Here is a 51,795-nt window from a genome sequence, read left to right as displayed (position 1 = left end):
GCTGCCGGCCCCAGGCGACGAGGCGTATGCGCGCCGGACCTACGCGCCGCCACAGGGCGAGATGGAGACAGTGCTGGCGCAGATCTGGGCCGAGCTGCTGGGGCTGGGGCGGGTCGGACGGGACGACAACTTCTTCGAACTAGGAGGGCACTCGCTCTTGGCGGTGCAGATGATCGAGCGTCTACGGCGGCGGTCACTGCGCATCGAGGTGCGCACCTTGTTCGTCAAGCCGGTGCTGGCGGATCTGGCAGCAAGCCTGGGCCGCCATCACGAGGTGGCGGTCCCGGCCAACCTGATCACCGAGCGGAGTGCGGCGATCACGCCGCAGATGTTGCCGCTGATCGAGCTGACGCAGGACGAGATCGACCGGATCATCGCCACGGTACCCGGCGGGGTTTGCAACATTCAGGACATTTACGGCCTGTCGCCGCTGCAGGACGGCATCCTGTTCCATCATTTGCTAGCGGCAAAGGGCGATCCATACCTACTGGTGTCGCAGATGGCGTTTGCCGAGCGTGGGCTGCTCGATCGCTATCTTGCCGCGGTCCAGCGGGTGGTGGATCGGAATGACATCCTGCGTACCTCGTTTGTCTGGGAGGGCTTGTCGCGGCCGGCCCAGGTAGTGTGGCGGGAGGCGCGACTGGAGGTGATAGAGGTCCAGCTCGATGGCGCTCATGGCGCTGGAGCCGAGCAGCTCAGGGAGCGGTTTGACCCACGTCGGCACCGCATCGAGCTTGGCCGGGCGCCACTGCTGCGGTTTGTGATTGCGCGCCAGCCCGGCAGCGCGCGCTGGCTGCTGCTGGAGCTGCAGCATCATCTGATCGGGGATCACACGACGCGGGACGTGATGCATGCTGAGGTCCGGGCCGAGCTGGAGGGGCGCCAGCATGAGCTGACCGCGCCGCAGCCATTCCGCAATCTGGTGGCCCAGGCGCATCTACGCGGTGATGCCAAGGCCGATGAAGCGTTCTTCCGGGAGCTGCTGGCCGACATCGACGAGCCGACCACGCCCTTCGACTTGAGCGAGGTGCGTGGCGACGGCGGCGGGGTTCGAGAGGCGCATCGGATGCTGCCGTCAGCGCTCCATGAGCGGCTGCGCGAACAGGCGCGGCGGCTGGGCGTGAGTCTGGCGAGCCTGTGCCATCTGGCGTGGGGACAGGTGGTGGCGCGCAGCAGCGGCCGCGAGCAGGTGGTGTTCGGCACGGTGCTGTTAGGCCGCCTGCAGGGCAGCGCTGGCGCCGACCGCGCCATGGGGCTGTTCATCAACACCCTGCCGCTGCGGCTTGATCTCGATGAGACCGCCGTCGAGGCGAGCGTGCGGATGACGCACGCCCGGCTGGCCGACCTACTGGCACATGAGCATGCCTCGCTAGCGCTGGCACAGCGCTGCAGCGCTGTTGCGGCGTCGGCACCGCTGTTCAGCACGCTGTTGAACTACCGTCACAACACGGCGCCGGCTGTGCCCGGCTCCGGGACGAATGATGTCTTGTCGGGCATGGAATGGCTAGGTGGGGAGGAACGCACCAACTATCCCCTGACCCTGTCCGTGGAGGATTTTGGCGAGGCGCTGGGCCTCACTGTGCAGGTGGCGGAGCCAATCTCGGCGGATCGGATCTGCGGCTACATGCAGCGGGGGCTCGAGCAGCTGGCAAAGGCGCTGGAGAATGCGCCGGATACGCCGGTACGCGAGCTGGACATCTTGCCGGCTGAGGAGCGCACCTATCTGCTGGAGGATCTGAACCGGACGGCGGAGGCCTATCCATCGGACCTGTGCGTCCATGAGCTGTTCGAGGCGCAGGTGCAAAAGGCGCCGGAGGCGGTGGCGCTGGTCTGCGAAAATGAGCGGCTGAGCTATGGCGAGCTCAACGCGCGGGCCAACCGCCTGGCGCATCATCTGATCGAGCTCGGGGTCAAGCCGGACCAGCCGGTTGCGATCTGCCTCGAACGCAGTCCGGCGATGGTGGTTGGTGTCTTGGCGATCCTGAAAGCGGGCGGTGCCTATCTGCCGCTGGACCCAGCCTATCCCAGCCAGCGGCTGCATCAGGTTGTCGACGATGCCGCGCCGCGGCTGCTGCTTTGCGACGTCATCGGTCGCGCAGCACTCGGCCCCGAGTTGCTGACCGATGTGACGGTCATCGATCTGGAGACGGCCACGGCCGCCTGGGCCGAACGGGCGGCTTCAAACCCTGACCGGCGCACCCTTGGCCTCACATCGGGCCATCTCGCTTATGTGATCTACACCTCAGGCTCAACAGGAACCCCAAAGGGGGTCATGGTCCAGCATCAGGGGTTGGTCAATCTGCTGTCGGCTCAGGTCGGCCTCTTTGGCGCTTCTTCCAACAGCCGCGTCGTGCAGTTCGCCTCCATTGCTTTTGATGCAAGCGCTTGGGAGCTTGTTATGGCGTTTGGCTCCGGAGCCGCTTTGCACTTGGCTGCGGAAGAGATACGTCAAGCGAGTAACAAGCTATCGGATTATCTCCAAAGCGAAGCCATCACCCACGCGACATTACCCCCAGCGTTGCTTCAGCCACGCAAGGATCCGGAAGGTTTGGCTGTGCAAGTTCTCATTCTTGCTGGAGAGCTGCCGAAGCCAGAACTCATCCGAAGTCTGGCTCCAGCATCAATTGTCAATGCTTACGGCCCGACCGAGGCAACAGTCTGTGCGACGATCTGGACTTGCCCGACTGATTTCAATGGGTCGTTGGTCCCGATCGGTCGTCCAATCGCCAACACGCGGGTGTACCTGCTGGATGGCCATGGCGCACCCGTGCCGTTCGGCGCGGTGGGCGAGCTTTACATTGGCGGGGCGGGGGTGGCGCGGGGCTACCTGAACCGCCCTGAGTTGACAGCGGAGCGGTTCATCGCCAGTCCCTTTGTCGAGGGCGATCGGCTGTACCGGACCGGCGACCTTGCACGTTATCTGCCGGACGGCAATCTTGAGTTCCTGGGCCGCAACGACGATCAGGTGAAGATCCGCGGCTATCGCATCGAGCCGGGCGAGATCGTCGCGCGGCTTTGCGAGCACGCCTGGGTGCGCGAGGCGGTGGTGGTGGCGCGCCAGAACGGCGCCGGCGACAAGCATCTGATCGCCTATGTGGTCTGCGCGCCCGAGGCCGGCTCGGACGAGGGCGATGGAGGCGGGCTTGCGGGCGCCTTGCGGGCGCACTTAAGTGCGCGGCTGCCGGACTACATGGTGCCGAGTGCGTTCGTGCGGCTGGCGGCACTTCCGCTGACGGTGAATGGCAAGCTCGATCGGAACGCGCTGCCGGACCCGGCCGATCAGGCCTATGCGCTGGCGGCCTATGAGGCGCCGCAAGGTGCGGTCGAGACGGCGCTGGCGCGGATCTGGGCCGAGCTCCTGGGTGTCGAGCGCATCGGGCGCAACGACCACTTCTTCGAACTGGGCGGCCACTCGCTCTTGGCCGTGCAGATGCTCAGTCGAGCATTAAATCTTGGGCTGAGTTTTAGCGCCACCGACCTCTTCCGAGCGCCTGTTCTGAAGGAGCTTGCATCGAAGATTCGTTTGCAGATGCCGCCCAGTAACACGGCGGTGATTCCCGTTCGACTGACCGGATCGCAGCCACCTCTCTTCTTTGTCCCAACAGGTTTTGGGGATTGTTCGTATGTCTTCGGTTTGGCGACAGAAATGGATGCAGACTGCTCGGTCTACGCTCTGCCATGGCCCCCTTTCGATGACGTTCGTCCACCGACTCTTGAGGCGATGGCCGCGGAGGTGATTTTTGCGATTAAACAAATTCAGCCACGCGGCCCATACCGCTTTGCTGGATACTCATCAGGCGCAATCCTGGCTTATGCAATTGCCGAGCAGTTACTGAGTGTTGATGAAGTTGTGTCATTCATGGCGTTCATCGATGTTAGTCTACCTGCGGCTTCTTCAAACGGATCACTGAAGAATTTGGCGCGAGAATTTGTTTTGGATCGTTGTGGAATCTTGCGGGATGAGTATCACGAGATTTTGGAACGCGACACCGAACAATGTTCCATCTCTGAGTTGCTTGAAAAGGCGCAGCAAATAGGAGCGTTAGCTCCAGATCACGATCTTCACAGTGACATTTCGATGTATCAAAGGGCCTCGATATTTCACCGCGCGCTGCAGTCTTATCGCGTTCCCTCGCTCCCGATTGAAATACACCAGTTTTATGCCAGTGAGCCTCTCATCAGTCGGTTATCAGCTGACAAACAACCTGATCGCGAGTTACCAAAGCAGGGCTGGGACCGGGTTGTGAATGCGGGGGCTATTCATGCTGTACCCGTTCCAGGCAACCACGCGACAATGGTGAACCATCCGGAAAACCGCCGAGTTCTGGCTCGATCCATTTCAACGGCCTTGATCGGGGCTGTTGAATAGATTCAAAGGCCTTTCCCAGAAGCGAGCGAACTCATGGCGCTCCTGGATGGCAACAAAATTGGTCGCGTACGCAATGACGCTGCAGCCCTGTTGGTCGGGCCAGCATCCTTCTTCATCAGCCGGTAGACGCGCTTGGCATTGACGGGATCGTGGCCGGCGGATCAACTCGCTGAGGACGGCTACATGATCGGTGCCGACCGGGTGTCAGGAGCGCGCGTTTTATCGACGCGGAAGGGCATGATAACTCATATATCAACGAGGCATCGATCAGGCGCGCCGCCGACGAACACCGGCTAGACGTACTGTCCCTGAGCAAGGTTTGTTTCGGGACGACCCGCTTTATTCGACCGTGTTCGTCTGGCTCATGCGTAGAGAGTAATTTGTAAGGCCGCTCGGATTGGACGCCAGTGACTAGCCCTCGCGCTGGTGCGGCTATTGCGGTGAAGATTTGATGATCCGCAGCAAGTTGAGTTGTTTGACCCAGCGGCTACGACGACCTTCTTGAGGTGAAATGACCTGGAGAGGACCGGTTCCGCTCGGCAATGGGGAGCCATCTTGCGCATCAGCCACCAGGAACGTGCCGTTATCAAATTCAGGAAGAGAAATAATTGCGACGAAACCGTCAGCGCCTTGAACGTGGAGATATTTTGCGACGTCGGCACCTTTCAGATCTTGCTTGAGCGGCACCCCTGCTTTGTTCAAAAGGGCAGCCAGATCAACTCCTGAATAGGTCGTATTTTCCCCGGCCGAATCCGTGACGGTGATCGATGTGTGAGGAAGTGCCTGAAAATCGGGTTCAGAGAAGAACAGTGGCGTCGTCACTTGTCCATCTACCGTCAAATAAGCAGATGACGTTGCAGTCTGCGCCTGCGCGCTTGCCGCAAAGAGGAAAAGGAGAAGCGCCGTACGTTTCGTACAGAACACGATCGTGATCCTCCCTTTAAAGGTCAGGCCTACGCCCAAGCTCTGCCCGAAGCTTACCGGCGAATCAATTCGGGCTTGCAAAGGCAGATTCCCGCTGTAATTGTAACGGAATAAAATGGTGCGTCAGAGGATAGAGGCTCATGCGCGTTATTCAACATTTAGGAAGTCGTATATTCCGCAACGTCCTTTTTGCGACCACGATCACATGCCTTGCTCCGACACATGGACATGCCGCAAGCGGTTGTGCTCCCGGATCGACTTGCCTGTCGGTGACAGGGAAGGGCGTTCCGGCTCCTGAGCCGGCCCCTTTCATTGCGCAATGCACCGGGGTCTTCCCAGACTTCGTCACGCCATCAGCGATGGTACCCAGTGCTGGTCCGTGGTTCAAACTGTCCCAATCGTATCCTACGGCTGTCCCGGCGAACGACGCAACGTGGTCGAATATCGACTTCAAGGACGGAGTGACGGGCGCCAATGCTTACCTCTATGCTCTGCGAGACTATGCATTTGATGGCATGATCGATGCCGACTTCAAGCCGGAAGCCAATAACGTTCGGCCCTGGTTTCACATGCCGCTGATGAATTTTGGACCGCGTGCACGAGAGCCGATGCGCGGCTTGACGTCAGAACGATCTGTGACCGGACCGGAGCTCGGTCTCAAGCCAGGAGTGACCATTCACAATTATGCGGTCGGCTTCTACAATGCAGCAGGTGCCGTCACGATCGGACAGGTCTTGGGGGGCGCCTCGCCCGATCTGGCAAAGGCTCAATTCCCCCAAGGGGCAATGACCTTCAAGATCTTGTTCAGCGACGTTACCGCGAATGACTTCCAGGGTTCCGACGTCTTGTCGGGTGCTCCGCAGTGGACGATCCGAACAGCAGCCGGCCCCCAAACCGTGCGCCTCATGCAGATGGACGTCGCCGCGGTGGATAGTCGCTCGCCAACCGGGTGGGTCTTCGGGACTTTTGCTTTTGACAGCAATGCAACTGATACGTCGCCGTGGCGGAGGCTCCGGCCCGTAGGCCTTTCGTGGGGAAATGACTTCGGCTTCACACCCGCTGATCAGCAAGCAGGCAAGAAGCTGACCGAAACCACGATCTCGGACCAGGCGCCTGCTTACTCAGCCTCCCATTTGGGATGGGCGGGGCGCGCGAACGGGCCGGTCGACAATCCGATTTCGGGGTGCTTGAGCTGTCACAGCACCGCCCAATCGCCGTCGGCGCCTATTACATTTTCGAACGCCTGTACAACGGACGCTCAGAAGATGCTCTGGTTCAGAGACCTGAAGGGTAATCAGCCGTTTGGAGGCGTGGATGCAAGCTGCAATCCCATCACCAGCGCACCTCCGCCGAAGCCTCTCGACTTTTCACTCCAATTATCGGTCGCAGTCCAGAACGTGGTGCAGTTTGGCGATGTCAATCCGTGTTCGCCATCGGCCTCTATCATGAACCTTCGGGTCGACGACCATCCCGGAGAGCACCCGCGCATTGCTCGCTAGCGCCAATCATTGAAGGGTTGGAAGAGCGCTTCCGCAAGATGGTTCTTCTCAACGACGTGCTGCGACATCTTCGTCGCAGCACGGTTGGCATCAAGCTGTCAGGTCTTTGAGAAAGTCCTTCTCGGAATAGGTCTTGGCGTCGAGCCCGAGAAATTTCGAACTCAGTTCGGGATTTCTCGCGATCGTCTGCAACTCTTCGATCTGCGGTGGGGTTGCAGGCAGAAATCCAGCAAGCCTATGTGCTCGCTCGACTTCACCCGCATATAATGCCGTGTGCTGAGCCCACTGGAGCTTGAGCTCCTGCTCGAAGCGGGCGTCCACGTGCGGACGTGCAATAATGAGCTCTGCCAGCAAATCGGCCTCAAGAAAGGCACCTGTAATTCCCTGGGCGGTGACCGAGTCCTTGTGAGACCAGGCATCGCCAATGAGACGCGCTTCGGTGTCTGGCATGCCGCGAATGAACGATAACGCCCTTCGGAAGCCCTCATAGAGCGTGGCCTGGGGCGGAAGCGTGACGAAGTTTGCTATTCGAGTTGCTGCTTCGCGCAGAAAACGTTGGGGAACAGCCTTGTAACTGTCGAAGAGAGCCGCCGGTCGCTGAATGACGTAGATCATGTCTCCGTCTGTGGTGGGAAAACGAACCAAGAATTGGAGTGATTCCTGGCTGCCAAAGCTGCGCGGAGATCGGCGATCCGCGAGGGCGGAGCTGGCGCTACTCATATCCGAGGTCTTGCCGAAGGGAGTTGAGAGCTTCGAATTGATGGAGGGCATTTGGGTTGCGCATCCTCGGTACGTGCTCCCGTGGCCGCTGTCCCGCAGGTGATCGTGATGCTCTTCCAAATTGGCGAGCAGAATACCGCGACTGGAAAGGCGGAAGATATCGACTTTGCTACGCCGGCAACCGGGACAGAGCCAATTCTGTTCGACAAGAGCCCAATTCTGATTGAGGTCGAAACCCTTCGCACCGTGTCTGAGAACGGCAGCCTTGGTCGGCGAGCGTCGAAGGGCGCCAGAAGGCGAGTTCGACAAGCCACATGCGGCTCGGTCCCGTTCGAATTCAGGCTCAATTTCAAAATCGCCGGATATGGCTGCCATGAACGTTTTTCAATCGTTTGTGTTCATGCTATGTTCCCGGGTCGATTCCGTAATCCGGCGCCTTTGAGGCGCCATCTGGGATTGATGGCGTCCTCGCCAGCTCCTTGATTTTCTGGAACCTGGACGGTCCATTAATGGACCATAAGGGCTGATCTGGTCTTTTTATGCACCAGCCAGTTGAAGATTTTGCGGCCTTGGTCTATATATGATCCATGAAGAACGTGACGATCGATTTATGAACCATGGCTAAGATCCACCATCCCATTTCTGCCTATGCAGCCGATGCTGCGGTGCTGCTTGGACAGCTCCTGCGCAAGGCCCGCATAGAACGGAAGATGAGCACGCTCAATGTCGCGGAGCGGGCAGGAATCTCGCGCGGGCTGCTGCGGCGCGTAGAGGCAGGCGACCCGCGATCCACCATTGGCGCTGTCTTTGAGGTCGCTGCAATTGTCGGCGTCAGGCTGTTCGACGTCGAGCAGGCGACAATGTCTCAGGCGATCGAAAGCAATCGCGAAGTCATGACGCTTCTGCCTAAATCCATTCGTGCCCGGCGGGGTGAAGAGGTCAAGGATGACTTCTGATCCCAAATTCACCGAGGCTTATGTCTGGGCTTGGCTACCGGGCCAGACGAAACCGGTTGTTGCAGGCCTTCTGTCGGTGCGTGGCGAACAGCTCCTTTTCAACTATGGACGGAGCTATATCGAGCGCAAGGACGCCATTGCGCTTTACCAGCCCGAATTGCCGCTCCGGAGCGGAATCCTTCCGCTTCTTGCGGGTCTGAACATGCCGAACTGTATTCGCGACGCCGCTCCCGATGCCTGGGGCCGGCGTGTGATTCTCAACCGGAAGTTCGGCGCCCGTGGGAAAGAGATTGACGCGGGCAGTCTTGATGAGCTGACCTTCCTCCTCGAGTCAGGGTCGGATCGCATCGGCGCGCTCGATTTTCAAGCCTCGCCTTCCGCCTATGTCGCACGTGAAGGCGAGGGCGCCTCTCTCGATGAGCTTTTGAATGCGGCGGCGCTCGTCGAACAAGGAGCGCCGCTGACGCCCGAGCTCGACCGGGCGCTTTTCCACGGTAGCTCCATTGGCGGGGCGCGCCCGAAAGCGACGATTACTTCCGATGATAAGAAATTCATCGCGAAGTTTTCTTCGCAAACCGACCTCTATAGCGTGGTGAAGGCAGAATTCATCGCAATGCGCTTGGCCGCGGCGGCCGGGCTTCGCGTCGCGCCTGTGAGCCTTCAACGTGTGGCGGGCAAGGACATCCTCCTTATAGAGCGCTTCGATCGTGCGAAGGCTAACGGCGGATGGCACCGCAAGGCCATGGTATCCGCCCTAACATTGCTTGAGCTGGACGAAATGATGGCCCGGTACGCCAGCTACGAACAGCTCGCCACGACCATCCGCCACCGTTTTACGGAACCCAAGGAGACGCTACGGGAGTTGTTTTCGCGCATTGTCTTCAACGTGCTCTGCGGCAACACGGATGACCATGCCCGAAATCACGCAGCCTTCTGGGACGGCACGAATCTGACGCTCACACCTGCCTATGATATTTGCCCGCAAAGCCGCACGGGCGGCGAGGCTACGCAAGCGATGCTTATATTGGGCCAGGATCGACACAGTCAGATTAGGCTCTGCCTAAAAGGCGCGCCGTCGTTTCTTCTCAACGAGGCGGAAGCCGTCGCGATTGTCGTGCATCAAATCAAGGCCATCAAGGAGTGCTGGTCAGCTGTTTGTGACGAAGCAGCGCTTGGACAAGTGGACCGAAATTTGTTTTGGCGCCGCCAGTTCCTCAATCCTTACGCCTTCATTGGCGCGCCGCAGGCCATAACAAGCCTGGTCAGCTAGTTCGATCGGAGACCAAACACATGAGCGACAAACACGCGATCGAAGTCTTCCAGGATCTCTCCATCCTTGGTCCCGAAACCAAGCGTGCAGAGCTGCGGGAGGCGCTTATTGCCGCGGCAGCAACGCCATGGGAGCGTGGGATAGACGCGGAGACCATGCCCTCAAGCTCGTCATTGAATATGAGTTCGGGCTTGATTTGTTGAAAGCCTACGATTCCCAGCGCGCGTGATGGCTTTTCCAGTCTCCGACATCGTGACGCGGGGCCCGGCGGTGCTGTGCCTCGACACCTGCATTATCCTCGACATCATGCGCGATCCGACGCGGGACAACGCCAATCCAGCGGATCGGCTCGCTGCGCTTTTGATTCTGTCCGCATTGCAATCGACGTCGCAGATCGTGGGTTTGCTTGCCGAACAGGTGCAGGTGGAATTCATGGAGCACGTTAAGAGCTTTCGAAATTGCGTGAGCGGTTGAGACGCCTCGATGCGATTAATGTCGCACTTGGCGGGCACGGCGTGGCCGATATCAGCCATTACGATAATCATGTGTCTCGATCGAAGGTGATTGCGGAGCGCGCGACCACCCCGGTACCTCAAGCCGACGAGACTACGTCCCGCGCCTTCAAACGGCTGAACGAGGCCCGGACGCCCGCAAGCAAGGGCTGAAACTGCGTTGTAATTGAGAACTTCTCTCGCGGCCGTGGCAGAGCTGCGCAAGGCGGGCCTGGCGTCAGTTGTCGTCTTTGCATCCTCAAACACGAAAGACTACGCCAGTGAAGTTGGACGCGCCCTAAGAACGGATCTCGCCGCCGAGTTCGCTGCGTTGAGAATGGAATACGCTCCAAACCTCTCGGCGGCGAAACACCTGCTTGGCTTATGAGACACGCGATCGATCTGACGACCGGCAATCAGAAATTACGAACCAATGCGCGCGCAGCCTCCTGCATGAGGCGCTGGTCGCATCACGCTCGCACGCCTTGCCTTGCGATTCGAGAGTCCGGCCGCAGAAAGCCGCGCCGGAAGGGGGCAAATCGCTGAAGCCGTTGCGCTCGAGGGGCGAGCCGTCGGCGGGCGGTCCTCGAAAATGGTCTATCTGAGCCGGTCTCGCCCGCCCGCGCGGCCGGAGAAACCGCAATTTTTTAAACGGAAATTCCCTGGAATCTGCCCGATCGCGGCGTGCGAGCGAGCTTTGTTGTGCAAGGCGGTTGCCATGCAAGCGCGAGTCGACGATATCCCTGTCCGCTGTCAGCGCGTCGATGGCTTCGTGCAGCGTGTCCCGCACGAAGAAGTGGGCAACCGGCCCCGGCGTATCAGCCTATTAAACTGATGATCCCGACATTGTGGCCGCAACGCCGGCTCGGTCAGGAACGCTGCCCGTACGAGGGGCGCCGCCGGGCCGAGCATCATTCACTACTCTTGAGTACGGCCAGCGGCGCTCGCTTCGCGCCATCAGCAATCATTCTCCGGAAATCCTTTTGGAAGCGCATTCAGCACCTGATCTATGCTTTTTGCGGCAGTGTCGCTAAGCTCCTGGACGACGACCTTGACCTGCGGCTCCTTCTTGATTCATGCCTAGACGCGAGTGTGAGCTTTACTGATTCCCACCCGCTGTTCTCGTCTTTGCTTATTTGTACGATTCTACGCTCGAGCGCGCGATAGAGGTGGGGCGGAGCTTGCCCACGGAGTAGGTCTCCGCGACGAATGTTGCGATACCGGTAAGCTCCCCCTCTACAATACTCGACAAGGCGTCGATGACAAATCGAACGCAACCTGAAATAACCCCCGATACTCCTCTTCGCCTTGCTGATGCCGTGAAGATCGCGTTTCCTTTGGGAGGAATTACGGTCGCGGGCTTACGTCGCGAGCGCGATCGTAACCGATTGGTTATTGAGAAGATTGCCGGCAAGGAATTTACGACGCTGGCGCATATCGAACGGATGCGAGAGCTATGCCGCGAAGAAGCAAGGGGGCCAGACTTCAACTCAAGGCAGCGCGCCGAAACAAGAGCGGAAAGATCACTCACCAAGCAACCTGGATCATCAGAGACAACGGCCGGGATGTCGGCACAGGCTGCGCTGCAGACGAGATTGCGGCCGCGGAGGAAAGACTAAGGGACTACATAACCTCCAAACACACGCCAAAGCGACGCATCCGCCACATAGATTATATCGCAATCGCGGACGTCCTCTCGATTTACTTGGATGCCCAACTGGACAAGCTTCGCAGTCGCTTCAACGTCGATAGCGAAAGCGAAGATGCCGTCCCAGATATCCGCAAGTTCAAGAAGCGAATTGAGCGATTGAATGACTGGTGGGGTGCAAAAATGCTTGGCGAGGTCAATGGCGAGGCGTGTCGCTCCTACACCAAGTGGCGCGGCAAAAAGGGAGGCGCCCGGCGGGACCTCGAAGATGTACGCGCCGCCATTGGTCACCATGCAGCCGAAGGATTTCATCGAGAAATCGTCAAGGTCTCGCTGCCAGAGAAGGGCCAGCCGCGAGACAAGTGGCTGACGCGCAGCGATGCGGCCAAACTGATTTGGATCTGCTGGCGCTATCGCGAAATGCAGAAGGGCTCGCGTCGGCCGTTGGACGACGAAAAAGTCCCGACCAGCAAGCGTCCCCTCCGCCATCTTGCGCGGTTCATTTTGTTGGGGATCTACAGCGGAACTCGTGCAGGAGCTATAGCTGCCGCATCTCCCATTCCGGCGATCGGTCGCTCTTATGTCGACCTGGAGCGCGGCCGCTATTACCGTTTGAAACAGGGCACCGCCAAAACCAACAAACGGCAGCCGACGGTGCCGATCCCCTTGCGCTTGCTTGCACACCTGCGGCGCTGGCACCGGATTGATCCAGAGGCGAAGCATTTCGTCGAGTACAACGGAAGAGCCGTTAGCTCGGTCAAGACGGCGTTCAAGAACGCTGTGCGGCTTGCGGGACTTGGTTCGGGAATCTCCCCTCACACTTTGCGACACACCGCAGCGACTTGGCTCATGCAGAGAGGCGCGGACCCTTGGCAGGCAGCGGGTTATCTAGGCATGTCGCTTGAGGTGCTGCTCAACACCTATGGCCATCACCATCCCGATTATTTGTCCGATGCCGTCGAGAAAATCGCAAAGCGCGATCCAGCCGGCGAACGAAAAGCGCACGTATCTGGTGCGGTTTCTGGTGCGGTGATTCCGATCAGACGAAACGGCGCCTGATAAGTTACTGATTTCGTTGGTGGGCCCGGCAGGACTCGAACCTGCAACCAGACCGTTATGAGCGGCCGGCTCTAACCATTGAGCTACAGGCCCCGCCGCGAGACGGCCGCGGGAATGCGCGGCCGGCAACGGTGCGCGGTTCGTTTACAGGGATGGAGGCGGGGGTGCAATGCTGGCTCTGGCGGATGGAAACCCCTGGCGCAGCATCGCCGGGCTATTTTCGAATAACCGAAATTGGTGATGATGCCCTTATAGTCCTGTTTTGCCCGACGGGTCAAATCGCTCTCGTCGAGGCTCGCTTTTTCAGTTCCGTAACCCCTTGTGATCACTTGATTTTTCTACTGTGCATGGGGTTGTTTTTCGCAGTTTTTGATTGGAGGGGGCCTTCCGTCCCCTCCAATGTCCTGCTGGCGAGCTGTAAGCACGCCGCTAGAGCCCGGTCTAATCCACCGAAACCCCGGCGAACTCTACCACCTTCTTCCACTTCTCGGTCTCGTCAGCGACCAGCTTGCCGAATTCGGCGGGCGTCATTGGCTTCGGGATGCCGCCATTCTCGGTCAGCCGCGCGATGACCTTCGGGTCCTTCAGGGCTTCGCCGACGGCCTTGTTGAGGATCTCGATCACCTCGGGCGGCGTGCCCTTTGGCGCGGAGATGCCGTAGAAGCCGACCGATTCGAAGCCCGGCACGGTCTCGGCGATCGCGGGCACGTCGGGCACGGTCGGCCAGCGCTGCGGCGAGGTGACGCCGAGTGCGCGGACAGTGCCGCCGCGCGACTGCTCGAGCGCGGAGGGCAGGTTGTCGAAGATCAGCTGCACCTTGTTGGAGATGATGTCGGGGAAGGCGATCGCCGAGCCGCGATAGGGCACGTGCACCATGTCGCACTTGGTCATCACCTTGAACAGCTCGGCCGACATGTGCACCGAGGTGCCGTTGCCGGACGAGGCAAACGAGATCTTGCCGGGATTGGCCTTGCAGTAGTCGATGAACTCCTGGACCGTCTTCGCGGGAAACGCGTTGGAGACAACCAGCATGTTGGTGAGCTGCATGATGCTGGCGACCGGCACGGTGTCGCGCAGGAAGTCGTAAGGCAGCTTCTTGTAGAGCGAGGTCGAGATCGCGTTGTTGGGCGCGACGAACAGCAGCGTGTAGCCGTCGGGGGCTGCGTTGATCGCGGCGGCGGCCGCGATGTTGCCGCCGGAGCCGGCGCGGTTCTCGACGATGAATTGCTGGCCGAGGCGATCCGAGAGCGCTTGCGCCATGATCCGCGCCACGATGTCGACCGGGCCACCGGCGGCGAAGCCGATCATCCAGTGCACGGGGCGGTCGGGATAGCCGGCGGCGGAGGCGGGAGGGGAGGCGTTGAGGAGAGTTGAAAGAAAAAGCAGCCCAAAAACAGTGTTACGCAAAATTCGCAACATGACGTCTCCCATTGTTCTATTGTCGTTGGGCTGCATGCTTTCACAAAAACCACCCGCTGCCTACATCGCCGCAAGTCGATGTTGACGCGGGGCGGCCGGGACTCATCATGAGATTCGCAATCACAATCCTTCTCGGCGCGGCGCTGCTCGCAAATCCACTCGCAAGCCCCGCCGCTGCTCAAACCGGAGGCAACGCCATTCCGCCCACCACACTCAGCCTGGGCACCGCGACGCCCGGCGGCGGCTTTCCGCTCTATGGCAACGCTTTTGCGGAAGTGATGAATGCGGCCGATCCGCAAATCACCATCGCGCCCCGCAACACCAAGGGCAGCAATGAGAACATTCCGCTGCTGGAGAAGGGCGAGCTCGATCTCGCGCTGGTCGCGGGCGAGCCGGCCTATGAGGCCTTCGCCGGCATCGGCCGCGCGCCTGTGCGGTTGAAGATTTTGACGGCGATCTATTCCAATCCCGGAATGTTCGTGGTCCGGGCGGACAGTCCGTACAAGACCATTCACGATCTCGTCGGCCAGCCCGTCGCCTTCGGCGCCAAAGGCTCGGGCCTGCCGATCTTGGCGCGCTATGTGCTCGATGGTCTCGGCCTCAAGCAGGACGAGGATTTCAAGGCCGTCTATCTCGACCGCGCCGGCGATGGCCCCGCGATGGTCGAGGACGGACGTGTTGCAGCACTCTGGGGCGCCGGTATCGGCTGGCCCGGTTTTGCCGCGGTGGCATCGGGTGCGTCAGGCGCGCGCTTCATTGCGCCCAGCGCTGAAGAGATCACGCGCATTCGCGCCAAGCATGCGTTCCTGAAGCCGCTGCTCGTGCCGGCCGGCTCCTATCCGAAGCAGGCCGAGCCGATCGCCTCGCTCGGCTCGTGGAGTTTCGTCCTCACGCGCGAGGACCTGCCCGATGACGTCGCCTATCGCCTCGCGAAGACGCTGCACGGCGTCGAGGCGACGTTCTGCAAGCAGCTCGCGCAGGCCTGCGAGACCACGGCGTCGAACACCGTCGCGGCAGCGCCGAAGCCGGAACTGATCCATCCGGGCGTGATGAAGTATTTTCGTGAGATCGGGGTGGTGAAGTAGCGAATGGCGAGTGGTGAATGGCGAATGGCGAATGGAGCCTTCCCCATTCGCCACTCCCTATTCGCAATTCGCCATCATCACTTCTTCACCAACGGACACGCCGGGTCCGGCGGCCCGAACGCCTTGTCGCCCGAGATGGTCGTGAGGATCTTGTAATAGTCCCACGGATATTTGCTCTCCTCCGGCGTCTTCACCTGCACCAGCCAGAGATCGTGCACCATCAGATTGTCATCGCGCAGTTTGCCGTTGCGGGCGAAGAAATCCTCGATCGGCTTTTCCCGCATCTTCGCCGCGACCTTGAGCGGATCGTCGGTGCCGGTCTCCTTGATGGCGTTGAGATAGTGCATCACGCTCGAATAGACGCCGGCCTGCCACATCGACGGCATCTTGTTCATCTTGGCGAAATAGCGCTTCGACCATTCGCGGGTCTTGTCGTCCATGTCCCAGTAGAACGACGTCGTCAGCAACAGTCCTTGGGCGGCCTGCAGGCCGAGGCCGTGGATGTCGGTGATCAGCGCCAGCAGCGCCGCCATCTGCTGGCCGCCCTTGAACACGCCGAACTCCGAGCCGGTCTTGATCTCGTTCATGTTGTTCGGGGGACCTGCGGCAATGCCGATGATCTTGGCCTTGGAGGCCTGCGCCTGCAGCACGAAGGAGGAGAGGTCGGGTGTTGCCAGCGGCGGCCGCACCGAGCCCAGCACCTTGCCGCCATTGGCGGTGACGACGCTGGAGGCGTCGCGCTCCAGCGAATGGCCGAAGGCGTAGTCGTCGGTGATGAAGAACCAGCTGTCGCCGCCGCGCTTGACCACCGCATCCGCGGTGCCGACCGCGAGCGCGCGGGTGTCGAACACCCACTGGATCGCATACGGCGAGCAGAACTTGCCGTGGAAGTCCGCCGTGCCGGTGGAGTGGGTGATGAACAGCCGCTTCTTCTCGTTGGCGATGTTCTGCACCGCGAGCCCGACCGCGGAGACCGGCACGTCGACGATCAGGTCGACCTGATCGACGTCATACCAGCGCCGCGCGATGCCGCCGCCGATGTCGGCCTTGAGCTGGTGGTCGCCGATCACGATGCTGATCGGCTTGCCGAGCACCTTGCCGCCGAAATCGTCGATCGCCATCTGCGCCGCCGTCACCGAACCCTGGCCGGTCGGCGCGGAGGCGGGGCCGTTCATGTCGGTGAGCACGCCGATCTTGACGATGTCATCGGAAACCTGCGCCGACGCCGCACCCGGCAGCAGCGCCGCCGTCAAGCACGTCGCGACAAAGCCGGCCGCGACCGGCAGTCCAAATCTCGTTGGATTCACGCTTGTCCTCCCCTGATCCGGCTCGTTGGCCGGTGTTGCCCGGGTATGCCCGGCTGAATTGGTTTCTTTTGCAACTATTTGGGGGCGGGCGTCAACGTCAGGCCGCGAAGCGGATCTGCCCCGCCGGCGAGGGATCGTAGCCGGTCAGCTCCTCGGCGCGCTGCCGCAGCCGCCTTTCGCTGAGGAACCGGATCAGGGCCTGCATCGGCGGGCGGAAATAGCTGCGTTGCCGCATTGCGAGATCAAAATTCTCCCAGACCAGCGGCACGAAGTCGAGCCCGGCCGAGCGCGCCGCTGCACGCGTCGCGATTCCGCAATCGGCCTGTCCCGCGCGGACGATCTCGGCGAGATCCGGCCCGGTGAGGGCCGGCGTCTCGACCCGGCGCAGATCGCGCGTCGCGGCGCCGGCGCGCTTCAACAGCACGTCGAGCAGCATCTGTGCGCCTGTGCCCTGTTGTCGCATCGCCATCCTGACACCGAGCGCAAGCACGTCGGAGAGGCCGCGCAGCCGCTTCGGATTGCCCGGCGGCAGCACGAGACCCTGCTCGCGGCGCACGAATGCGACCAGCACCGCATCATGCAGGTCCGGAGCGTCACGCAGCGCCGTCGCACTGGCGTCGGTGGCAAGATTGCCGTCGGCCTCCAGGCTGTGGAAGTGCACCGCCACCGCCATCACCTCGTCGCGCTGCAAGCGCTCGAGCCCGCGCGCGCTGCCCTCGCTCATCGATCCCAGGCCCGAGCCGGATTCACGCAGGCTCCAGTCCAAAAGCTCGTCCTGGCTGCCGCCCACCACCGGCGGCGGCTCCGCAGTCAGCATGCCGGCCGGACGCGCCAGTCCCGACAGGACCCAGAGGTCGAGCTCGTGCCGCGGGAAGAGCCACTTCCCGGTCACCTTGGTGCAGGGAATCGCGCCGGTGGTGACGAGTTCGTAGAGCTTGCGTTCACCGAGCCGAAGGTAGTCGGCGGCTTCGCTGGTCGTCAGGAATTCCATCCTGCATTCCTATGCAAATTCTTGCTTCTTTTTGGCGTTCGACGCAGGTGGAATTCTGCATTTCAATTTACGTCCGCCAGGACCATGCCCGATCATCTCGCTGCTTTGCAACACATCCTCACGCGCGATCTCTGCTTTGGTGAGCGATCCCCAAGCACCCGCGTGGCGCGGGCCTTGCGGCCGTCGCGCTCGCAATTGCAATGGGCGCACCGCGCGAGCCGCATTGCCGAAATGTCCCGAGTGAGGAGCGCAACGCGCAAACGCGTCACGAGTGTGGCGCAATCGATCATCATCATGATTGCGTCATAGCCAATGGGAACCCGATCATGGTCGTCCGCCGCCTGTCCGTTGCACTCGCGCTTCTCTGCGGCCTCGCCGCGGGCATGGCGGCGTCATTTGCGGAGGACCGCGCGATCGTGCTGGCCTCGACCACGGCGACACAGGAGTCCGGCCTGCTCGATCATCTGCTGCCGATCTTCCGCGAGAAGACCGGCATCGAGGTGACGGTGATCGCGCGGCGCGCCGATGAAGTGCTCGACGGCGCGCGCAGGGGCGAGGTCGACGTCGTGCTGATGCACGCACGGCCGCAGGAGGAGAAGTTCGTCGCCGACGGTTTTGGCGAGAAGCGTTTTGACGTGATGTACAACGACTATGTGCTGATCGGACCGAAGAGCGATCCCGCCGCCGTGAAAGGCAAGGACATCGCCACTGCGCTGAAGGCGATCGAGGCCAAGGGCGCGCCGTTCGTGACGCGCGGCGATCGCTCGGGCACCCATGGCGCGGAGCTCGCGCTCTGGATCGTCGCCGGCATCGATATCGCTGCTGCCAAGGGCGCATGGTATCGCGAAGTCAAGCAAGGGATGGACGCAGCCCTCGACGCGGCGCGCACGGCGAACGCCTATGTGCTGTCCGACCGCGGCAGCTGGATCGCCTTCAAGGATCGCGGCGATCTCGACATCGTCGTCGAAGGCGACAAGCGGCTGCTCAATCAGTACGGCGCGATGCTGGTGAACTCCGAAAAATTTCCGAACGTGAAGAAGGAGCTGGGGCAGACCTTCATCGACTGGCTGATCTCGCCGGAGGGGCAGGCGGCGATCGCCGGCTACAAGGTCGACGGACAGCAGCTGTTCTTCCCCAATGCGGCCAAGTCCGGCGGCTGATCTTCGCATCGCCAGCGGTTGCCAAACCGGGCGATGCATGGTCCATCATGGCGCATGACCCAGCGCCTGCCGCCATCGCTGACGCCGCTCGACACTGCGCTCGCCGCGTTGCTGCGAGGCGTTGATCCGATCGCGACGATCGAGTTGCCCCTGACGGAGGCCGCCGGCTGCATCGCGGCAGGGACGCCGCTGCTTGTGGCGTCTCCGCCGCGCGACATCGCCGCTGCGGATGGCTGGGCGCTCTGCGCCAACGATATTGTCGGCGCGTCCGCCTATTCGCCGCTGCCTCTGATGACGGCGCCCGTTTGGGTCGATGCCGGCGACGCGATGCCGCCGGGATGTGATTGTGTGCTCGATGCCGACGCAGTCGAGGTGTCGGGTCCACTCGCCCAGGTGCTGGCGGAGGGCGTGCCCGGACAGGGCGTCAGGCGCGCCGGAAGCGACATCGCCGGGCGCGCGCCTGCCGTGGCAGAAGGGCATTTGATCAATTCTGCCACTTTGCTGCTCGCGCGCGCCGCCGGTGTTGAAAAGCTGAGCGTACGGCAACCGCGGCTGGGCATCGTCAACGTGCCGGGCGCAGCCGTGACGGCGCACATGATTGCCGAGATCGCGCGCGCCACAGGGCTGCAGGTGCAAGCGCGCGAAGCTGCCGCGCGAGATGTAGGATCGATCGCGGAAGTGCTCGGCAGTCTCACCTGCGATCTCGTCGTGACGATCGGCGGCAGCGGCGCCGGCCGCCGGGATGCCGCGGTCAGCGCGCTAGCCCGGCATGGTGACGTGTTCGCCCACGGCCTCGCGCTTCAGCCCGGGCGCACCGCCGCGGTCGGGCGGCTCGGACAGGTTCCCGTCGTCGCCTTGCCCGGCTCGCCCGACCATGCGCTTGCGGCCTGGCTCGCGCTCGTGCTGCCGCTCGTCGATCGGCTGTCGGCGCGGCAGTTACGCCGACGCATGACCCTGCCGCTTGCGCGAAAAATCGCATCCAGTGTCGGCATCGCCGAAATCGCCCTGCTGGCCGAGGAACATCACGCGTGGCTCCCGCTTGCGGTGGGGGAATGGCCGCTTCAGGCCATTGCCCGGGCCGATGCATGGCTGCTCGTTCCCGCCAGCCACGAGGGATTTGCGGCAGGAACGCCGGTCGATGCCTATCTGATGCGGGAATGATATGGGTTTGGCATGACGATGATCCCGCAATCGCAAGACCGCAGCGCGCTCGAGCAGGAGCAGTTCCTCAAGATCCTCTCTCGCGAGGACGCGCTGGCGCGTTTTGAAGCTGCGTTGTTCCCGCGCGCGGTCCCGAGCGAGGCGCGCAAGCTTGCCGATGCGCTCGGCGCGGGGCTGGCCGAAGACATCACGGCGCCGATCGACGTTCCGCCTTTCGACCGTTCCAATGTTGACGGCTTTGCCGTGCGCTCGGCCGATCTCGCCACGGCCGGCGAAGGCGCGCCCGTTCGCCTTGTGCTGAACGGCGAGACCATTCACTGCGGCACCGCGCCGAAGCTGCAAGTGGCGACAGGAACCGCAACGCCGATCGCAACCGGCGGGCCGTTACCACGCGGCGCCGACGCCGTCGTCATGGTCGAGCATACCCAGCCCGCCGGATCCGATGCGATCGACGTCCGGCGAGCCGTTTCGCCTGGACAGTTCGTGTCCTACGCCGGCTCCGACATCGCGCGCGGCGAGGCGCTGCTGCGCGCCGGCACGATCATCGGCTCGCGCGAGATCGGCATGCTGGCGGCCTGCGGCATCGCCGAGGTGACCGTCGCGCGCAAGCCGCGTGTTGCCGTGATCTCCACCGGTGACGAACTGGTTCAGCCCGGCGAGGCGCTTGCGCCGGCTGCGATCTACGACACCAACGGCGCCATCGTCGCCGCCGCGATCGACGAGAACGGCGGCGAGGCGGTGTTCCTCGGCGCCATTCCCGACGATGAGGCAAAACTCGAAGCCGCCATGCGCCGCGCGCTGGTGGACGCCGACATGCTGGTGCTCTCGGGCGGCACCTCGAAGGGCGCGGGCGACGTGTCCCATCGCATCATCGGCCGGCTCGGCCAGCCCGGCATCATCGCGCATGGCGTCGCGCTCAAGCCCGGCAAGCCGCTGTGCCTTGCGGTGTGCGACGGCAAACCGGTGGTGATCCTGCCGGGCTTTCCGACCTCGGCGATGTTCACATTCCACGACATGATCGTGCCGGTGTTGCGCAAAATGGCCGGGCTGCCGCCGCGCTCCGATGCCAAGGTGAACGCAACCGTGCCGGTGCGCATCGTCTCCGAACTCGGCCGTACCGAGTTCGTCATGGTCTCGCTGGTCGGCGGCAAGGACGGCCTGATCGCCTATCCCTCCGGCAAGGGGTCCGGTGCGATCACATCGTTCGCGCAGGCCGACGGTTTTCTGCGCATCGACGCGCTCGCCGACCAGATGCCGGCGGGCACCGACGCCGAGGTGACGCTGTTCACGCCGCATGTGCGGGTGCCCGATCTCGTCATCGTCGGCAGCCATTGCACCGGCCTCGATCTCGTCACGGCGCAACTCGCGCATGCGGGGCTGACCGTGCGCTCAATCGCGGTCGGCAGCCTCGGCGGACTCGCGGCGGCGAAGCGGGGCGAATGCGATCTCGCGCCGATCCATCTGTTCGACGACAAGACCGAAACCTACAACAGGCCATATCTCGTCGACGGTCTCGAGCTCGTGCCGGGCTGGCGGCGGATGCAGGGCATCGTGTTCCGGAACGGCGACAAGCGTTTTGAGGGGCTCGGTGCGAAGGAAGCCGTCGCCGCCGCGCTCGCGGACTCCGCCTGCATCATGGTCAACCGCAACCAGGGCGCCGGCACGCGCATCCTGATCGACCGGCTGCTCGGCGGTGCGCGCCCGGAAGGTTACTGGAATCAGCCGCGCTCGCACAATGCCGTGGCTGCGGCTGTCGCGCAGCACCGCGCCGACTGGGGCATGACCATTGCGCCGGTCGCCCATGCGGTCGGCCTTGGTTTCATTCCGTTCGCGGAAGAGCATTATGATTTCGCGCTGGTGACGGCGCGCAAGCAGCGGCCGGCCGTGCAGGCCTTTCTCGACGCACTCGGCTCGGATGAGGCGCGTACTGCGCTGGAGCGGGCGGGCTTCCGGCCTGCATAGATCGACGACGCGGCGTTCAAGCCGCGCGACAGGGTGGGGGACGCGATGGCAAGGCCGCTTTCGGTTGCGATCGTCGGTGCCGGCATGGGCGGGCTTGCGACGGCCGCGGCGCTTCGGCGCGTCGGTATCGATGTGATGCTCTACGAGCAGGCCTCCCAGTTTGCCCGCATCGGCGCCGGCATCCAGATCGGCTGCAACGCGATGAAAGTGCTGCGCGCCCTGGGGCTGGAGGCGCGGATGCGCGAGCACTCGTTCTATCCTCGTTCCTGGAACAATCGCGACTGGAAGAGCGGCGACATCAAGTTCGACATGATTTTTGGCGAGAACGCCGAAGAGAAGTTCGGCGCGCCCTATCTGCTCGCCCATCGCGGCGATCTCCACGCTGCGCTGGCGAGCGCGGTGCCGAACGAATTTGTGAGGCTCAATCACAAGCTCGTCGGTCTCGACCAGACCGGCGATGGTGTCCGGCTGACCTTTGCGGATGGCACGCGTGCCGTCGCCGATGCCGTGGTCGGCGCGGACGGCGTCCATTCGACGGTCCGCGATATCCTGTTCGACGCCGCGCCGGCCAAATTCACCGGCCGCATCGCCTATCGCACCACCTATCCCGCCGCGCTGCTCGGCGGCGCAGGGATCGACGACTGCACCAAATGGTGGGGGGAGGACCGCCATATCGTGATCTATTACGTCAAGCCTGACCGCAGCGAGGTCTATCTCGTCACCAGCCAGCCCGAGCCGGACTTTCGCATCGAGTCCTGGTCGGCGAAGGGCGACGTGCGCGATCTGCGCACATCATTCGAAGGCTTTCATCCGCAGGTCGCTCGGGTGCTCGCCGCCTGTCCCGACGTGCACAAATGGGCGATCATGGACCGTGACGCGCTGGAGCGCTGGGCCGACGGCAAGGTGACGTTGCTCGGCGATGCCTGTCATCCGATGACGCCCTACATGGCGCAGGGTGCGGCGATGGCGATCGAGGACGCCGCCGTGCTGTCGCGCTGCCTCGACGGTGTCGGCCGCGACGGCGTCGCCAATGCGTTCCGCCGCTTCGAGGCGACGCGCAAGGAGCGTACCACGCGGGTGCAGGAGACCTCGCGCGCCAACATCTGGCTGAAGGAGCGCACTGATACGAGCTGGGTCTACGGTTACGACGCCTGGGAAGTGCCGCTGGCGGCTTGAGCGGCAGGCTCGCACTTGCGCCGACGCTTCTTGTCAGGACGCCGCATCCAGTGCGGCCAGCCGCTCGGCTTCGGCGATGTCCTCGACCGTGTTGGCGTTGAAGAACGGATCGAGCGGCTCGGCCGGCCATGTCACCGTTGCGAGCGGATAGCGCGCGGTCCAGCGGTCGATCTTGCGGAGGTCCTCGACGACCAGCGCGTGACGCAGCTGGTCGCGCAAGGCGACGCGCCACAAGCCGATCACAGGATGCGACTGGTCGCCTGATGCGGCGACCGCAAGCTGGGCGTTCTCGCGTTCCCGCGCCTCGTGCAGGCGCGCGACGAGATCGCGTGGCAGGAACGGGCAGTCGCCTGCGGCGCTCAGCACCCATTCGATGTCAGGCCGGTTCGCCGCCGTCCAGTCGAGCGCGGCGAGAATGCCGGCGAGGGGCCCGGGAAAGCCGGGTACGTCATCGGCGACAACGGGCAGGCCGAACGTCGCGAAACGTGCGGGATCGCCGTTCGCATTGAGGATCAATCCGCTACATTGCGGCGTCAATCGTGCGATCACGCGCTCAAGGATGGTGCGGCCGCCGATGGTCCGCATCGGCTTGTCGCCGCCGCCCATGCGCCGTGCGAGGCCGCCTGCGAGCAGCACGCCCTGCGTTTCCGGAAAGTCAGTCGTCACCACCTTCACCCTTGCGTTTGTGCTTCGCCGATTCCTCCTCGACGTAAGCAAGGTTCTGGTCGTAGACGATCCGCTCTTCGCCCGCGAGCACGATGAAGCGCTTGCCGCGCGTGCGGCCGACCAGCGTCAGTCCGACCTGGCGAGCGAGATCGACGCCCCAGGCGGTGAAGCCGGAGCGCGACACCAGGATCGGAATGCCCATGCGCACGGTCTTGATCACCATTTCCGAGGTCAGCCGTCCCGTGGTGTAGAGGATCTTGTCGGAGGCATCGACGCCGTGGCGGTACATCCAGCCCGCGATCTTGTCGACCGCGTTGTGACGGCCGACGTCCTCGGTGTAGCAGAGCGGCTCGCCCTCCTTGCACAGCACGCAGCCATGGATCGCGCCGGCCTCCAGATAGAGAGAGGGCATGGTGTTGATGGTCTGCGTCATCTGGTAGAGCCAGGAGGTGCGCAGCTCTGCCTTCGGCAGAGCGACGCTCTCGACCGCCTCTAACAGGTCGCCGAACGCGGTGCCCTGCGCGCAGCCCGAGGTCTGGGTGCGCTTCTTCAGCTTGGCTTCGAAATTGGTGTGATGTGAGGTGCGCACCACCACCACCTGGAGGTCGTCGTCGTATTCGACCTCGGTGACCTCGTCATTATATTTCAGCATGTTTTGGTTGAGCAGATAGCCCAGCGCCAGATATTCCGGGTAGTCGCCGATCGTCATCATGGTGACGATCTCCTGCGAATTCAGGTAGAGCGTCAGCGGCCGTTCCATCGGCACCTTGATCTCGATCTTGGCGCCGGCCTGGTCGGTGCCGGTCACGCGCTCCGTCAGGCGCGGGTCGTCAGGGTTCGGAACGATCAGGGGCACCGGGGCTTTGTCGATCTTCATCATGGCCGTGACGTTAGCATGACATTCGGGTCAAGCCGATATAAGCATGCTCACGACGATGGAGAAGGCGGTTCCGGCCGCATGACACGGCTGGCGGAGATCGAGTTGCGATGAAAGTCATCGGCCTTGCGGGCTGGAGCGGTGCGGGCAAGACCACGCTGTTGACGCGGCTGATCCCGCATTTCAACGCGCAAGGCCTGCGCGTCTCCGTCATCAAGCATGCCCATCACCAGTTCGACGTCGACGTGCCCGGCAAGGATTCCTGGCGCCACCGCGAGGCCGGCGCGGCCGAGGTGCTGGTTGCGTCGTCGAACCGCTGGGCCCTGATGCATGAGTTGCGCGGCGCGGCGGAGCCGCGGCTGCCGGAACTATTGAGCAAGCTGTCAGCCGTCGATCTCGTCGTGGTCGAGGGCTTCAAGCGCGAGCCGCACCGCAAGATCGAGGTGCATCGCGCCGGCAACGGCAAGCCGCTGCTGTTTCCCGATGATCCCGGGATTGTCGGGATTGCGACCGATAGCGCCATTGAAACCCGCCTGCCGACCGTCCATCTCGATGATATCGAGGCCGCCGCGGCATTGCTGCTGCGTGCGGCGATGCCGGTCGAGGAAGCGGTGGCAAAAAGCGCCGCGATACGCTGACGAGGCACCATGGCGCAACTGTCGGACGATTGCTTTGCCTTCGGTGGACCGATGATGTCGGTCGATGAGGCCGTTGGTCTGATCACGACCCGCGTCAACGCGATTGCCGATCTGGAGACGGTAGCGCTCGTCGATGCCGATGGACGCGTGCTCGCGCGCGATATCGCGGCGCCCCTGCCGCTGCCGCCTTTCACCAACTCCGCCGTCGACGGTTACGCCGTGCGCAATGCCGACCTTCCGGACAGCGCGGAACGGGCATTCCCGCTCGACGGTCGCATCCAGGCCGGCGGCCTTGCGCAGGCGCCGATCAAGGCCGGCCACACTGTGCGCATCTTCACGGGCGCGCCGATGCCGCCTGACGCCGAGACCGTCTTCATGCAGGAAGACGTTCGCCTCGATGAGGCCGGCAGAGTCGTGCTGCCGCCGGGGCTGAAGCCCGGCGCGAATGTCCGCCCGGCGGGCGAGGACATTCCGCAGGGACACGTCGCGCTGCGGGCCGGCCAGCGCTTGCTGCCGCAGCATGTCGCGCTTGCTGCAGCATTCGGCCTTGTCAGGCTCGACGTCGTCAGGCGCATCCGCGTCGCCGTGTTCTCGACCGGTGACGAGCTGGCTTCGCCCGGCGAGCCGCGCGTGGCGTCACAGCTGTTCGATTCCAACCGCTTCATGCTGATGGCGATGTTGCGCCGGCTCGGCTGCGAGGTCTCCGACCTCGGCATCTTGCGCGACGAGCGCAATGCGCTCGCGGATGGATTGAAGCAGGTTGCAGGCAGCCACGATCTGATCCTCACCACCGGCGGCGTCTCGACCGGCGAGGAGGACCACGTCAAGGCGGCGGTCGAGAGCATCGGCTCGCTGGTGCTGTGGCGGATGGCAATCAAGCCCGGCCGTCCCGTGGCGATGGGCATCATCGGCGGCACGCCGCTGATCGGCCTGCCCGGCAATCCCGTCGCCAGTTTTGTGACCTTCGTCCACGTGGTGCGGCCGACGGTGCTGGCGCTTGCGGGCAGTCTGCCGGAGCCGCTGTTGCCGATTCCGGTGCGCGCCGCGTTCACCTACAAGAAGAAGATCGGCCGCCGCGAATATGTTCGCAGCTCGTTGCGACGCGGAGAGGACGGTGCGTTGGAAGCGGTCAAGTTTCCGCGCGAAGGCGCAGGGCTGTTGTCGTCACTGGTCGAGACCGATGGCCTCATCGAACTCGGCGACGACATCACGCGTGTCGAGCCGGGACAGAGCGTAGGTTTCTTGTCCTATGCGGACTTGCTCTGAGGCCTCGCGTTGACGCGATCGCCTCACCCCGCCATGTTGCGCCCATGACCAGAACCACGCTCGATCTCACCGGGTTGAAATGCCCGCTACCTGCCCTGAAGACGCGCAAGGCGCTCAAACCGTTACAGCCGGGCGATCAGCTCGAAGTGCACTGCACCGACCCCTTGTCGGTGATTGACATTCCGAACCTGATCCGCGAGACGGGCGACACGGTGGAGATCACCGAGCGCAACGAGGCGCGCATCGTGTTCTTGATAGAAAAGATCAATGGTTCAATAGAGAAAACCAATGGTGCACTGCGTTCGTAGTGCGCGGTCACTCTGCTGATACCTACCTTTTGTCTATCGACATCAATCGTGGCTTCTGCCCCAATTGACAACCTCCGTGCAGGCGCGGAGGTTGAGCTTTGTCTGCGATACGCGGATGAGCGGGCCAAACTCGCGAAGCCTGCACGGTGTATCGGCATAGAGCCCCGCTCGAGGGGTTAACGACTCGGGTGCGCGTGACGATCCTGGCGCGCGTCGAATGATTGTGCGGAGCAGCAGGGACCGTTGGCTGCACCGCAATGGGCTGAGGACCAGGATTGCAGCGGCAGGCTTGCTCAGAAGGGCAACTGCAGGGGAGGACTACATGGCAACAATCGAGAGCGCTGGAACACTTTCGGGTGCCGGCGCAGGTTTTCTGGATCGCGAACGAACCATCGCGACCGCCGGCTTCAATCGCTGGCTGGTGCCGCCGGCTGCGCTCTGCATCCATCTCTGCATCGGCATGGCCTACGGCTTCTCGGTGTTCTGGCTGCCGCTGTCGCGCGCGATCGGATTGAGCGCGCCGAAAGCATGTCCGGACATGTCGCTGTTTCAGGAACTGTTCACGACCAGCTGCGACTGGAAGGTCGCCAGCATGGGGTGGATGTACACGCTGTTCTTCGTGCTGCTCGGTATCGCGGCCGCGGTTTGGGGCGGCTGGCTGGAGCGTGTGGGCCCGCGCAAGGCCGGCTTCGTCTCGGCGCTGTGCTGGTGCGGCGGTCTCTTCCTCGGTGCGATCGGGGTCTACACCCATCAGCTCTGGCTGTTGTGGCTGGGCTCGGGCGTGATCGGCGGCATCGGTCTCGGCCTTGGCTATATCTCGCCGGTGTCGACGCTGGTGAAGTGGTTTCCGGACCGCCGCGGCATGGCGACCGGCATGGCCATCATGGGCTTCGGCGGCGGCGCCATGATCGGCGCTCCGCTGGCGAACCTGTTGATGAACTACTTCAAGACCCCGACCTCGGTCGGCGTCTGGGAGACCTTCGTCGCGATGGGCGTCATCTACTTCGTGTTCATGATGATCGGCGCGTTCCGCTATCGCTTGCCGCCGCCCGGCTGGCAGCCCGAGGGCTGGACGCCGCCGTCGAAGGCCAACGCGATGATCTCGAAGAGCAACGTCCATCTCAACGACGCGCACAAGACGCCGCAGTTCTGGCTGATCTGGTGGGTGCTGTGCCTGAACGTGTCGGCCGGCATCGGCGTGATCGGCATGGCCTCGCCGATGCTCCAGGAGATCTTCGCCGGCAAGCTGATCGGCCTGCCTGAAGTCGGCTTCAACGCGCTCGACGCCGGGCAGAAGGCGCAGATCGCCGCGATCGCCGCGGGCTTCGCCGGATTGCTGTCGCTGTTCAACATCGGCGGCCGCTTCTTCTGGGCATCGCTGTCGGACAAGATCGGGCGCAAGAACACCTACTACACGTTCTTCATCCTCGGCATCGTGCTCTACGCGCTGGCGCCGACGTTTGCGGCGATGGGCTCGAAGCTCCTGTTCGTGCTCGGCTTCGGCATCATCCTGTCGATGTATGGCGGCGGGTTCGCCACCGTGCCGGCCTACCTTGCCGACATGTTCGGGACTCAGTTCGTCGGCGCCATCCACGGCCGGCTGCTGACGGCGTGGTCCACCGCGGGCATCATCGGCCCCGTCGTGGTGAACTACATCCGCGAGTTCCAGCTCGCGGCGGGCGTGCCGCGCGATCAGCTCTACAACACGACCATGTACATCCTGTGCGCGATGCTGATCGCGGGCCTGATCTGCAACTACCTGATCAAGCCGGTCGATTCGAAGTGGCACATGAAGGAAGCCGACGTCGCCAAGCTGCAAGCGGCGAGCGCCAGCGCCGCTGCCGCGGGACCGCACGGCTCCTACGGCATCGGATTCGGCGGGCTTGACGTCAAGGCGGCGATGTTCTGGGCCTTCGTCGGCGTTCCCCTGCTTTGGGGTGTCTGGAAGACGCTGGAGAGCGCGGTCAAGATCTTCTGATCGCCGTTGAGACTGCCGCGGGATGCTGATCATCGGCGTCCCGCGGCGTTCGCCTTTTAGACATCATCGAGAGTCGGACTTAATCAAGAGTGGGACTTAGGGGGATTGAAATGCTTCGCACCCGAATTTGCCTTGTGGCCGTGTTGCTTGTCGCTGGCCTTCATGCCGCATCCGCGCAGACGACGCCGCCGGCGGCGCCTGCCGCAACGACCGAAGCCAAGCCGGGCAAGATCAAGCTCACCATGCAGAAGCTGAAGGACATGAAGGCGAAGTGGGCGGCCAACAAGCCGAAGCTCAAGGCCTGCCGCGCCGACGTGAAGTCCAAGGGCCTCGCTGGCGACGACCGCTGGTTCTACATCGAAGAGTGCATGAACAAGACGTGAGGCCGCGCCGCAAATAGGGTCGATGAAGGGGCATGGAGCCGGGCGGCTGCATGCCCCTTAAATGCTTATCGGAACGCATGAATTCTCTTGGCATCTGGTATGCCAAAGGCTAGGGTTGGACTCGTTCTAAAGAAGAGATACGAGACGCATCGATGAGTCACGACGTGCACGAGGTCCGCTCGTTCGAACATCCGGGCGAGGGACGGAAGCGAGCCAAGGCCACGCCCAAGGGGCGGCAGGTCGATCCCACCGCCGCACACGAGATCGAGCAGTTGCTCGGCGACAGGCCGCGGCGGCGCGATCTGCTGATCGAATATCTGCACCTGATCCAGGACAAATATCACCAGATCTCGGCCGCACATCTCGCCGCGCTTGCCGACGAGATGAAGCTCGCCTTCGCGGAAGTATTCGAAACCGCGACCTTCTACGCCCATTTCGACGTCGTGAAGGAAGGCGAGCCTGATATCGCGCCGCTGACGATCCGCGTCTGCGATTCTCTCACTTGCGCGATGCTGGGCGGCGAGAAGCTGCTCGCGGATTTGCAGAGTACATCGGGTCCCGGCATCCGCGTCGTGCGCGCGCCCTGCGTCGGCCGCTGCGATACCGCGCCGGCGGCTGAGGTCGGTCACAATTTCGTCGATCACGCGACCGTGGCCAATGTGATGGCGGCGGCGAAGGCCGGCGATACCCACGCGCATCTGCCTGAGTACGTTGACTACGACGCCTATATCGCCGGCGGCGGCTACAAGCTGCTCCATCGCGTGCGCTCGGGTGAGTTGCCGAAAGACGATCTGCTGAAGGCGCTCGACGACGCCTCGCTGCGCGGTCTCGGCGGCGCCGGCTTCCCCACGGGCCGGAAATGGCGCGCGGTGCTGGGCGAAGCCGGCCCGCGGCTGATGGCGATCAATGGCGACGAGGGCGAGCCTGGCACGTTCAAGGACCGCGTCTATCTCGAAAGCGATCCGCATCGCTTCATCGAAGGCATGCTGCTCGGCGCGCATGTCGTGCAGGCCTCCGACGTCTACATCTATCTGCGCGACGAATATCCGGCATCGCGCGAGATCCTCGAGCGCGAGATCGCAAAGCTTCCGCCGGGCGGTCCGACGCTGCACATGCGCCGCGGCGCCGGCGCCTATATTTGCGGGGAAGAGTCCTCGCTGCTCGAAAGCATCGAGGGCAAGCGCGGGCTGCCCAGGCACAAGCCGCCTTATCCGTTCCAGGTCGGCCTGTTCGGCCTGCCGACGCTGATCAACAACATCGAGACGCTGTGGTGGGTGCGCGACATCGTCGAGAAGGGCGCGGACTGGTGGAAGGGCAATGGCCGCCATGAGCGTCACGGCCTGCGCAGCTTCTCGGTCTCGGGCCGCGTCAAGAACCCCGGCATGAAGCTGGCACCCGCCGGCATCACCGTGCGCGAATTGATCGACGAATATTGCGGCGGCATGGCCGACGGGCACCAGTTCTATGCGTACCTGCCGGGCGGCGCGTCGGGCGGCATTTTGCCGGCTTCCATGGACGGCATCCCGCTCGATTTCGGCACGCTGGAGAAATACGGCTGCTTCATCGGCTCGGCCGCGATCGTGATCCTGTCGCAAAAGGACAGCGTGCGCGCGGCCGCGCTGAACCTGATGAAGTTCTTCGAGGACGAGAGCTGCGGCCAGTGCACGCCGTGCCGTGTCGGAACCCAGAAGGCGGCGCAGCTGATGCAGAAGCCGGTCTGGAACCGCGCACTTCTGGAAGAATTGAGCCAGGCGATGCGCGATGCCTCGATCTGCGGGCTCGGACAGGCGGCATCGAATCCGTTGTCCACCGTGATCAAATATTTCCCTGACGAGTTCAAGGAAGCGGCCGAATGACCAAAATTACGTTCGAGCTCGACGGCAAGCAGGTCGAAGCCAAACCCGGCGAAACGATCTGGCAAGTCGCCAAACGCCAAGGCCGCGAGATTCCGCATCTGTGCTATTCGCCGGCGCCCGATTACCGCCCCGACGGCAATTGCCGCGCCTGCATGGTCGAGATCGAGGGCGAGCGCGTGCTCGCCGCGTCCTGCAAGCGCACCCCGTCCGTCGGCATGAAGGTGAAGACCGAGTCCGCGCGTGCGGTGTCGGCGCAAAAAATGGTGATGGAGCTGCTCGTCGCCGATCAGCCGGCGCGCGAGACCTCGCACGATCCGGATTCGAAGCTCTGGCACTGGGCCGAGACCACAGGCGTCACCGAGAGCCGCTTCCCCGCCGCCGAGCGCTGGGCGACCGACGCCAGCCATCCGGCGATGCGCGTCAATCTCGATGCCTGCATCCAGTGCGGCCTCTGCGTGCGCGCCTGCCGCGAGGTCCAGGTCAACGACGTCATCGGCATGGCGTATCGCAGCCATGGCTCGAAGATCGTGTTCGACTTCGACGATCCCATGGGCGAGTCCACCTGCGTCGCCTGCGGCGAGTGCGTGCAGGCCTGCCCGACCGGCGCGCTGATGCCGGCCGTCATGCTCGACGAGAAGCAGACCCGTGTCGTCTACGCCGACAAGAAAGTGGATTCGCTCTGCCCGTTCTGCGGCGTCGGCTGCCAGGTGACCTACGAGGTCAAGGACGAGAAGGTGATCTACGCCGAGGGTCGCGACGGTCCTGCCAATCACAACCGTCTCTGCGTCAAGGGCCGCTTCGGCTTCGACTATATCCACCATCCGCATCGTCTGACCAAGCCGCTGGTGCGGCTGCCGAATGCGAAGAAGGATTCCAACGACCAGGTCGACCCGGCCAATCCCTTCACGCATTTCCGCGAAGCGAGCTGGGAAGAAGCGCTCGACATCGCAGCCAAGGGCCTCGTCAAGATCCGCGACGAGAAGGGCGTGAAGGCGCTGGCCGGCTTCGGCTCGGCCAAGGGCTCGAACGAAGAGGCCTATCTGTTCCAGAAGCTGGTGCGCACCGGTTTCGGCTCGAACAATGTCGACCATTGCACGCGGCTCTGCCACGCCTCGTCGGTGGCGGCGCTGTTCGAAGGCCTGAGCTCGGGCGCGGTGTCGGCGCCGTTCTCGGCTGCGATGGATGCCGAGGTGATCTGGGTGATCGGCGCTAATCCGACCGTGAACCATCCGGTCGCCGCGACCTTCATCAAGAACGCGGTCAAGCAGAATGACGCCAAGCTGTTCGTGATGGACCCGCGCCGGCAGTCGCTGTCGCGTCACGCGACCAAGCATCTGCAGTTCAAGCCGGGCTCCGACGTCGCCATGCTGAATGCGATGATCAACACGATCATCACCGAAGGCCTGACCGACGACCAGTATATCGCCGGTTACACCGAGGGATTTGAGGACCTCAAGGAGAAGATCAAGGAGTTCACGCCGGAGAAGATGGAGCCGATCTGCGGCATCCCGGCGCAAACTCTGCGCGAGGTTGCGCGCACCTATGCGCGGGCAAAATCGTCGATCATCTTCTGGGGCATGGGCATCAGCCAGCATGTCCACGGCACCGACAATGCGCGCTGCCTGATCGCGCTCGCGCTGATCACCGGCCAGGTCGGCCGTCCCGGTACAGGTCTGCATCCGCTACGCGGCCAGAACAACGTGCAGGGCGCCTCCGACGCCGGCCTGATCCCGATGTTCCTGCCGGATTATCAGCCGGTCAGCCGCGACGATCTGCGCGGCAATTTCGAAAAACTGTGGCAGCAGGATCTCGATCCCGTCCGCGGCCTGACCGTGGTCGAAATCATGAATGCGATCCATGCCGGCGAGATCACGGGCATGTATATCGAGGGCGAGAATCCCGCGATGTCCGATCCCGATCTCCAGCATGCGCGCCAGGCGCTCGCCATGCTCGATCATCTCGTCGTGCAGGATCTCTTCGTCACCGAGACCGCGTTCCACGCCGACGTCATCCTGCCGGCCTCGGCCTTTGCCGAAAAGGACGGCTCCTTCACCAACACCGATCGCCGCGTGCAGCTCGCGCGCCAAGTGATCAAGCCGCCGGGCGATGCGCGGCAGGATCTCTGGATCATCCAGGAGATCGGCAAGCGGATGGGCCTGCCCTGGAATTATTCCGGCCCCGGCGACGTCTACACCGAGATGGCGGAGTTGATGCCCTCGCTCAAGAACATCAGCTGGGAGCGGCTGGTGCGCGAAGGTGCCGTGACCTATCCGGCCGATGATCCGAACAAGCCCGGCAACGAGATCATCTTCACCACGGGCTTCCCGACCGCGAGCGGCCGCGGCAAGATCGTGCCGGCCAAGGTCATCCCGCCGGATGAGCTGCCCGACGCCGAATATCCGATGGTGCTCTCGACCGGCCGCGTGCTCGAGCATTGGCACACCGGCTCGATGACCCGCCGCGCGCAGGTGCTCGACCAGATCGAGCCGGAGGCGGTCGCGTTCATGTCGCCGAAGGACATGCACCGGAAGAAGCTCGCGCCCGGCGATTTCATCCGGCTGGAGACCCGCCGCGGTGCGGTCGAGGTCAAGGTCCGCTCCGATCGCGATGTGCCGGAGAACATGGTGTTCATGCCGTTCTGCTACGCGGAAGCCGCGGCGAACCTCCTGACCAATCCGGCGCTTGATCCCTTCGGCAAGATCCCGGAGTTCAAGTTCTGCGCGGCCAGGGCCGAGAGGGCGGAGATGCGGGACGCGGCGGAGTAATCTTTGCCGCCCTTCGCCGGGACGGCGGCCGAGTGTGTGGACGCAGGTGTGCCCACACCGTCATTGCGAGCGCAGCGAAGCAATCCAGAACTGCCTCCGCGGTAAGATTCTGGATTGCTTCGTCGCTTCGCTCCTCGCAATGACGGTGGTAAACATCGCACATGTCCAAAGTCACCCCAGCCACGCGCGCGCTTGCAGCCGCCGGCGTTGCCTTCACCGTCCACACCTACGACTACGATCCTGACGCCGAGAGCATCGGGCTCCAGGCGGCGTCGGCCCTTGGTGAAGATCCGGCGCTCGTGCTGAAGACGCTGATGGCGTTGGTGGACGGCAAGCCGATCTGCGTCGTCGTCCCGTCCGACCAGGAAGTCTCCATGAAAAAGCTCGCCGCGGCCGCGAGCGGCAAGTCGGCGCAGATGATGAAGCCACCCGAGGCCGAGCGCGTCACCGGCTACAAGGTCGGTGGCATCAGCCCGTTCGGGCAGCGCAAACCGGTGCGCACCGTGATCGAGCAGAACGCGCTCGCGCATGATCAGGTCTATCTCAACGGCGGCCAGCGCGGCTTGCAGGTTCGGCTGAAGCCGGGCGACGTTCGGGATGTCCTGAAAGCGGTCGTCGCGGATGTGGTCGCGTGAGCGCCCTGGCGCTACTGCTTCTGCAGCAGCTTGAGCCGGCAGCGCAACGCCTCGCGGATATGCGCCCGCGCAAGCTGCTCGGCCTTGTCGCCGTCGCGCGCGGCGATGGCCTCGATGATGGCCTGGTGCTCGCCGTGACTGGTCGAGGGACGGCCTGTCACCGTGAAGGTGGTCGGGCCCAGCAGCGCGATCCAGTCCTGCAATTCGCGCGAGGCGTTGTCGAGATAGCGGTTGCGCGCGGCGCGGCAGATGGCTTCGTGGAAGGCGCGGTTGAGCCGCGCCATTTCGGCAGCGTCTGACGCCGACGCCTCGACAAAGGCCTGCTCGATATCTCGGAGTGCATCGACTTCGGGCGTGGAGGCGTGCTCGGCGGCCAGGCGCGCTGCAGCACCTTCCATGATCTCGCGCATGGCGTAGAGCTCGAGCACCTCGGAAATGTCGAGATCGCGCACGATCAACCCGCGGCCGCCGGCGGGTTCGACGAAGCCGCGGGCCGCGAGACGGCCAAGCGCCTCACGGACCGGCGTGCGGCTGACCTTGAGCCGCTGCGCGACCTCTTCTTCGCGCAGCCGGTCGCCGGCACGGTAACTGCCGGCCTGAAGCGCCTCGCACAGCGAGCGGAACACGGCTTCGCCCAGCGCCACGCCGCCGCCACGCGCGATCGATCCGCCTGTCTTTGCCGCGCGCTTGGCCATGTTCCCTCACGGCGCATCCTGCCCATGCAGAGATGCCACTTGCTTCGCCGATGTATATCTTTGTATACAAAAGTACGCAACGGCTGCCTGGGTTGATCGGGGTCATGGGCGGCAGAATGTCTCTAACTTCGTCGCATCGGGCAGACAGGATGAGCAGCAAATACGATGTGCTGGTGATCGGCGGCGGCAATGCGGCACTGTGCGCGGCGATCTCGGCGCGCCGCGGCGGTGCCTCGGTGCTCGTGCTGGAGGGCGCGCCAAAGTTCTATCGCGGCGGCAACACCCGCCACACCCGCAACATGCGCTGCGCCCATGATGCGGCGACTGAGATCCTGACCGGTCCCTACACCGAAGAGGAATTCTGGCAAGATCTGCTGCTGGTGACGGGCGGCCAGACCGACGAGGACCTCGCGCGGCACATGATCCGGGAGTCCAAGGATATCCTGAACTGGATCGTTGAGCAGGGCGTGCGCTGGCAGCCCTCGCTCGGTGGCACGCTGAGCCTTGGCCGTACCAACTCCTTCTTTCTCGGCGGCGGCCGCGCGATGCTGAACGCGCTCTATCTCACCGCCGAGCGGCTCGGTGTCGACGTCGAATACGACGCCGAGGTCACCGACATCGTGATCGAGGACGGCATGTTCCTCGCTGCGCGCCTCAAGCGGCCGATCAAGGGCGAGACCGAGATCCGCGCGACGTCGCTGGTCGCCGCGGCCGGCGGGTTCGAGGCCAACATCGAATGGCTGAAGCAATATTGGGGCGAGGCCGCCGACAATTTCCTGATCCGCGGCACGCCCTATAACCGCGGCTCGATCCTGAAGATGCTGCTCGACAAGGGCGTGCAGGAGGTCGGCGATCCCACCCAGTGCCATGCGGTCGCGATCGACGCCCGTGCGCCGAAGTTCGACGGCGGCATCATCACGCGCCACGACTCTGTCGTGTTCGGCATCGTCGTCAACAAGCATTCGCAGCGCTTCTATGACGAGGGCGAGGACATCTGGCCGAAGCGCTACGCGATCTGGGGCCGGCTGGTCGCGGCGCAGCCCGACCAGATCGCCCACATCATCTTCGATTCGACCGTCGTCACCAGATTCATGCCGACTCTGTTCCCGCCGATCGCCGGGCAGACCGTCGCCGAGCTGGCCGGCAAGCTCGAGCTCGATCCGGCTGCGCTGGAAAAGACCATCACCGAGTTCAATGCGGCGGTGCGTCCCGGTACGTTCGACCATACTATCCTGGACGATTGTGTGACTGAAGGCATCACACCGCCGAAGACGCATTGGGCGCGCAAAATCGAGACGCCGCCCTATCTCGCCTATCCGGTGCGGCCGGGCATTACCTTCACCTATCTCGGCACGCGCGTGACCAAGGAGGCGCGGATGCTGATGGCTGACGGCAAGCCGTCCGCCAACATGTTCGCGGCCGGCGAGATCATGGCGGGCAACGTGCTCGGCAAGGGCTACGCGGCCGGCATGGGCATGACCATCGGCAGCGTGTTCGGGCGGATCGCGGGACGGGAAGCGGCGAAACATGCACGGAACTAGAATTTTAGACGAAGCCGACCGTCTGATGACGGTGTGCAATTCATGCCGCTACTGCGAGGGTCTTTGCGCGGTATTTCCGGCCATGGAGATGCGGCGCGCCTTCTCCGACGGAGATCTCAACTATCTCGCAAACCTCTGCCATTCCTGCGGCGCCTGCTACGTCGATTGCCAGTTTTCGCCGCCACACGAGTTCAACGTCAATGTCCCGAAGACGCTCGCGGTCGCGCGTGCCGAGTCCTACGCGGCCTATGCCTGGCCGCAGGCACTGTCCGGTGCCTTCGCCCGCAACGGGCTCGTCATCAGCGTCATCGCCGCGCTCAGCATGGCCGCCTTCATCCTTGGTTTCGCGGCCTTGAACGACCGCAGCGTGCTGTTCGGCGTTCATACCGGGCCGGGCGCGTTCTACAGACTGATGCCGCACAACGCGATGGCCGCATTGTTCAGCGCCGCCTTCCTCTACGCGATCCTGGCGCTGGTCATGAGCGTGCGCGCGTTCTGGCGCGATATCGGCACGCCCATTGGCGGTCGCGCCGACGGCGGCTCGATTTTCCAGGCGATCCGCGATGCCGGCGAGCTGCGCTATCTCCACGGCGGCGGCGTCGGCTGCTACAACGAGGACGACAAGCCGACCGACCGGCGCAAGCTTTTTCATCACCTGACGTTCTACGGTTTTCTGCTGTGCTTCGCCGCGACCTCAGTGGCCACGCTGTATCACTATCTCCTGTCCCGCGAGGCGCCGTATCCGTGGTGGGATCTGCCGGTCGTGCTCGGCACGCTCGGCGGCATCGGTCTCATCGTCGGTCCGATCGGGCTCTTCGCCGCGAAGATGCGCCGCGATCCGGCGCTGCTCGACGAGAACCGCTATGGCATGGACGTCGGCTTCATCGCCATGCTGTTTCTGACCGGCTTCACCGGCATAGCGCTGCTAGTCTTGCGCGAGACCGCCGCCATGGGGCCGCTGCTGGCCCTGCATCTCGGTGCAGTGTTCGCGCTGTTCATCACCATGCCCTATGGCAAGTTCGTGCACGGCATCTATCGCTTCGTGGCGCTGGTGCGCTATGCGCAGGAGCGGCGCAGCGAAGCCGGCTCTTGAGAGGCATGCGCGGCTGACGTATCTCTTGGGCCCGTTCGCGCAGAGAGCGAATCGCTTTGGGAGCCCGCGCTCATGTACATGTTTCTGCCTTTTCTGCTGGCGCTCGCGGGCTGCGCGAGTGTCTGGCGTTCGCGCGTGGGACTGAGCTATGCGCTCTGGAGCGCTACAGTCGTGGTCACCGTCGCATGGTTCTTCCACCACGCGACCGATCCGCTCAAATTCTCGTTCTGACGGTGTCGAGATGGGCACTGCAGAGATGAGCGAGCAACGGCCGGTCGGCACGATCCTGAACATGCTTGGGATGCTCGGGATCTCGTTGATCCTGACGGTGGCGTTCACCTATCAGCTTGCGCTCGGCGAGCTGCCCTGTCCGCTTTGCCTCTTGCAAAGGGCCGGGTTCATCGCGGTCGGCATGGGGTTCCTGTTCAACATGCGCCTCGGTGAACGCGGGTCTCACTACGCGATGATCCTCATGGCCAGCCTCGTCACCGGCTTCATCTCGATGCGGCAGGTATCGCTGCATCTTGCGCCCGGCGACCCCGGATACGGCTCGGCGCTGTTTGGGCTGCACTTCTACACCTGGGCACTGATCGCGGCCGTCGGCGTCATCTGCTACGTCGCGCTCGTCTTCGTTCTCAAGGATATGGCCGGCGAGCGAGACGGGGATGCGCCGATGGGCGGGCCGGCATCGAACGTGGTGTGCGCGATCTTCGCGTTGCTGGTCGCCGCAAATCTGCTGTCCACCGTGCTGGAGTGCGGAGCGGGGCAGTGTGACGACAACCCGGTCCGCTATCTCCTGCTCAGGTGAAGGGACCGTCGCACCGGGTCTCCGCCGGTGCGACGATCGTGATGCTCACGCAACCTCGCGCTCCGGCGAGGAGGCCTGCTCGCGGGCCATCGTCGTTGCCGTGACATAGTCGGTCTTGCCGGTGCCGAGCAACGGTACCTTGTCGACCACCATGATCGCCGCGGGCACGGTCAGCTCGGATGCGCCGATTGCCTTGGCCTGGCCCTGCATCGCGCTGCGTTCGGCGGTCTTCTCCGTCGTCAGCAGCACGATGCGCTCGCCCTTGCGCTGGTCGGGGATCGACACGGCGACCGAGGCGGCCTGCGGCCACAGCGCCGTCGCGATGCTCTCGACCGCCGACAGCGAGACCATTTCGCCCGCGATCTTGGCGAAGCGCTTGGCGCGTCCCTTGATGGTGATGAAGCCGGCTGCGTCGATCGCCACGATGTCGCCGGTGTCGTGCCAGCCCTCGGCGAGCGGTTCGAGCACGCCAGGGTTTTCGGCCCTGAGGTAACCGAGCATCACGTTCGGTCCGCGCACCGAGAGGCGGCCGCCTTCCTCGATGCCGGGGACCGGATCGAGGCGGCTTTCCATCAGCGGTGACAGGCGGCCGACGGTGCCGGGACGGTTGGCCATCGGCGTGTTCATCGCCAGCACCGGCGCGGTCTCGGTGACGCCGTAGCCTTCGAGGATGCGGATGCCGTAGCGCTCCATGAACACCTGACGGGTGCGATCCTTCACCGCCTCCGCGCCGGCGATCACCAGGCGCAGGGTGCGGAAGTCGTAGGCATGCGCCGAGCGTGCGTAGCCGGTGAGGAAGGTGTCGGTGCCGAACAGGATCGTCGCGCCGGTCTGGTAGATCAGCTCCGGCACGATCCGGTAGTGCAGCGGCGAAGGGTACATGTAGATCGGAATGCCCGCGAGCAGCGGCATCATCATTCCGCCGGTCAGCCCGAATGAGTGGAACACCGGCAGCACGTTGAACACCTTGTCATTGGCGTTGGCATCGACCCGCGCCAGCGCCTGCGCCGCATTCGCAAGGATGTTGCGATGGGACAGCACCACGCCCTTGGGCGTGCCTTCCGAGCCCGAGGTGAACAGCACGACGGCCGGATCGTTGGCCTGGCGGGCGACACGCGGTGCGGTGCCGGCGAGCAGGCCCTTGATCTTGTCGGCGGTGCCGATCGAAGCGCGGACGTCCTCGAGATAGACGACGCGGGCTTCCGCAGAGATCGCGGCCATCAGCTTGTCGAGCTTGCCCTTCTCGATGAAGGCCTTCGACGTCAGCACGGTCTTGACCTGCGCGGCCTTCATGGCGGCGAGGACGTTGACCGGTCCGGCCGAGAAGTTGAGCATGGCCGGGACCCGGCCGATGCTTTGCAGCGCCATGAAGACGACGGCGACGCCGGCGGAATTCGGCAGCAACACGCCGACATTCTCGCCGGCCACCGTGCCGGTTTCGAGCTTGCGGCTCAACACCTGCGCGCCGAGGATCAGCTTGCGATAGGTCAGCTTGGTGCCGAGCGCGTCCTCGACGATCACCTTGCCGGTGTCGCGGTCGCGATAGGCATGTCCGAGCGCTTCGAACAGGGTGTGGTCGAGCATGGCGTTCTTGACCATGGCGTCGATCATCACGTCCTGGAGCGCAGCGCCCGCGGCATTGCGGCGTGCCTTGCCCTTCAGCGCCGGATCGACCGGAAGCTTGACCGGCGGCAGGATCGTGACCGTCACCCGCGGAAACCACGAGCGCTTGATCTGGCTGCCGTTGAGATAGCTGAGATGCGAGCGCTGGGCGCCCTCGATACGGACAGGCACGACCACCGCATCGGCCTTGTCCGCGATCATCGCGGTGCCGTCATAGACCTTCATCAGCGAGCCGGAGACGGTGATGCGTCCTTCCGGGAAGATCACGACCGGTTCGCCGGCGGCGACGAGCTTGATCAAGTCGCGCGCGGCCAGCGGCTTGGTCGGATCCATGGTGTAGTGCTTGACCACCCGCAGGAACGGCTTGGCCCACCAGGCCTTGGAGATGCCGGTATCGACCGCGAAGCTCGCATCGATCGGCAGCACGGCATGCAGCAGCGGGCCGTCGATCAGGCTGACATGGTTGGGCGCGATCAGCATGCGCGTGCCCGGAGGCGGCAGGTTCTCGAGCCCGCGAATCTCGGTGCGGAACAGCGCGCGGAACAGCAGTCCGCCGAAGTCGCGCACGCCTTCCTTGCCCCACTTGGTCAGCACGAACCACACCGCGCCGAAGCTGGCGACGCCGAGGCCGAAGAAGATCCAGCCGACATGCAATCCGCCCGCCTGGAGCAGCGCGACGAACAGCGAGCCGGCCACCATGAAGGCTGCCTGGAGCACGTTGCCGGCGGCGATGATGCGGGCGCGCTCGTTCGGGGCAGACCACGCCTGGACGGCGGCGAACGACGGAACGACGAACAGGCCGCCGCCGAATGCGAAGGCGACGAAGTCGACCAGCATGCGCAAGCCCGCGAACGAGGTCGCAAAATCGGCCGCCGCGATATCCTGACCCTTGGCGGTCACGGCGATGGCCCAGGCGAGATCGAGGCCGGCAAAGCCCATGATGATGGCGCCGATCGGCACCAGCGCGAGGTTCGGGCGAACATGGCTCAGGCTGGCCGCGAACAGCGAGCCGATGGCAATGCCGATCGCGAAGGTCGCAAGGCACAGCGTCACCACGCCCTCGGTGCCACCGACGACGTCCTTGACCAGTGCCGGCAGCAGCGACAGCACGATGGCGCCGACCAGCCAGAACCACGAGACGATCACGGTGCCGTCCCACAGCCGGTGGTCGGCATGCAACGTCTTGAGCAAGCTGACCGTCGAAGTCCAGGGATTGGCATCGACGGGCAGATCAGGCGCGGAGGGCGTTGTTTGCGGAATGCGGGAAGCGAACGCCCATGACAACAGGGCCAGCACGACCACCGCCGAAGCAACCCAGCCCATATGCGCGGAGCCGGCCACGAACTGGCCGCCGGCGACGGTGCCGAGCAGGATGGCCATGAAGGTCGCACCTTCGACCAGCGCGTTGCCGGTCGCGAGCTCGCCGAGCTCGAGCTGATCCGGCAGCATGGCGTATTTCACGGGGCCGAACAGGGCGGCGATGACGCCGAACAGCGCGAGCGCCGTGAACAGCAGCGGCACCGAATGCAGGAAGAAGCCGGCGGCGGCAAAGGCCGCGGCAAAAATCTCGGTAAACTTCAATCGCCGCGCGATGACCGATTTGACGTATTTGTCGGCGAGCTGGCCGCCGAGCCCCGACAGGATGAAATAGGGGAAGATGAAGACGGCGCCTGCGACCGTCACCAGCGCGTCGCCGTGACCGGTCGCGGCACTGTAAAGCAGGATGATGACGAGTGCGTTCTTGAGCACGTTGTCATTGAGCGCCGAGAAAAATTGCGCCCAGAACAGCGGCGCGAAGCGGCGTGACGACATCAATTCCCTGATCATGACAAGTCCTGTTTTGGGAAGGCGGCCTGAAATTGTTACGTTGTCGGTGAGGCGTCACGACCGGAAGCTTACGGAACGAACGATGGCTGGATGACGACGGTTGCCGGCCTGCTCTGTTCCCCTCGACCCTTCCGATCCTGTTGGTCTCCAAATGGTCTCGTTAGGTTCGCAAATATCTGGTCGCAGCCGTGGTTCGGACGGACCGGCCGCGCTTTTCCGGATACCGCGCGGCGCGATGAGGAAAAGTTGAACCGCATCGCCAAAGGCCGCCACGTCGGCTGCGAAATGTCGGGACATGGTAAGTCCTTCCTTGCAACCGGGTCTTGCATTCGAGCCGACCGGAACGTCCCGGGTGCGCCCGCCTCAGGTGAGATGAGCGAGGTGGCGAAAGGGCGAGAGGCGGCCGAGCAGGCTGAACCGGCGGCCCGCATGACGGCTACGGGCTCGGTTGGCCCGCCACATCCGAAAGGTCGCGCGGCGCTCGGTGAGCACGCCGGCAATGTCGCAGGCATTTGCAATGCGATCGACCGGCGCCATCACGAACTTGAGGACGGCCCGGCCAAGTCCGGTCACGAGAGCCGCGGCGTCATCGACGAAGGTGGAGGCGATATCAACAGCTAGGGTTTGCATTTTGCCGGTCTCCGGGTTAATTTGAACAATGTTCACATGAGTAGCTTGAAAATGAACAATGTTCAAGAAGAATCGCCACGCGACCAGAAAAAAAATCGACGGAGGCTCCAGATCCTGGAGATCGCCCGCGGCATAATTTCATCTAAGGGGCTGAGATCATTGAAGGTTCGAGACGTTGCGGAGGCCGCCAATTGCTCGGTGGGCAGCGTCTATAACGAGTTCGGCGACTTCGACGGGGTGATCCTGACGGTCAATCGGGAGACGGTTCAGGCCCTCACGGTGCGGCTCGGCGAGGTCCCGGGGGAAGATCCCGTTCGCCAGCTCTACGGGCTTGCCGAGACTTATCTCGAATTCTTCGCCGAGCACGCAAACCTGTTGCGCTCGCTGTTCGAGCATCGGATGGAGGACGACCGTCCTTATCCCGACGACATCCTTCAGATGGTGATGGACGCTTTCGCGCTGATGCATCCACCCCTGGTGCGGTTGCTACCGGATGCGGACGACGTGAGGATCGCGCTGCTGTCGCGCACGCTGTTTTCCGCCGTGCACGGCATCATCTCGCTCGGCCTCGAGGAGCGCATGGTGGCGGTGCCGCCCCAGATGCTGCGCCAGCAGGTCGAGCAATTCGTCGATACGCATCTCGCCGGCCTCGGGATCGTGCCGGTCGGCGCGCGGTCGCCTTGAGGAGGCCAAGCGGCTACCACGCGTATCGCAGGCTCGCGGTGCCGGAATAAGTGGTGCTGCGCGCCGCGAACTCACCGTCGAACTTCGCCGACAGGGCAACGCCGTTCGAAAACTTCAGCTCGGCATCGGCGGATGCGAGCGCGGTGTTCTTGGCTGGCGTTGCGCCATTGACGATGAAGCTCGCGCCGGGCAGCGCCTGGAATGCGGCGACGAGCGTCGGGTCGCTCACCCAATCATGGGCCCAGGCCGCGCGGCCGTGCAATGTGAGGACCGAATTCGGCGTGACCAGCGTCGCGCGATCGAAGCGCGCGCCGAGCTCGCTCCGTGTGTCGGAGGCCGTGCGTCCCTGATAGGTCAGGCCAAAGCCGCTGCCGGCCAGATCGGCCTCGGTATAGGTCGGTGTGCGAAAAGCCCGCGCCTGCGCCGCCGCGTATGGCGTGAAGCCGCCAATCGGCGTGGCGAAGCGATAGCCGCCCTCGACGCGGCCTCCGACGGTTTGCGCGTCGAATTTGGCGGTGAGCTGGTTGCCGAACGGTGCGAGCCGGTCGGTCGACATCCAATGATTGGCCACTGCGAGAGAGGCGGCGAAATAGACCGGCCCTGTGCGCACGGCGGTGTAGACGCCGGCCTGGATTGCATCGCTCTTGCCGCCGCCGATCGCCTGCGCGAGGTCCCATTTGGTGCCGCCGCCCGACAGCGCGAAACCGACCAGCGCATCGCGGTCGAAATGGTAGTCGGCACCGGCCGCAACGCCGAAGGTGCGCGCGCTCAGGTCGTGACTGCCGATCACGACCGGGTCGCCACTGGTGCGGTTGGTACCGCCGAACGCAGTGCCCCAAGCCGTCCAGCGCTCCGCAAAGGCCGGCGCTTTCGCGGCTGGCGCGCCCAAGACTTTGTTGTAGGCGAGGGCGATATCGTCCGGCAGCGCGCCTCTGCCGGCACGGTGAACCACGACAGCGCGCTATCGGCAGCAAGAGCGCCGATTGCGGTACTCAAAAGAAGCGCGTGCCTCCGACACGTCTTCGTGCGACGGATCCGGGGCGGGGGCAACAAACCATTCCAAAGCACCTGCAAGCTCCTCTTTTGGGCACGGTCCGAGCGGAATTTGGGCCGCAACGTTGGCTGGTGCCATGTTTAGCGGGGGAGGTTCCGGCCATCGTGGATCAGCGCGCAAGGCGGTGTGGCGGAAAGCGAAAGACGCAGTTTTTCTGGGAGTAATGTGGCTGCGGCGTCACACAGCTTCGCCGTCGCGACGCCGTTGGACATGTCCGCAAACGGATGCCCTATCAGCCTCGCGCTGCGACCGCCTCGCGGGGACGGGCTGCAACGACGACGACGTCCGGTCTGCCGTTGTCGACCTGTACCCGGTTGCGCCCCTTTTCCTTGGCGCGGTAGCAGGCGGCATCCGCGCGCCGCATGGCGTCCTCGAGCGTGGTGTTGCCGTCCGCGATACAGGTGACGCCGATGCTGGCGGTCACCGCAAAGCAACGATCATCCCAGGCGAAGGTGAACAGCTCGAGCGATCTGCGCAGGCGTTCGGCGATATCGACGGTGGTCGAGGGCGAGCATTGCGGCAGGATCAGGCCGAATTCGTCGCCGCCGAGCCGGGCCACCAGATCATGCGGTCCCCGGTCCTGTTGCAGCAGGCGCGAGACCTGGCAGAGCAGGCGGTCGCCGGCGAGGTGGCCGCAGGTGTCGTTGACGCTCTTGAACTGGTCGAGGTCGAGCAGGATCAGGCCCAGCGAACCCGCCGCGGTGGTGTCCAGCACGCTTTGCAGGCGCCCCTCGAAGGCGCGGCGGTTGGACAGGCCGGTCAACCAGTCGTGCGACGCCTGCCATGCCAGGCGCTCCTTCTCGGCATGCAACGCATCCTCGAACGCCTGTCGTTGCAGCATCAAGCGCCGCGTGTGCCAGATCAGGAGCAGGATCAGCGTCGCGGCCGCCACGATGTTGATGCACGTCAGCGTCACCTTGATGGCGCGGGAGCCTTCGCCGAGGACAGTCGAGAACCGCTTTGCATGCACCGTGAACTGCGTGTTGAGCTCCGAGAGCCGCGACGACAGCAGCCGCAGGCGGTCGCGGTCCTCGATGGGTCCGTGCGCCAGCTCGGACCGGATGACCTCGCCGAAGACGCTGAGCTCCAGCAGCATGGGATCAGTGGCCGCCCACTCGTGGATCGCTTCCTGGAGGAAGCTGACGCGGCTGAAATAGCGGAACAGCCAGATCAATCCCGGAACGTCATCGGGATGGTTGCCGCCTTGCAGAAACCCGACGCGGGCAGCCTCGACGTCGACCGGATCGCGCTCGAGTGCCCAGCGCGCGAACTCATCGCCGATGGGAACGGCAAGGGAAGCCTGGTAGTGAGCGAACTGGCTCGCTTCGCCTGAATGCAGATAGAGGTTGAGGAAATAGACGGCGTTCTTCTGTGACCGCGACCACATCGCTTCGCCCGCGACATAGGCGCGGACCGATGACATCACCTCGAGGCTGAATCCCGCGATCGTTGCCTGGAGCACGACGACCATCACGAATGGCGAGACAAGCTTGATGACGTGAAGGAAACTGCGTTCCTTCGCCGACGTCGCTGTTCTGCGAAACACCCTGCATTCCCCAAATCGATCAACGACCCCACCGGAGCGTCGCGCCTGCAACGCCAAGTAGAGGGGAAAGTTGCTTAACTCGACCCCAAGACGCAGGCGACTGCACTGCAGGGTGAAAGCGTCGTGAAGCGGATGCCTGCAGATCGTTGCAAATGCCGACGAACCGGAACCGATGCGGTCGTGGCGTATCAATGCCTCGCATTCGTCCTGCGCGGTTTACCTGATCGAGAGAGTTTGGTCCGGCGCTAGACCAGCACCGGCTTGCGCACCCGGCCGGCGTCGCCGAACACGCGCAAATAACGTTCGATCTCGGATGGCATGCCGGTCGCCTTCTCCGGATTATCCGAGAGCTTGACGGCCGGGTGGCCGTCAACCGACGACACCTTGCAGACCAGCGAGATGGGATCGAGATTGAACGAGCCGTCCGGCGGGCAGCCGACGAAATCATTGGTGAGGTTGGTGCCCCAGCCGAAAGAGAGCCGCGAGCGACCGGAGAAGTGGTGGTAGGTCTCCTCGATCGAGCCGACATCCATCGCATCGGAGAAGACGAGCAGCTTGTCCTTGGGGTTGCGGCCCTTCTTTTCCCACCAGGCGATGATCTCCTCGCCGGCCTGGATCGGCGGCGCGCTGTCGGGGCGGAAGCCGGTCCAGTCGGCGACCCATTCCGGCGCATCGCGCAGGAAGGATTTGGTGCCGAAGGCGTCGGGCAGCGCGATCAGGAGGTTGCCGCCATAGGTCTGGCGCCATTGGTCGAGAATGCGATAGGGCGCCCAGCGCAACTCCTCGTCGTCCTTGGCAAGCGCAGCCGCGACCATCGGCAGCTCATGCGCATTGGTGCCGATCGCTTCGAGATCATTGTCCATCGCCAGCAGCACGTTGGAGGTGCCGATGAAGGACGGGCCCAGGCCTTCCTTCACCGCCTCGACGCACCAGCGCTGCCAGAGGAAGCCGTGGCGGCGGCGGGTGCCGAAATCGGAGAGCCGCAAATTCTCGAGCTGGCGCAGCCGCTCGACCTTGGTCCACAGCTTGGCCTTGGCGCGGGCATAGAGCACGTCGAGCTCGAAGCGGCCGCGGCCCTTCATCGCGGCGCGCGATCGCAACTCGTTGAGGATGGCGAGCGCCGGAATTTCCCACATCGTGGTGTGGGTCCAGGGGCCATGGAAATGCAGCTCGTACTGGCCCTCGACCTTGCGCAGCTCGTATTCGGGCAGCCGGAATTCGGCCAGCCAGCGGATGAAGTCCGCCGAGAACATGTGGGTCTTGCCGTAGAAGGTGTTACCGGCAAGCCAGATCAGCTCTTTCTTGGCGAAGCGGATGGTGCGGGCGTGGTCGAGCTGGGCGCGCAGCTCGCCCTCGTCGATGATCTCGGCCAGCCGCACATGGCGCGAGCGGTTGATGACCGAGAAGGTCACCTGCTGATCGGGATAATCCTCCCGAATCATCTGTAACATCAATAGCTTGTAGAAGTCGGTATCCAGCAGGCTGCGGATGATGGGGTCCAGCCGCCAGCTATGATTGTAGGTCCGGCTCGCAATATCGGTCACTGTCATGGCCGAATTCTAGCGTGGCGGCCCTCGCGCAACCAGTGGGTTTGGCGAAGGGCTGGCTTCCCTGAAATCGTGACCGAGGCTCAGTCTCCGGCCGCCGTTGCCGCCACGGTTTCGAGCTGGCCGCGGATCCAGCGATGGGCCGGGTCTTTCTGATAGCGCTGATGCCAGACCATGAACATTGGCAGCTCGGCCAGCGTCTTGGTTCGCGACGCCAGCGGAATCGGTACATGCGCAAAACCGCGCATCACACCGGAGGCGAGCAGGCTCGGCATGCTCGCCAGCATCTGCGAGCCGCGCAGGAAGGGCGGCACGCCGGAAAAGCTCGGCACGGAGATGGCGATGTCACGAAGAAAGCCGTTCGCCGCCAGCCGGCGGTCGAAGTCGAGCCGCTCGTTGTCGGTATAGACCACTGTGATGTGGCGTGCCGCGAGATAGGCGCTACGGCCGGCTGGCGCGGTGCGCGCCTTGGGATCGAAGTAGCAGACGTAATGATCGCTGAGCAGCCGCTTCTGTACGATGTCCACGCCGGATGGTGGCAGCGGCGTGACCATGAGATCGCAGCGGCTTTCGCGCAGCATCGCGGGCGACGGCGACTGCGAGGGGATCACGCGCAGGTTCAGGCTCCTGACCTGTCCCGCGACATGATCGAAGAACCGCGGCAACAGCAGATCGCGCTGGAAATCATTGGCGGCGATCGTCAGCGAAAGCTGCGCGCGTGCCGGCTCGAAGGTGACGCCGCCGGCAAAGCTGCGCATCTCGTCGATCAGCGCCCGCGCTTTCGCAGCCAATGCCTGAGCATGGGCGGTGGCGACGATGCCGCGGCCGGATTTGGCAAACAGCGGATCGCCCGCGATCCGCCGCAACTTGTTCAGCCCGTGACTGACCGCCGATTGCGTCAGACCAAGCCGCGTGGCTGCCGCCGTGACCGAGCCTTCCTCCAGCACGGCAAGGAACAGTTCGAGCGCGTGGCCGTCGAGCGCCAAATGATCGATTTCCTTCATGTAATTCATTATAATCGATCTATTTATCTTGAGAATAGATCGTCGCATGATCTCCCGATAAGCCGCGCCCCCACACCCGGGCGCCACAGGGAGAGACAACGCCGATGAATGTCCAGGCGCCAGCCTTGCAGGATCCCCGCCTCAACCGACCCGAGCCGTTCACCCCACGCGACGGTGGCTTCTTCCAGCGCGACCACTCGATCCATCCGCCGGCGCATGCGCCCGGCTACAAATCCTCGGTGCTGCGCTCGCCGCGCCAGCCGATGCTGTCGATCGAGAACTCGGTCTCGGAGATCACGGGTCCGGTGTTCGGCCACAACGATCTCGGTCCGCTCGACAATGATTTGATCCGCAACTACGCCAAGGATGGCGATCCCGTCGGCGAGCGCATCATCGTCCATGGCCGTGTGCTGGACGAGACCGGCCGCGGCGTGCCGAACACGCTGGTCGAGTTCTGGCAGGCCAATGCCGGCGGCCGCTACCGGCATAAGAAGGACACCTATCTTGCCCCGATCGATCCGAATTTCGGCGGCTGCGGCCGCGCGCTGAGCGACGACACCGGCTACTATTATTTCCGCACCGTGAAGCCGGGCCCCTATCCTTGGCGCAACTTCGTCAACAGCTGGCGTCCGGCCCACATCCACTTCTCGGTGTTCGGCTCGGGCTTTGCGCAGCGCCTGATCACGCAGATGTACTTCGAGGGCGATCCGCTGATTCCGGTCTGTCCGATCCTGACGACGATCCCGGACAAGGACGCGCTCGACCGCCTCGTGGCGCCGCTCGACCTCAACGCTTCGACGCCGTTCGACTCGCTCGCCTACCGCTTCGACATCGTGCTGCGCGGCCAGCGTTCCACCTATTTCGAAAATCGTACCGCGGGGAACTGAGCCAATGCCGCAGCCGCTCAACTATCTCAAGGAAACCGCCTCGCAGACCGCCGGGCCCTACGTCCATATCGGCCTGATCCCGGCCATGGCCGGCTTCGACATCTTCGAGAAGAACTTTTCCAACGTGCTGGTGACGCCACGCACGCAAGGCGAGCGTATCACGCTGGAGGGCCGGGTGTTCGACGGCGCGGGCACGCCGCTGCGCGACGTGCTCCTGGAAATCTGGCAGGCCAATGCGTCCGGCCGCTACAACCATCCGGCCGATCGTTCCGCCGGCGCGCCGGACGACGAGTTTCGCGGCTGGGGCCGCGCCGGCTCGGATTTCGACAGCGGCCTCATCACTTTCGAGACCATCAAGCCGGGCGCGATCACGGACAAGGCAGGTCGCAGATGCGCGCCATACGTCAATATCTGGATCGTCGCGCGCGGCATCAACATCGGTCTCAATACGCGACTCTATTTCTCCGACGAAGAAGCCGCGAATGCCGCCGACCCCGTGCTCAACCTGGTCGAGCCGCCGGCGCGGCGCGCGACGCTGATCGCCACGCGCGGCGAGCGTGCCGGCAAGGTCGTGTACTCTTTCACGATCAATCTGCAGGGGGCGGAGGAGACAGTGTTCTTCGACGTCTGACGATCCGGCGGTCGTCCCGCACGATCATTCCACCTGGTCGCCTCGATTGATCGATCCGCGCGTGGTGGCTTGCTGTGGTTGCTGGCGCATCTCGCGCGATCCCGGCCGCTCGGCCGGGGCGCGCCCCACTCTTGGCTTCAACTCCGTCAGATCGATGAAGACGTCAGCCTGCCGGCGCAGTTCGTCGGCTACCATGGGAGGCTGGCTCGCAAGCGTCGACACGACCGTCACGCGGACGCCGCGGCGTTGCACGGCTTCCACCAGTGAACGAAAATCCCCATCGCCCGAGAACAGCACGATCTGATTGACGTGCTCGGCGAGTTCCATGGCATTCACGGCGAGTTCCACATCCATGCTGCCCCTCATCTTGCGGCGGCCGGTCGTGGCGTCAACGAACTCCTTGGCGAGCTTGGTGACGACGGTGTACCCGTTATAGTCGAGCCAATCGATCAATGGGCGTATTGACGAGTATTCCTGATCCTCGCTCACGGTCGTGTAGTAGAAGGCTCGCAGCAGCGTACCTCGGCCGTGAAATTCGCCGAGCAGGCGCCTGTAGTCGATATCGAAACCGAGCGCCTTGGTGGCGGCATAGAGATTGGGGCCATCGATGAAGACCGCAATCTTCTCAAGCGAAGACATTCTGCACAAATCCCCAGTTCCGCATGGAAGCCGGCGGGTTCAGCCGTCAGGGCTGCGTGCCGGCCGGAAAACGCCGAAGTCGCCGATGGCCCGCGGAAAAAGGCGGCGCGCAGACGGCCGGAGGGAGGGCCGTCCCGCGCCAGTTAAGGGAGGTTGCTGCGATCAGCGTCAGGATTCCGAATGCAGTCACCTTATGGCGTGCGCATGCCACGCTCAATTGTACGGAGGTAAACGGCGCGTATCCAAAGGGTTGGATGCTCTATACGAAGGTAAGTGGCGCGTCAGGTCGGATCTCGACAGCCCGGCGCGATCACGGATACGGCCGGCCGCAAATGCGCGCCGCACGTCGATGTCTGGATTGTTGCGCGCGCCCGAGGACCGGTTCTTCGACGCGGGATGCCTCAAGCTTCGCCGCCATGGAGCTGGGCGCGAAAGGCGCGCGGCGACAGGCCCGTGGCTGCGGCATAGACGCGGCTGAAATAGGCGGGATCCTCGAAGCCGAGCGCATAGGCGATCGTCGAGACCGGCAAATTGGTGTAGACGAGGTTGCGACGCGCCTCGCGGATCAGCCGGTTGAGGATCAGGTGCGAGGCGGTGTCGCCGGTCGCCGCCCGCGTCAGCCGGTTGAGATGGGTCGGCGTGATCGACAGCGCACCTGCATAGTCCGCAACGCTCCAGCGTTCCAGATGATGCTGTTCCAGCAGCGCCTCGAAGCGGCGGAACAGCCCGCTTTCCGCCGTACCGTTGCCGCCGCTCTCGCTGGTGAGCGCGCGGGCCACCAGCCCGATCATGGCCGCCGACAGTGCACGCAGCACGTGCGCGCGGCCGAAATCGCGCGCGGCGTGCTCGGCGAAGATCTGCTTCATGGTGGTGCGGATCTGCGGCGTGCCGCGCACCACGGCCGATCGTGACAAGGCGCCGCGTAGTCCTTCCGAGGCAAGCAGTGCCTCGTCCAGAATTTCCGCGGCGATGGTCAGCACCCAGCCCTGGGTATCGGGCTCGAAGCGGAAGCCGTGG

General features: G+C 63.7%; 44 protein-coding genes and 1 tRNA gene (1 of these 45 running past the window's edge). 28 read left to right on the top strand and 17 right to left on the bottom strand.

Annotated elements, in window-relative coordinates:
• Positions 1–4,369, top strand: a 4,369-nt coding sequence (locus OWC48_RS39635; protein WP_404979878.1) for an amino acid adenylation domain-containing protein, incomplete at its 5' end; no start/stop codon positions are given.
• A 432-nt stretch (positions 4,370–4,801) separates the two neighbouring features.
• Here OWC48_RS39635 and OWC48_RS39630 read toward each other — a convergent pair.
• Entirely contained in the window at positions 4,802–5,374 is a 573-nt protein-coding gene (locus OWC48_RS39630; RefSeq protein ID WP_282524869.1) for a molybdopterin-dependent oxidoreductase, read from the bottom strand.
• A gap of 59 nt (positions 5,375–5,433) precedes the next feature.
• On the opposite strand from OWC48_RS39630, the gene OWC48_RS39625 reads away from it, so the two are divergent.
• Positions 5,434–6,792: a hypothetical protein gene (locus tag OWC48_RS39625; protein WP_282524868.1), complete on the top strand. Its 1,359-nt coding sequence runs from the start codon at positions 5,434–5,436 to the stop codon at positions 6,790–6,792.
• A 90-nt stretch (positions 6,793–6,882) separates the two neighbouring features.
• Here the strand turns inward: OWC48_RS39625 and OWC48_RS39620 are convergent, their stop codons facing one another.
• Complete coding sequence (locus tag OWC48_RS39620; protein ID WP_282524867.1) at positions 6,883–7,407, bottom strand: hypothetical protein; 525 nt, start codon at positions 7,405–7,407, stop codon at positions 6,883–6,885.
• On the opposite strand from OWC48_RS39620, the gene OWC48_RS39615 reads away from it, so the two are divergent.
• The 6 genes from OWC48_RS39615 to OWC48_RS39590 all read left to right on the top strand — a co-directional run bounded on the left by OWC48_RS39615 (position 7,406) and on the right by OWC48_RS39590 (position 12,936).
• Positions 7,406–7,615, top strand: a complete 210-nt coding sequence (locus OWC48_RS39615) for a DUF2130 domain-containing protein (RefSeq protein ID WP_282524866.1) — start codon at positions 7,406–7,408, stop codon at positions 7,613–7,615. The two genes, OWC48_RS39620 and OWC48_RS39615, sit on opposite strands and share 2 nt — an antisense overlap.
• A gap of 514 nt (positions 7,616–8,129) precedes the next feature.
• On the top strand, positions 8,130–8,468 hold the full coding sequence (locus OWC48_RS39610; protein WP_282524865.1) for a helix-turn-helix transcriptional regulator: 339 nt from the start codon (positions 8,130–8,132) through the stop codon (positions 8,466–8,468).
• Positions 8,458–9,738, top strand: a complete 1,281-nt coding sequence (locus OWC48_RS39605; protein WP_282524864.1) for a type II toxin-antitoxin system HipA family toxin — start codon at positions 8,458–8,460, stop codon at positions 9,736–9,738. Before OWC48_RS39610 ends, OWC48_RS39605 begins: the two co-directional genes overlap by 11 nt.
• Before the next feature lie 20 nt (positions 9,739–9,758).
• Positions 9,759–9,941, top strand: a complete 183-nt coding sequence (locus tag OWC48_RS39600) for a hypothetical protein (RefSeq protein WP_282524863.1) — start codon at positions 9,759–9,761, stop codon at positions 9,939–9,941.
• 67 nt (positions 9,942–10,008) lie between these two features.
• Complete coding sequence (locus OWC48_RS39595; protein WP_282524862.1) at positions 10,009–10,212, top strand: hypothetical protein; 204 nt, start codon at positions 10,009–10,011, stop codon at positions 10,210–10,212.
• A gap of 1,473 nt (positions 10,213–11,685) precedes the next feature.
• The gene (locus OWC48_RS39590; protein ID WP_282524861.1) at positions 11,686–12,936 is read left to right on the top strand and encodes a site-specific integrase; all 1,251 of its coding nucleotides are present in this window, start codon (positions 11,686–11,688) and stop codon (positions 12,934–12,936) included.
• Positions 12,937–12,953: 17 nt separating this feature from the next.
• Here the strand turns inward: OWC48_RS39590 and OWC48_RS39585 are convergent.
• Both OWC48_RS39585 and OWC48_RS39580 read right to left on the bottom strand, forming a co-directional pair.
• Positions 12,954–13,029 (bottom strand) — tRNA-Ile (locus tag OWC48_RS39585).
• 348 nt (positions 13,030–13,377) lie between these two features.
• Positions 13,378–14,355 carry a tripartite tricarboxylate transporter substrate binding protein gene (locus tag OWC48_RS39580; protein ID WP_282524860.1) on the bottom strand — a complete coding sequence of 326 codons (978 nt, stop codon included), beginning with the start codon at positions 14,353–14,355 and terminating at the stop codon, positions 13,378–13,380.
• A 107-nt stretch (positions 14,356–14,462) separates the two neighbouring features.
• Between OWC48_RS39580 and OWC48_RS39575 the strand changes: the two genes are divergently transcribed.
• A complete protein-coding gene (locus tag OWC48_RS39575; RefSeq protein ID WP_282524859.1) occupies positions 14,463–15,440 on the top strand; it encodes a TAXI family TRAP transporter solute-binding subunit in 978 nt (325 codons plus the stop codon).
• Between the two features lie 77 nt (positions 15,441–15,517).
• Here OWC48_RS39575 and OWC48_RS39570 read toward each other — a convergent pair whose 3' ends face one another.
• Positions 15,518–16,747 carry an ABC transporter substrate-binding protein gene (locus OWC48_RS39570; protein ID WP_282524858.1) on the bottom strand — a complete coding sequence of 410 codons (1,230 nt, stop codon included), beginning with the start codon at positions 16,745–16,747 and terminating at the stop codon, positions 15,518–15,520.
• Between the two features lie 97 nt (positions 16,748–16,844).
• Positions 16,845–17,738 (bottom strand): helix-turn-helix transcriptional regulator, encoded by an 894-nt coding sequence (locus OWC48_RS39565; protein WP_282524857.1) that lies wholly within the window; start codon positions 17,736–17,738, stop codon positions 16,845–16,847.
• A gap of 326 nt (positions 17,739–18,064) precedes the next feature.
• On the opposite strand from OWC48_RS39565, the gene OWC48_RS39560 reads away from it, so the two are divergent.
• From OWC48_RS39560 to OWC48_RS39545, 4 genes are read left to right on the top strand one after another with little or no spacing between them, the layout of a single operon-like run.
• A complete protein-coding gene (locus OWC48_RS39560) occupies positions 18,065–18,898 on the top strand; it encodes a substrate-binding domain-containing protein (RefSeq protein WP_282524856.1) in 834 nt (277 codons plus the stop codon).
• A gap of 54 nt (positions 18,899–18,952) precedes the next feature.
• Complete coding sequence (locus OWC48_RS39555) at positions 18,953–20,059, top strand: molybdopterin-binding protein (RefSeq protein WP_282524855.1); 1,107 nt, start codon at positions 18,953–18,955, stop codon at positions 20,057–20,059.
• A gap of 12 nt (positions 20,060–20,071) precedes the next feature.
• Positions 20,072–22,021, top strand: coding sequence for a molybdopterin biosynthesis protein (locus OWC48_RS39550; protein ID WP_282524854.1), 1,950 nt, complete (start codon positions 20,072–20,074; stop codon positions 22,019–22,021).
• A 45-nt stretch (positions 22,022–22,066) separates the two neighbouring features.
• Positions 22,067–23,197 carry an FAD-dependent monooxygenase gene (locus tag OWC48_RS39545; protein WP_282524853.1) on the top strand — a complete coding sequence of 377 codons (1,131 nt, stop codon included), beginning with the start codon at positions 22,067–22,069 and terminating at the stop codon, positions 23,195–23,197.
• Positions 23,198–23,230: 33 nt separating this feature from the next.
• Here the strand turns inward: OWC48_RS39545 and mobA are convergent, their stop codons facing one another.
• Both mobA and fdhD read right to left on the bottom strand, forming a co-directional pair.
• On the bottom strand, positions 23,231–23,866 hold the full coding sequence (mobA, locus tag OWC48_RS39540; RefSeq protein ID WP_282524852.1) for a molybdenum cofactor guanylyltransferase MobA: 636 nt from the start codon (positions 23,864–23,866) through the stop codon (positions 23,231–23,233).
• Complete coding sequence (gene fdhD / locus OWC48_RS39535; RefSeq protein WP_282524851.1) at positions 23,853–24,743, bottom strand: formate dehydrogenase accessory sulfurtransferase FdhD; 891 nt, start codon at positions 24,741–24,743, stop codon at positions 23,853–23,855. The genes mobA and fdhD overlap by 14 nt, the downstream gene beginning before the upstream one ends.
• Before the next feature lie 107 nt (positions 24,744–24,850).
• Here fdhD and mobB point away from each other — a divergent pair, with 107 nt between their 5' ends.
• The 8 genes from mobB (at position 24,851) to ybaK (ending at position 34,569) form a co-directional block, all read left to right on the top strand.
• On the top strand, positions 24,851–25,378 hold the full coding sequence (mobB, locus tag OWC48_RS39530) for a molybdopterin-guanine dinucleotide biosynthesis protein B (RefSeq protein ID WP_282524850.1): 528 nt from the start codon (positions 24,851–24,853) through the stop codon (positions 25,376–25,378).
• Between the two features lie 9 nt (positions 25,379–25,387).
• A complete protein-coding gene (glp, locus tag OWC48_RS39525) occupies positions 25,388–26,644 on the top strand; it encodes a gephyrin-like molybdotransferase Glp (protein WP_282524849.1) in 1,257 nt (418 codons plus the stop codon).
• A 44-nt stretch (positions 26,645–26,688) separates the two neighbouring features.
• Positions 26,689–26,952 (top strand): sulfurtransferase TusA family protein, encoded by a 264-nt coding sequence (locus OWC48_RS39520; RefSeq protein WP_014497569.1) that lies wholly within the window; start codon positions 26,689–26,691, stop codon positions 26,950–26,952.
• Positions 26,953–27,274: 322 nt separating this feature from the next.
• Positions 27,275–28,930, top strand: coding sequence for an OFA family MFS transporter (locus tag OWC48_RS39515; protein ID WP_282524848.1), 1,656 nt, complete (start codon positions 27,275–27,277; stop codon positions 28,928–28,930).
• 110 nt (positions 28,931–29,040) lie between these two features.
• On the top strand, positions 29,041–29,313 hold the full coding sequence (locus tag OWC48_RS39510; RefSeq protein ID WP_212454539.1) for a hypothetical protein: 273 nt from the start codon (positions 29,041–29,043) through the stop codon (positions 29,311–29,313).
• Between the two features lie 152 nt (positions 29,314–29,465).
• Complete coding sequence (locus OWC48_RS39505) at positions 29,466–31,169, top strand: NADH-ubiquinone oxidoreductase-F iron-sulfur binding region domain-containing protein (RefSeq protein WP_282524847.1); 1,704 nt, start codon at positions 29,466–29,468, stop codon at positions 31,167–31,169.
• Positions 31,166–33,934, top strand: coding sequence for a formate dehydrogenase subunit alpha (fdhF, locus tag OWC48_RS39500; RefSeq protein WP_282524846.1), 2,769 nt, complete (start codon positions 31,166–31,168; stop codon positions 33,932–33,934). Before OWC48_RS39505 ends, fdhF begins: the two co-directional genes overlap by 4 nt.
• Before the next feature lie 161 nt (positions 33,935–34,095).
• Entirely contained in the window at positions 34,096–34,569 is a 474-nt protein-coding gene (gene ybaK, locus OWC48_RS39495; RefSeq protein ID WP_282524845.1) for a Cys-tRNA(Pro) deacylase, read from the top strand.
• Between the two features lie 11 nt (positions 34,570–34,580).
• Here ybaK and OWC48_RS39490 read toward each other — a convergent pair whose 3' ends face one another.
• A complete protein-coding gene (locus OWC48_RS39490; RefSeq protein ID WP_014497563.1) occupies positions 34,581–35,264 on the bottom strand; it encodes a GntR family transcriptional regulator in 684 nt (227 codons plus the stop codon).
• Positions 35,265–35,413: 149 nt separating this feature from the next.
• Here OWC48_RS39490 and tcuA point away from each other — a divergent pair, with 149 nt between their 5' ends.
• From tcuA to OWC48_RS39470, 4 genes are all read left to right on the top strand, one after another.
• Positions 35,414–36,805, top strand: coding sequence for an FAD-dependent tricarballylate dehydrogenase TcuA (gene tcuA / locus OWC48_RS39485; protein WP_282524844.1), 1,392 nt, complete (start codon positions 35,414–35,416; stop codon positions 36,803–36,805).
• Positions 36,792–37,898, top strand: a complete 1,107-nt coding sequence (gene tcuB, locus OWC48_RS39480; protein ID WP_282524843.1) for a tricarballylate utilization 4Fe-4S protein TcuB — start codon at positions 36,792–36,794, stop codon at positions 37,896–37,898. The genes tcuA and tcuB overlap by 14 nt, the downstream gene beginning before the upstream one ends.
• Before the next feature lie 72 nt (positions 37,899–37,970).
• Complete coding sequence (locus tag OWC48_RS39475) at positions 37,971–38,129, top strand: DUF5993 family protein (protein WP_282524842.1); 159 nt, start codon at positions 37,971–37,973, stop codon at positions 38,127–38,129.
• A 25-nt stretch (positions 38,130–38,154) separates the two neighbouring features.
• Positions 38,155–38,706 (top strand): disulfide bond formation protein B, encoded by a 552-nt coding sequence (locus OWC48_RS39470; RefSeq protein ID WP_282524841.1) that lies wholly within the window; start codon positions 38,155–38,157, stop codon positions 38,704–38,706.
• A gap of 45 nt (positions 38,707–38,751) precedes the next feature.
• Here the strand turns inward: OWC48_RS39470 and OWC48_RS39465 are convergent, their stop codons facing one another.
• A complete protein-coding gene (locus OWC48_RS39465; protein WP_282524840.1) occupies positions 38,752–42,156 on the bottom strand; it encodes an acyl-[ACP]--phospholipid O-acyltransferase in 3,405 nt (1,134 codons plus the stop codon).
• Between the two features lie 363 nt (positions 42,157–42,519).
• Positions 42,520–42,786 carry a hypothetical protein gene (locus OWC48_RS39460; RefSeq protein WP_282524873.1) on the bottom strand — a complete coding sequence of 89 codons (267 nt, stop codon included), beginning with the start codon at positions 42,784–42,786 and terminating at the stop codon, positions 42,520–42,522.
• A 51-nt stretch (positions 42,787–42,837) separates the two neighbouring features.
• Here OWC48_RS39460 and OWC48_RS39455 point away from each other — a divergent pair, with 51 nt between their 5' ends.
• Positions 42,838–43,470 (top strand): TetR/AcrR family transcriptional regulator, encoded by a 633-nt coding sequence (locus tag OWC48_RS39455; RefSeq protein ID WP_282524839.1) that lies wholly within the window; start codon positions 42,838–42,840, stop codon positions 43,468–43,470.
• Positions 43,471–43,483: 13 nt separating this feature from the next.
• Here the strand turns inward: OWC48_RS39455 and OWC48_RS39450 are convergent, their stop codons facing one another.
• The 4 genes from OWC48_RS39450 to OWC48_RS39435 all read right to left on the bottom strand — a co-directional run bounded on the left by OWC48_RS39450 (position 43,484) and on the right by OWC48_RS39435 (position 48,630).
• Positions 43,484–44,422, bottom strand: coding sequence for an autotransporter outer membrane beta-barrel domain-containing protein (locus OWC48_RS39450; RefSeq protein WP_282524838.1), 939 nt, complete (start codon positions 44,420–44,422; stop codon positions 43,484–43,486).
• Between the two features lie 334 nt (positions 44,423–44,756).
• Positions 44,757–46,070 carry a GGDEF domain-containing protein gene (locus tag OWC48_RS39445; RefSeq protein WP_282524837.1) on the bottom strand — a complete coding sequence of 438 codons (1,314 nt, stop codon included), beginning with the start codon at positions 46,068–46,070 and terminating at the stop codon, positions 44,757–44,759.
• 245 nt (positions 46,071–46,315) lie between these two features.
• A complete protein-coding gene (pncB, locus tag OWC48_RS39440) occupies positions 46,316–47,620 on the bottom strand; it encodes a nicotinate phosphoribosyltransferase (RefSeq protein WP_041955082.1) in 1,305 nt (434 codons plus the stop codon).
• A gap of 80 nt (positions 47,621–47,700) precedes the next feature.
• The gene (locus OWC48_RS39435; protein WP_282524836.1) at positions 47,701–48,630 is read right to left on the bottom strand and encodes a LysR family transcriptional regulator; all 930 of its coding nucleotides are present in this window, start codon (positions 48,628–48,630) and stop codon (positions 47,701–47,703) included.
• Between the two features lie 95 nt (positions 48,631–48,725).
• On the opposite strand from OWC48_RS39435, the gene pcaH reads away from it, so the two are divergent.
• Complete coding sequence (gene pcaH, locus OWC48_RS39430; RefSeq protein WP_282524835.1) at positions 48,726–49,508, top strand: protocatechuate 3,4-dioxygenase subunit beta; 783 nt, start codon at positions 48,726–48,728, stop codon at positions 49,506–49,508.
• Between the two features lie 4 nt (positions 49,509–49,512).
• Positions 49,513–50,139 (top strand): protocatechuate 3,4-dioxygenase subunit alpha, encoded by a 627-nt coding sequence (gene pcaG / locus OWC48_RS39425; RefSeq protein ID WP_282524834.1) that lies wholly within the window; start codon positions 49,513–49,515, stop codon positions 50,137–50,139.
• Positions 50,140–50,163: 24 nt separating this feature from the next.
• Here pcaG and OWC48_RS39420 read toward each other — a convergent pair whose 3' ends face one another.
• Positions 50,164–50,778, bottom strand: a complete 615-nt coding sequence (locus OWC48_RS39420; protein WP_282524833.1) for an NYN domain-containing protein — start codon at positions 50,776–50,778, stop codon at positions 50,164–50,166.
• Positions 50,779–51,179: 401 nt separating this feature from the next.
• Positions 51,180–51,795, bottom strand: the 3' portion of a protein-coding gene (locus tag OWC48_RS39415) for a helix-turn-helix domain-containing protein (RefSeq protein ID WP_282524832.1). It continues 290 nt past the right edge of the window; only the last 616 of its 906 coding nucleotides appear in the window; its start codon lies off the right edge, out of view — the gene reads right to left on this strand; its stop codon occupies positions 51,180–51,182.

This window comes from Bradyrhizobium sp. Arg816, from assembly GCF_029989365.1.
In the GTDB taxonomy this organism is placed as follows: domain Bacteria; phylum Pseudomonadota; class Alphaproteobacteria; order Rhizobiales; family Xanthobacteraceae; genus Bradyrhizobium.
This window is presented reverse-complemented; position numbering and strand designations above follow the sequence as displayed.

Bases quoted from the DNA above. Each gene is read 5' to 3' on its own strand.
- OWC48_RS39560 (WP_282524856.1), top strand. From the start codon at position 18,065: ATGGTCGTCCGCCGCCTGTCCGTTGCACTCGCGCTTCTCTGCGGCCTC.
- OWC48_RS39435 (WP_282524836.1), bottom strand. From the start codon at position 48,630: ATGAATTACATGAAGGAAATCGATCATTTGGCGCTCGACGGCCACGCG.
- OWC48_RS39580 (WP_282524860.1), bottom strand. From the start codon at position 14,355: ATGTTGCGAATTTTGCGTAACACTGTTTTTGGGCTGCTTTTTCTTTCA.
- OWC48_RS39575 (WP_282524859.1), top strand. From the start codon at position 14,463: ATGAGATTCGCAATCACAATCCTTCTCGGCGCGGCGCTGCTCGCAAAT.
- pcaG (WP_282524834.1), top strand. From the start codon at position 49,513: ATGCCGCAGCCGCTCAACTATCTCAAGGAAACCGCCTCGCAGACCGCC.
- tcuA (WP_282524844.1), top strand. From the start codon at position 35,414: ATGAGCAGCAAATACGATGTGCTGGTGATCGGCGGCGGCAATGCGGCA.
- OWC48_RS39545 (WP_282524853.1), top strand. From the start codon at position 22,067: ATGGCAAGGCCGCTTTCGGTTGCGATCGTCGGTGCCGGCATGGGCGGG.
- OWC48_RS39515 (WP_282524848.1), top strand. From the start codon at position 27,275: ATGGCAACAATCGAGAGCGCTGGAACACTTTCGGGTGCCGGCGCAGGT.
- OWC48_RS39600 (WP_282524863.1), top strand. From the start codon at position 9,759: ATGAGCGACAAACACGCGATCGAAGTCTTCCAGGATCTCTCCATCCTT.
- OWC48_RS39490 (WP_014497563.1), bottom strand. From the start codon at position 35,264: ATGGCCAAGCGCGCGGCAAAGACAGGCGGATCGATCGCGCGTGGCGGC.
- OWC48_RS39505 (WP_282524847.1), top strand. From the start codon at position 29,466: ATGAGTCACGACGTGCACGAGGTCCGCTCGTTCGAACATCCGGGCGAG.
- OWC48_RS39610 (WP_282524865.1), top strand. From the start codon at position 8,130: ATGGCTAAGATCCACCATCCCATTTCTGCCTATGCAGCCGATGCTGCG.
- pcaH (WP_282524835.1), top strand. From the start codon at position 48,726: ATGAATGTCCAGGCGCCAGCCTTGCAGGATCCCCGCCTCAACCGACCC.
- OWC48_RS39565 (WP_282524857.1), bottom strand. From the start codon at position 17,738: ATGGAATTCCTGACGACCAGCGAAGCCGCCGACTACCTTCGGCTCGGT.
- OWC48_RS39455 (WP_282524839.1), top strand. From the start codon at position 42,838: ATGAACAATGTTCAAGAAGAATCGCCACGCGACCAGAAAAAAAATCGA.
- mobB (WP_282524850.1), top strand. From the start codon at position 24,851: ATGAAAGTCATCGGCCTTGCGGGCTGGAGCGGTGCGGGCAAGACCACG.
- OWC48_RS39615 (WP_282524866.1), top strand. From the start codon at position 7,406: ATGTCTCCGTCTGTGGTGGGAAAACGAACCAAGAATTGGAGTGATTCC.
- OWC48_RS39555 (WP_282524855.1), top strand. From the start codon at position 18,953: ATGACCCAGCGCCTGCCGCCATCGCTGACGCCGCTCGACACTGCGCTC.
- OWC48_RS39520 (WP_014497569.1), top strand. From the start codon at position 26,689: ATGACCAGAACCACGCTCGATCTCACCGGGTTGAAATGCCCGCTACCT.
- tcuB (WP_282524843.1), top strand. From the start codon at position 36,792: ATGCACGGAACTAGAATTTTAGACGAAGCCGACCGTCTGATGACGGTG.
- ybaK (WP_282524845.1), top strand. From the start codon at position 34,096: ATGTCCAAAGTCACCCCAGCCACGCGCGCGCTTGCAGCCGCCGGCGTT.
- OWC48_RS39470 (WP_282524841.1), top strand. From the start codon at position 38,155: ATGAGCGAGCAACGGCCGGTCGGCACGATCCTGAACATGCTTGGGATG.
- OWC48_RS39605 (WP_282524864.1), top strand. From the start codon at position 8,458: ATGACTTCTGATCCCAAATTCACCGAGGCTTATGTCTGGGCTTGGCTA.
- fdhF (WP_282524846.1), top strand. From the start codon at position 31,166: ATGACCAAAATTACGTTCGAGCTCGACGGCAAGCAGGTCGAAGCCAAA.
- glp (WP_282524849.1), top strand. From the start codon at position 25,388: ATGGCGCAACTGTCGGACGATTGCTTTGCCTTCGGTGGACCGATGATG.
- OWC48_RS39620 (WP_282524867.1), bottom strand. From the start codon at position 7,407: ATGATCTACGTCATTCAGCGACCGGCGGCTCTCTTCGACAGTTACAAG.
- OWC48_RS39465 (WP_282524840.1), bottom strand. From the start codon at position 42,156: ATGATCAGGGAATTGATGTCGTCACGCCGCTTCGCGCCGCTGTTCTGG.
- OWC48_RS39625 (WP_282524868.1), top strand. From the start codon at position 5,434: ATGCGCGTTATTCAACATTTAGGAAGTCGTATATTCCGCAACGTCCTT.
- OWC48_RS39510 (WP_212454539.1), top strand. From the start codon at position 29,041: ATGCTTCGCACCCGAATTTGCCTTGTGGCCGTGTTGCTTGTCGCTGGC.
- OWC48_RS39590 (WP_282524861.1), top strand. From the start codon at position 11,686: ATGCCGCGAAGAAGCAAGGGGGCCAGACTTCAACTCAAGGCAGCGCGC.
- pncB (WP_041955082.1), bottom strand. From the start codon at position 47,620: ATGACAGTGACCGATATTGCGAGCCGGACCTACAATCATAGCTGGCGG.
- OWC48_RS39550 (WP_282524854.1), top strand. From the start codon at position 20,072: ATGACGATGATCCCGCAATCGCAAGACCGCAGCGCGCTCGAGCAGGAG.
- fdhD (WP_282524851.1), bottom strand. From the start codon at position 24,743: ATGATGAAGATCGACAAAGCCCCGGTGCCCCTGATCGTTCCGAACCCT.
- OWC48_RS39420 (WP_282524833.1), bottom strand. From the start codon at position 50,778: ATGTCTTCGCTTGAGAAGATTGCGGTCTTCATCGATGGCCCCAATCTC.
- OWC48_RS39475 (WP_282524842.1), top strand. From the start codon at position 37,971: ATGTACATGTTTCTGCCTTTTCTGCTGGCGCTCGCGGGCTGCGCGAGT.
- OWC48_RS39460 (WP_282524873.1), bottom strand. From the start codon at position 42,786: ATGCAAACCCTAGCTGTTGATATCGCCTCCACCTTCGTCGATGACGCC.